Here is a 57,671-nt window from a genome sequence, read left to right on the forward strand (position 1 = left end):
AGTAACTCATCGAAAGGCTGGTCGGGTCCGACTTCAACACCTAACTTAAACTCAATTCCCATGTCAGTGAAAATTTCGCGACGTTGCTGCATGACCGACTTTTCCAGTTTGAACGAGGGAATGCCAAAGGTAAGCAATCCGCCGATTTCCGGGTGCTTATCGAACACCACAGCCTGCACACCATTACGAGCCAGCACATCGGCACAGGCAAGCCCGGCAGGTCCGGCGCCAACGATGGCAACTTTCTTACCGGTTGCCTGAACGGCACTCATGTCTGGTCGCCAGCCCATCTCAAAGGCTTTGTCATTGATGTATTTTTCGATCGCACCAATGGTCACTGCGCCAAAGTCGTCGTTCAGAGTGCAGGCGCCTTCGCAGAGGCGGTCCTGCGGACAAACCCGGCCACAGACCTCGGGCAGGCTGTTGGTTTGGTGGGACAACTCAGCGGCTTCGATAATGCGCCCTTCGGCCGCCAGTTCCAGCCATTGCGGAATATAATTATGCACCGGGCACTTCCACTCACAGTACGGGTTGCCACAGTCGATGCAGCGGTCTGCCTGGCCACTGACCTGGGACTGCTCCATTGGGTGCTGAATTTCAACAAACTCGATGCGGCGTTCGTCGATGGGCCGTTTCGGCGGATCGACACGGCGCACGTCAACAAACTGATATACGTTGCGGGTCATTGCTCGCTCTCCTTTACATCACTTGCACGCGCAGCTCTGCAGCAGACTGGGCGCGACGACCAATTAAGGTGGCGATATCACTCGCTTTAGGTTTGACCAGGGCAAAATGACCAACGTACTGATCAAAATTGGTCAGAATATCCAATGCCCGCTGACTGCCGGTGGCTTCATAGTGATCATGAATAAAACCACGCAAATGTTCTTGTAAAATGGGCTTGTCCACCGCCAGGGTTTCAACCAGTTCGGGATTAATACGCTGGTTAAAATCGTTGTCTTCATCGAGCACATAAGCCAGGCCACCAGTCATACCGGCACCGAAGTTAATGCCAGTGCGACCGAGTACGACGACCACGCCGCCAGTCATGTATTCACAGCCGTTGTCGCCAATGCCTTCGACTACAGCGACCGCACCGCCGTTGCGCACCGCAAAGCGCTCGCCGGCACAGCCTGCGGCATGCAAGCGGCCGCCAGTGGCTCCGTAAAGACAGGTGTTGCCCATGATAATGGCTTCGTGCGACTTATAGGCTACGCCTTTGGCCGGGCGTAAATGAATACGTCCGCCGGCCATGCCTTTGCCGACATAGTCATTGGCGTCACCGACTAGGTCGAGATGCAGACCGCCGGCGTTCCAGACCCCAAAACTTTGTCCGGCGGTGCCACGGAACTTCAGTCGCAGTGGCCGCGACGCCATGCCTTGGTTGCCATGCTGGCGGGCAATCAGACCAGACAGTGCCGCTCCCACGGAGCGGTCGTCGTTGCGGATTTCAAAGCTAAACTCACCGCCGTGTTTATGCTGTATGGTCTCCGCACAACGTTCCAGTAACGCCTGATTGAGGCGGGCCGGATCGTGCGGCGGATTATTCTCCTGACAGTGGTTCGGGTAGTCGTTGCTGACCGCCGCTGCGCCGAGAATAGCGTCCAGATTAAGGTGCTGTTGCCGCTCTGTGGTTAGGCGATCCACCGTGGTGAGTAAATCGGTACGGCCAATCAGATCAGTCAGACTGACCACTCCCAGTTGGCGTAAGTAGCCGCGCACTTCGTCGGCCAGCAGGTGAAAGTAGTTTTCGACTTTCTCTGGCAGGCCATGAAAGTGTTGCTGGCGCAGGGTTTGGTCCTGGGTAGCAACACCGGTGGCGCAGTTATTCAAATGGCATATACGTAAATACTTACAACCCAGCGCGACCATAGGAGCAGTACCAAAGCCAAAGCTTTCGGCGCCGAGAATCGCAGCTTTGATCACATCCAGGCCGGTCTTAAGGCCGCCGTCGACCTGTAAACGCACTTTGTGGCGCAGGTTGTTGACCGTTAATGCCTCATGTACTTCAGCCAGGCCGAGCTCCCATGGGCTACCGGCGTATTTAACCGAGGTCAGCGGGCTGGCGCCGGTGCCGCCATCGTAACCGGATACGGTAATCAGGTCAGCGTAGGCTTTAGCAACCCCGGTGGCGATGGTGCCGATGCCTGGTTCAGACACCAGTTTTACCGAAACCACTGCCTCTGGGTTTATTTGCTTAAGGTCAAAAATAAGCTGAGCGAGATCTTCAATCGAGTAAATATCGTGGTGCGGCGGCGGGCTGATTAAGGTCACACCCGGCACCGAATAGCGAAGTTTGGCAATTTCTGCGGTGACCTTTTCACCCGGCAGCTGGCCGCCTTCGCCGGGTTTAGCGCCCTGAGCAATTTTGATTTGCAGCACATCGGCGTTGACTAGATAGTGCGGCGTGACGCCAAAACGGCCCGAGGCGACTTGCTTAATACGGGAGTTACGTTCGTTGCCGAAACGACGCGGGTCTTCGCCACCTTCACCGGAGTTCGAGTGCCCACCTAAGCGGTTCATCGCAACGGCAAGGGCTTCGTGTGCTTCCGGGCTTAGTGCGCCAATTGACATGGCGGCGGTGTCGAAACGGCTGAACATAGCACTGGTGGGCTCAGGTTCAACTGCCTCAACGTCTGCCGGTGGGTTGAGCTGCCAAAGGTCGCGCAAGGTCGCAATCGGGCGTAAATTTACATGCTGGCAATAGGCTTTGTAGGCTTGCTCATCGCGAGTTTCCACCGCCTGCTGCAGGCTGGTGACTACATCCGGGTTGTAGGCGTGGTATTCACCGCCATGGACGTATTTAAGCAGGCCACCGTGGGGCACAGGCTTACGGGCTAACCAGGCTTCTTTATGCAAGCGCTGTAAGTCCTGTTCGAAATCAGTCCAGCCAGCGCCGGCCAGGCGTAGGGTACAGGTTGGAAAGCAGCGCTCATAAATAGCCCGCGACACGCCGACCACTTCAAACAGCCCCGCAGAACGATAACTGGAGACGGTCGAAATGCCCATCTTCGACATGATCTTGAGCAGGCCTTTGTTAATGCCCTGCCGGTAGTTAAGCACCGCCTCGCGCGGGGTCAGGTTGATTCGTTGCTGGGCTACCAGCTGTTCGACCGTTTCATAGGCCATGAAGGGGTAGATAGCGGTGGCGCCTAAGCCAATCAGCACCGCAAAATGATGCGGGTCACGGGCGGACGCCGTTTCGACCACGATGTTGGAGTCGCAGCGTAATTGGGCATGAACTAGCCGGGTTTGCACTGCGCCGACGGCCATGGGGGCCGGGATAGGTAGCTTGCCTTTCTCGATATGACGGTCGGAGAGAATGACAATCGCAATCTTATCGTCGCGCACTGCATTTTCTACGTCATTGGTCAGGCGCTCGACGGCTGTTTCCAGGCTCTCTTTTTCCGGCGCGTAATAAAGGCTGAAACTGCGCCACGGGTAGTGATCCTCATCGAAGTCTTTGAGCTGATCGAGGTCGGTGTACATCAGTACCGGCGAGTCAAATAGGACCCGGTCAGCGTAGCCAGAGGTTTCATTGAATAGGTTCTGTTCGCGGCCTATGCAGGTGGACAGCGACATCACATGGCGTTCGCGAATTGGGTCAATTGCCGGGTTGGTGACCTGGGCAAACTGCTGCCGAAAGTAATCGTAGAGCAGCCGCGGCTGCGACGACAGCACTGCGATCGGTGTGTCATCGCCCATCGAACCGGTGGCTTCCTGACCGTCTTTGGCCAGCACCTTGATAATTTGCTCGATTTCTTCGGTGCTGTAGAAAAACTGTTTGTGGTAAATCGCCATGCGGGTGTCGTCAAACAGGCGGTCACCAATTTCAGTTTCTTCATACTGCTCAAACGGCTTGAGGTAACGAATGTGTTTGCCCAGCCATTCTTTGTATGGGTGACGTGCCTTTAAGTCCTGGTCGATTTCATGGCTGCGCCATAGGGTGCCGTTGTAGGTATCGACGGCGAGCATCTGGCCTGGACCTAGGCGTCCTTTTTCCAGGACTTCGTCCGCCTCATAGTCCCAGGTACCTACTTCTGAGGCGACGGTGATGGTGCGGTCACGGGTAATAATAAAACGTGCCGGACGCAGGCCGTTGCGGTCAAGGCAGCAGGCGACATGGCGGCCATTGGTCATAACCACGCCGGCTGGACCGTCCCAGGGTTCCATGTGCATCGAGTTAAACTCGTAAAACGCACGCAACTCGGGGTCCATGGTTGGGTCGTTCTGCCAGGCAGGCGGGATCAGCAAACGCATGGCTCTGAATAAGTCCATGCCGCCGGCTAGTAGCATGTCGAGCATATTATCGAGGCTGGCAGAGTCACTGCCGCGGCTGCTGACAAAGGGCTGGGCGTCTTTTAAGTCCGGCAATAAAGGGGACTGTATTTTATAGCTTCGCGCCAGTGCCCATTGGCGATTGCCGGATATGGTGTTGATTTCGCCGTTGTGAGCAAGGAAACGGAAAGGCTGAGCTAGCGGCCAGCGCGGCATGGTATTGGTGGAAAAACGCTGGTGGAACACGCAGATAGAGGTCTGCAGACGAATATCAGCCAGATCCGGGTAAAAACCAGGCAGATCAGCTGGCATCATTAAGCCTTTATAGACGATCACCATGCAGGACAATGAAGCGATATAGAAATCGGGATGCTCTTGCAGACGCTTTTCAATGCGCCGTCGCGCCATATATAGGCGGCGTTCGAGGTCTTTTTTACGCCAACCGGGCTGCGCATTGACAAACACCTGCTCTAAATGAGGCATGCTCTGGCGTGCGGTGTCGCCGAGTACATCCGGATTAGTCGGGGTGTTACGCCAGCCGACCAGGCTGAGGGTTTCACGGCTCAGCTCTTCTTCAATGACTGCCTTTTCTGTGGCACGGGCTTTGCTATCAAGACTAAAAAATATTTGTCCGATGGCGTATTTTTTGCCTAAATTCCATTCGTTTTCGGCGGCCAGATCGCGGAAAAACGACTCCGGCAGCTGCATTTGAATACCGCAGCCGTCTCCGGTTTTGCCGTCTGCCCCGATGGCGCCACGGTGAGTCATTCTGTCGAGTGCGCCAATTGCACGACGCACCAGACGATGACTGGCCTCACCGTCAAGGTGGGCGATTAAGCCAAAACCACAATTGTCGCGCTCGTCATTGGCCCGACTGTCGGCTTGATACAACGTCATAACGTCCCCCTTAAACTTAACCTATTCAACATAAGCGCAGTTGTACAACTTGGCAATACAAGCATGACGCATAAGCGCTATTTGTTAAGATTATATTGAATTTATTGACATGGCTATGTCGGTGACTGGTCAGGGGTTGCTATAGTGATGGCTTACAATACCGCGCTGCGGTATCTTTTTGCGGATTACCAATGTGCCCGTTACTAAAGCACCCGTTACGAATGCATCCACGAATACCAAGAAGAGCGGTTCGAACAACATGACAAAAACTATTCATCAAATCGCCGGGCCAGTGGTGGCAGTAGTGGCTTTCTTGTCGGCTATGCTGGGTGGGATGCCGCAACCAGCAGCCTGGACCCTTGGGGTGACGGTATGGGTTGCCTGGTGGTGGATCAGTGAAGCCATTCCGATCCCGGCGACCTCGTTGTTGCCTTTTGTGCTGTTGCCGCTTGGCAACATCATGTCCTATCAGGACGCGACCTTGTCCTTGGGCAACCACGTTATTGTGCTCTTTATGGCGGCGTTTATGCTGGCCCGCGGCATCGAAGCGTCTGGGGTGCATGAACGTATTGCTCTGGGGCTGATTAGTCGGCTTGGGGGGCAGAACGCTAAGCTGATTGTGTTTTCGTTTATGGCGGCGGTGGCGTTTTTGTCGATGTGGATCTCCAATACGGCGTCAGTGCTGGCTTTGTTACCAGTGGCCGTTGCTATCGCCAGCGCTACCGACAACCACAGGTTTAAAATCGCGTTATTACTCGGCCTGGCCTACGCGGCCTCGCTGGGTGGTGTGGCGACGTTGATTGGTAGTCCGCCTAACCTGATCTTTGCCTCGGTTTATCAGACCTTTAATGGCGAGGAGTTTGGCTTTCTGCGCTGGATGTATTACGGGGTTCCGATTGTAATGATTGGCTTGCCGGTGATGGCGCTTTGGCTAACTCGTGGTCTGCATCTGGACCAACCCGTGCATTTGCGAGAGGTAGGTGAGTTTAGCGTACAGGAAAAACGGGCATTGGCCGTGTTTGGTACTGTGGTCGGTTTGTGGGTGTTTCGCTCAGAACCTTTTGGCGGCTGGATGAACTGGTTTAGCCTGCCTATGATGGGCGATGCAACAGTGGCGCTGGCTGGCGTAGTTGCGATGTTCCTGGTCTCCGACGGCAAAGGCGGACGTTTACTTACCTGGGAGCGCGCGGTCGATATTCCGTGGGGAATACTACTGTTATTTGCGGGCGGTATTTGTCTGGCGCAGGGCTTTATGCAAAGCGGGCTGAGTGAAACTATTGGTGGCGCGCTGGCAAACCTGACAGTGCTGCCGACCTTCTTGCTGGTGTTGCTGTTGACGCTCTCGGTGTCGTTTTTAACTGAAATTACCTCCAATACAGCGACGGCCACCTTGTTGATGCCGATCCTGGCATCCACTGCGATCGCCGCTAATCTTCCGCTGGAATTGCTGATGATCCCGGCAGTCGTTGCCTGCAGCTGCGCGTTCTGCCTGCCGGTTGCGACGCCACCTAACTCCATCGTTTTCTCATCTAACATGGTGAGCATCAAAGAAATGAGCCGCGAGGGCTTTTACCTCAACATCATTCTCGGCGTCATCACCAGCGCCGTGGTCTACGTCCTGGTGTAACCCCAACCATAGCTGCATCACCACCATTCAAGATTCAAGCGCGGGGCTTGAATCTTGAATTGGTCTTACCAATTGCCCGAATTCAACGATCAAGCCCCGCGCCTGAATGTTGAAAAGGGGTGGATTCAATGATCAAGCCCCGCGCTGGAATGTTGAAAGCAGGGTGAAGGTGATGAGGAGGAGAGCGGCGGCGAGGGCGATGTTGCGCTGGAGGGTGCGCTCGCTGAGCAGGCGGCTGAAGATATGGGTTGCGGCAAGCAGACTGAGTTTGCTGCCACCCAGGATGAGGTGCTGCCAACGCTGATGGAGCCAACTGGCGCTGTCACGAAGTGGCGGATAAAGGCGGGCGATTAGACGCAACATGCGTTGCAGTGGCCAGACAATATCACCTGCTGGGATGCTCAGCTGAATAAAACTCTGAGATTTATAAGCAACTCCGGCAATGAGGACAGCCAGACCGAGGGTCCAGGTCGCATCCCATAGTGCAGAGACACTAATCGGGGCCAGGAAGGGCAATTGCAACGGTAGCCACCAGATTAGCAGCAGACTTGATATGACCGATCCGACTACTGCCAGCGTCACGCTCGGCATGGCTTTGTCACTTGCCTTTTGCTGCCCAAGCAAATAGAGGAAGCGCAGCATGAGCAATGCCGTGGCGACCGCGGCCAGAGTCAGGGCAAATATCAGTTGATCCAGTTGCTGGTTGTAGAGGCTGTCTTTCATCAGATACTTGGCGGCAGCGCCTGATGTTAGCGGCGCTCCAGCCAGAGCAAGCGCGGGTAACAAGGCGCTCAGCAGCACTGTTAAGCGGCTCAACCCGGCGGGGTGTTGGGCCAGACCCACGGTCAGGAACAAGGCGCCTTTGGCCAGACCATGATGGACCATATAAGCGATAAGCGCACCAGTCAGCGCAGGGGACAGCTCTGGTCGTAATAGAGCAACCCCGACCAGGGTGGTCATAATCCCCATCTGACTGATACTGGAATAGGCCAGTACGGCTTTTGCCTGGGCTTGCAATGAGCCAACCACACCGGCAAGAAAGGCGGCGCCAAGACCTAGCGCAATAATCCACATAGCAAAGGTATCCAGGCGCATCAATTCGGCCGCGTCGCCGGTCAGCGGCAGCATTTGCATCCAGGCAAGTAAACCGGCTTTGATCATGGCGCCACTGAGTACCGCACTGGCTGGGGTAGGTGCTACCGGATGCGCCAGCGGTAACCACATATGCAGGCCAAGGACCCCGGCTTTGACCCCAAAACCAGCAAACAATAGCGTAGCGGCGACAAGGCCATAGCTTTCGGTCGCGATGGCAAGTGGTACGTAATGAAGCATAGGTTCAACCAGCCCCGGCAGCAGGGTCAGAAAACCAGCCAGGATCAGGACTTCACCTATCAGCGCCATGACTAAATACACCTTGCCAGCATGCAGCGCTTCACGGCTGGCATTGTGTACCACCAGACCATACCCGGCGAAGGTCATAAGGGCGAAGCCGGTGTAAAAGCTGGCGATGTCACGTGCCATAATAAGTGCCAGATTGCCGAGCATGGTCAGTAGCCAAAACAGCAGGAAGTGCCGTAACGCCGGGTCATCGCGCAGATAATCGCGGATAAACAAGCCGCCAAACAGCCATAAGATCGAGGTCATAGCGAGCAGCGGACGGGACAGACTATCCAGCTCCCAGACCACGCCAAACAGGATATAGGGCGCCTGCATGGTTAGATCCGGCGCGAAAAGCGCAATCAGCAGCGCGGGCAAAGGCGTCAGCAAGGCATACCAGGGCGCGACGCGAGGCGAGTTGCACAGAGCGACGGAGAAGAACGCAGCCAGTGGTACTAAGGTCGCTAAAATCAGTATCCAGCTCATGACAAATACTCCCGTACAGCAATCAGTTCAGCCCAACTCAGTGGGCTCCAGGCCGCAGCGGCAAAGACGCCGGCACCGAGACTAAAGGCGGCGGTAATAACCGTCGGTATCAGTAGCCAGGGATTGGTTTCGAAGCGGCCTGCTGGGATTTGTTCATCCGGCCATTCAGGGGCAGGGCGGGCAAACCAAAGTCGGTAGATAACTGGCAGAAAGTAAGCGGCATTGAGCAGCGAGCTGACTAACAGCACGCCCAGTACCCAGTGCAGTCCGGCTTCCATCGCGCCCCAGCCGAGGTACCATTTGGAAATGAAACCGGCTACCGGCGGTATCCCGATCATACCGAAAGCGCCAATGGTAAAGGCGGCAGAGGTCAGCGGCATGCGCTTACCCACTCCGTTGAGATCGCGAATTCTGGTAATACCCAGAGTTTCCGCAAAAATACCGGCACAGAAAAACAGGGTAACTTTCATAATGCCCTGATGGAGCAGATGCACCAGCCCGCCCATGGTGCCAATCGGACCAAACAGACTGAGCCCGAGAATAATATAGGAGACCTGGGACACGGTGGAAAAAGCCAGCCGCTTTTTGATGTCAGACTGACGCAGCGCCTGTATCGATCCCCAGATAATGGTGAACGACGCCACTGCAGCCAGCGGCACCAGCACCCCCAGTTGATAGGAAAACTCGACCCCGAACACATTGTAAATCACCCGCACGACGCCGAAAGCGCCGGCTTTCACCACGGCCACCGCATGCAGCAGCGCGCTCACCGGTGCTGGCGCGACCATGGCCGCAGGTAGCCAGCCATGCAGCGGCACAATGGCCGCTTTAACCCCGAGCCCGGCAATTAAGAGAATAAAGATGGCGGTTAACGCAGGGTAAAGATCGGGCGATACATCACGCAGTACCCCGGTTTCGATAAACTCAGTATGGCCAACCAGCGCATGCAGCGAGGCGATACCAACGAGCAGGGCGACACCGCCACCGATGGTGTAAAACAGGTAGGTGCGTCCAGCCCGGAGCGCCTCGGCCGTGCCCTTATGGACCACCAGCGGATAGGTCGACAGGGTGAGCATTTCGAAGAAAATCAAGAAGGTAAACAGATTGCCGGCCATGGAAACGCCCATGGTACTGGCCACACAGAGGCTAAAGAAACCAAAGAAACGACTGCGCTGAGGCGTCCCTTCGAGGTAACCCATGGCATAGATAGTGGTAAATAACCAGAGTAAGGATGACAGCCCGGCGAACAGCAAGGAGAGCGCGTCAGCACGTAACACAAAGTCAATGTCGCCAATCAGGGTAAAGCGGGTCTCAAAGGTTTGTTGGTTGGCCACCGCTATAATCATCCACCCGACCAGGGCGATTTTAACCAGCGCGGCAAGCAGGTTAAAACTGCCGCGCAGGGCATGACGTTCTTCCGGCAGGGTGAAAATGAACAGCGCCGCAACCAGCGACGTCGCCAGTACTAAGAGTGGTAACCAGAAGCTCATAACATCTCCTCTGGCAAGGTTAACAATTCAACCGGAATGGCAGCGCCGAAGCCGAGTGCAATCGCGATGGCGGCGAGTAGCAAAGCGCTCAGATCCAAAGCCGGGTGGGTGGGTCTGATCTGTGGGTCGGCATCTTTTTGAAATGACACACTGAAAACCCTGAATACATAACTCGCGGTAATCAGGCTGCCAGCCAGCAATACCGCGACCCAATGCCATTGCCCGCTTTGAATAGCGCTCTGCATCAGCAACCATTTGGCATTAAAACCGCCACTTGGCGGCAACCCCATTAAGCTGACGCTGGCGAGCCCGAAAGCGAACAATGCGAGCGGCATTTTGGCGGAAATTCCGGCCATGTCGACAACTCGTTTTTTTCCTACCGCTAGCACCAGCGTGCCCACGGCGAGAAACATCGCGGCTTTGGCAAAGCCGTGCGAGAGCAGATGCAGCATGGTGCCTTGCCAGGCGAGTATGGCGCTCTGCTGCGATTGTCCGATGGCAAGCGGAAAGAGCAGCATTAAATAGCCGAGCTGGGCGACGGTTGAGTAAGCGACCAACATTTTAATTTCACTTTGCCTGAATGCCTGCCAGCCACCCCAGATAATAGCCAGTGCGCCGAGGGCACCAAGCAACTGAGCAGCACTGACTGGCATCAGCGCATTGCCAGCATCCATCCAGATACGGGCAAGAATATAGAACGAGGACTTCACCACCAACGCAGACAAGATTGCACTGACTGGGGCTAACGCACCGCCATGGGCCGGAGGTAACCAGCTATGCAACGGGAACACCGCAGTTTTCATTAGCAGACCGAAGGTCATTAATGCCAGGGCGAGCTGAGTAATTAAATTGGCTTCAAGCAAACTGCTCAGCTGGCCCAGGTCGAGTGTGCCATAGGCGCCGTAGAGTAGGGCTACCCCGAGCAGATAGGCCAGCGAGCCCAGCAAGGCAGCGTATAAATAGCGTAACCCGGCAGCGAGGGCATGGCGCTCTCCGCTTAAGGTCACCATGCCGACGGCCGCCAGGGTGACCAGTTCAAGACCGACATATAAGTTGAACAGATCGCCGGCCAACCAGATGCCGTTCAAGGCAGCCAGTAAAAACCAGAACAGCGGCCAGAAATAGCGCCGCTCTTTTTCATAGGCCCTGAGGTAAAAAATTGCATAGAAAGCGCAAACCACCGCAATCAACGCGGTCATGGCGAGCAAGGTCACGGTCAGGCCGTCGGCTACCAGGGTAATGCCAAGCGGCGCAACCCAGTCTCCGATGGCATAACGGGAGGCACCATGTATTTGTACATCGTTCCAGAGCATGGCGGCAGTGCCCAGCTGTAACACAATACCTGCCAGCGCCAGTAAGCCAAGTGGCAACCGAGGCAGCAACAAGCTGAGCAAGGCCCAGGCGAGCGGGATAACCAGCAACAGCGGGATTAAATTCATTGCTGATCCTCATCCAGTTCGGTACGTCCACTAAGCTGATAGAAACGACGAAAAATAATCAAGGCCAGGGCGGTAGCGGCAACGGCGACGACGATGCCGGTTAGTACCAAAGCTTGCGGCACAGGATCGGTCTGGCGTTGATGTTGAGCCAGCCCAACCAAGATTAAAAATACCCCGGAGCCCATAATATTGAAGGCTAAAATACGGCGTAGCAAATGGGTGTGACGGATAAAGGTGAACAGCGCCATTGCGATGAGCACCGCACCGATGCAGGCGAACCAGAAATCAGTTGTCATGGGGCACCTCCTGACCTGGGCTTTGATTAAATAAGCTGAATAAAATCAGACCAATAGAGAATGTTAATACCGCCTCGATAAACAAAATAAATTGCCCGGCAAAGGCTTCCGGATAGGTTAAGAATGGACGGCCGCCGATCATGACACTGGTGGCTACCGCAAGGAAAACCAGGAAGCCGAGCGCCAAACCCAGACGCAGCAGTGATTCCGCATAACGCTCAATATGGAAGTCGGCCAGTTTCAGCAGCACCAGGCCTGCCGCAAGAATGGCGCCGCCCTGAAAGGCGCCACCAGGCATGTACGAACCGGCCCATAGTACATAGACAGCAATCAGCAGAATAACCGGCGCTAAGCGACTGGTGAATCCAGCCAGGACGGGGTCGCGGCTTGATTGTTCAGCGCTTGTCCGAGCGGTCGCTGCAAGTCCATCATTTAATGCCATGGCCACAACGGCGGCGACCAGGAGTACGGCGATTTCAAGCAGGGTGTCGTAGCTACGGAAGTTGAGCAATACAGCGGTAATTGGGTGCTCAACTCCGGATTCCGGCAGTGATTCAGCGACCAGTTCTGGCAATGAGATACTTGCTTCCGGGCGCGCGTTAAGGCTCAGGATTAATAGCAGAGCAAGTGCAATGCAACAGAGTAAAGGCAATAGCCAGTGGTTACGGGGGCTGTGCTCTTTATGCTGACGTAAGTGGCCAATCGCATCTAACAGCAATACACCGGTCAGGCCTGCGCCAATGGCCGCTTCGGCCAAGGCAAGATCAGGCGCTTCAAGCCGAACCCAGGTCAGTGCCAGTAACAGCCCGAAGGCAATAAACATAACCACGGAGCGGAACAGGTCGCGTGACCAGAATACGCCAGCGGCGCATGCCAGAAGTCCAAGGCCGAGCATACTATCGAAGGCAAATTGCATCAGTCCTGCTCCTCGCTTGCGGTTTCAGCGGCATGCGGCAGCGCATCCGGGGATTTTGCTTTGACGTAATGGGCAATCAGATAACTGGCGGTGGCGCTGGCTGCCAGCACTAATAACCAAATCAGGACTAGCTTGAGCGCTTGCGGCACGCTCTGGGTGCTTGGCAACAGTCCCAGCATGAGTAGCCCGAGGCCTAGATTGTCAGCCTTGGTGATGGCGTGAATACGGGTAAAGGTATCCGGAAAACGCAACAAACCTAAGGTACCGACAATAAAAAACAGGCAACCGGCACCCACCAACAGGTATTGCAGGTAAATCATTCAGGCTCCTCCGTTTCAGGGCGGGCGCGACGCACGAATGCAACCATGGCGACCACGGCGAGTAACGCCAGCACCAGGGCGACGTCGTTTAACGCCGGCGTCTGCATTGCCTGAGCCAGGACCAGTAAAATAGCGACGCCCGTGGTACCGAATAATTGTGCGGCGAGCATGCGGTCAGCCGGGTTTGGCCCGCGCCAGATACGGATCAGGCCCGCTAACAAGGTCACCAGCAATAGCGCGGCGACCGTCCACCAGAATGCAGTCATGACTGAGTCTCCTTGTTTCGCGACGTGGGCGGTACTGGTGTCGGAGGAAGCGAGAACAACCGCGCGATGCGGCGCTCGAGTTTGCGGCAGTCCATAGCGATATCGGCGTTGGTGTCGAGTACGTGCAAAATGACCTGATCGTGGTCAAAGTCAGTGCATAAAGTACCGGGGAACAAACCTACGATGGAGCCAAACAGGTAGCGTGCGGTGCCTGGCGGCAGTGACGTTCGATAATACAGGGTGCCAGGATTAATCGCAGGACGGATACGAAGCGTGCGCACTGCTACATCGACCCCCGCTTTGAGTGACTGGGCCAGAAAGAACAGTGCAAACAGCGGAACCTGTAACCAGTTGATTCGTTGGCTATCAGTGTGGTGCAAACGCGTGGCGACATAGCTGGCCAGCAATACGGCCGGGCCGCCAATCCACCAGGCCTGCGCTCCCTCGGTCAGGATCCACCACAAACTACTTGTTAAAAGCACCGATACGAAAAAATGCATAGCCGCCTTGATACTTAAATTTCAACCAGTTAGCTGCTAAGCGTAGCGTAATTTGAAGTAACGGTGAAATTCAGTTTGCGAAATGTGTTTGATAACGATTCGTATTTGTGCTTAAATTCAGCCATGTATGTATGTTTATGTAAAGCAGTCACCGACAAAGACATTCAGCGCGCCGTGCAAGCGGGGGCGAGCAGTATGCGTTGCCTGCGCCAGGAACATGGGGTTGCATCCCAGTGTGGCCGCTGTGCCGGGCATGCTAAAGAGGTCCTTGACGACGCACTGCAACAACAAGCACCAGTCACCGAGGCAACGGTAACGGTTGTCACAGGTACTGGCTCAGGCGTATGCTATCCTTAACAGAAAGTTGTTAAGGAGAGCGCTTGATGCAAAACGATCCCGAAATTCTCAGTGCGTTAAACCGCGTACTGACCCGCAAGTTAACCGCAATTAACCAGTATTTTCTGCATGCACGCATGTATAAAAACTGGGGTTTCTCTGAACTTAATTCCACCATTTATAAAGCCTCGATCGCTGAGATGAAGCATGCTGATGTGGTCATTGAGCGGATCCTCTTTCTGCAAGGGCTGCCCAACCTGCAAGAGCTGGGTAAACTTTATATTGGTGAAGAGCCTGCGGAAATGCTCAAGCTCGACTTAAAAGTGCAGACCGATGATTGCGCCTCGATACGCGAAGCGATGACTTTGTGTGAAGAGCACCGGGACTATGTTTCCCGTGATCAGCTTGGTGAAATCCTGGAACAACAGGAATCGCATCAGGACTGGCTAGAGACGCAGCAGGACTTGATTACGACGTTGGGCGTGGAAAAATATTTGCAGACCAAACTGTAAGTTTTGCGCAGTCTGGTTTTAGGAGGAAGTATGGCGAACACAATGAATGGCGCGATGAAGCAACCCGAGGAAGTGGTTAAATTACTGAATAGCTTACTGTCCTACGAGCTGACTTCAATCGATGAGTACACCGCCCATGCGGCAAAGTTTGATGACTGGGGCTTTAGTAAACTGCATGAGCGTATTGCGCATGAAGCCGACGATGAACGCAATCACGCAAAGATGCTGATGGACCGGATTATTTTTCTTGGTGGTACCCCTGACATGCGTACCCGGGTCGAGTACCCGGTCGGTGAAAGCGTACGCCAGATGCTCGAGGTTGGTCTTGAACTGGAACGTGATAACGCACGCACCTTGAAGAAGGTGATTGCTTTTTGTGAAGAAAATCAAGACTTTGTCACCCGGCGTATGCTGGTTGAAATTCTTGCTGATACTGAAGAAGATCATGCCTATTGGCTGCGCCAGCAGCTTGAGCTGATGGAGAAACTTGGCGAGCAGGTTTACCTGCAGGCGCAGCTATAGGTTTTCTGTTTGCTGGTGTGCCAGGTTCCTGATTCCAGGTCCTGGTTAAAGCAACTCGGTGTGCTCGGCGCGGGTTTTCTCGCACCAGACACCGGGTTGAACATAACCGATATGGGCCTCCTCCATCAGAAACATACACACCCGGGACTGCCCGATCCCACCTCCGACCGATGCCGGTAAATGCCCGTTTAATAATGCTTGATGCCAGGGTTGCTCCGCAGCCGCTTCGCGGCCAGCTAATGCGAGTTGCTTAATCAGGGCGGCGGCATCCACACGGATCCCCATGCTTGACAGTTCAATGGCGTCGTCAAGGACGTCACTCCAGACCAGAATGTCGCCGTTTAATCCTTGTTCGCCGTCTTCATCGAGCGTCGTCCAGTCGTCGTAGTCAGGGGCGCGGGCGTCGTGGCGCTGACCGTTACTTAGAGCGGCGCCAATCCCGCTGATAAAGACTGCTTTATGGCTCCGGGTAAACTCCCGTTCGCGTTCTTTGGGCGAAAGTTGAGGGTACTTCTGCAGCAAAGCTTCGGTGCTGATAAAGGTTAGTGACTCAGGCAATTGCAGCTGGCTTGGGTAGATAGTTTTAACCTGGCGGTGAGTTTTCAGCAGTGTCTGATAAACGGCACTGGCCGCTTGTTTCAATTGGGCACTGGTTCGTCGGCTGGGGCACAACGACTGCTCCCAATCCCATTGGTCGACATACACCGAATGCACCGCACTGAGCTGCTCTTCGTCAGGGCGCAGGGCTTTCATTTGGGTGACAATGCCTTCGCCTGGCTCAAAACCATAGCGAGCCAGCGTGTGGCGCTTCCATTTTGCTAAAGAATGAACCACTTCATAGCGGGTTTGCAGGCTACGCACATCAACGGCCACTGCCTTTTCGTGACCGGATAAGGTGTCCTGAATGCCGTCACGAGGATCCGTTAGCAGTGGTGCCTGAACTTCGGTCAGGTTGAGCTCGTCACACAAAAGCTCGGTAAAAAGCTGTTTGATATAGCGAATTTGTTGTTGGCGATGGAGGAATTTGCGTTTCATCTGGGTCGTCTCGCTGGTTGCTGGGTTTGAATGTTGTTCTGATTCAGCATTGTCTATGGCGAGGATTTATTCAATAGTGTTTAATTAAAGTTCGTTTTGGTTGTTTGTATTTGTTAATAAATGACGTTATTTGTGTTTTATATCTAATTTAACCCGTTTAATGGAGAGAGATTTTAAATGATCGACAATTTGGACCAGGCGATTTTGCGCACCTTGATGGGCAACGCGCGCATTTCCTACGCAGAAATTGCCAAAGAGAACCAGGTTAGCCCGGCGACGATTCACGTGCGGGTGGAGAAAATGCGTAATGCGGGGATTATTAAAGGCACCCGACTAAAAGTCGATGCGCGCAAACTGGGCTACGACGTAACCTGCTTTATTGGCATTATTCTTAAGCAGGCGGGCGACTATCCGAAAGCCCTGGCAAAGCTTGAGGCCTTGCCGGAAGTGACGGAAGCCTTCTATACCACCGGGCAGTACAGTATTTTTATTAAAGTCATGGTGAAGAGTATTGATGATCTGCAGCAACTGCTGATCGAACGTATTCAGCCGATTGACGAAATCCAGTCCACGGATACGCTGATATCGCTGCAGAATCCTATTGCTCGTGATATTGCGGTTTAAGGGGCAGGCTTTGAGGGCGGCGTCATTGCGTTGTCATCAGGAGGGGCTATAGTTCCTTTGTGATCAGATATACACATATGCGCATATATGTTTAAATGCATATGCGCATATCTATATATCCGTATACGAGGAACTCATTATGGACCCTGCAGCGACCCTTAAACTATTGGCTGATCCGACCCGGCTGGCGATTATGCTGCTGCTCGCGACAGAAAAAGAACTCTGCGTCTGTGAATTGGTCGCTGCACTGGACGAGTCTCAGCCCAAAATATCCCGCCACTTACGCCTGTTAAAAGACGCCCGATTGATCTGCGACAGACGCCAGGGTCAATGGATGTTCTACGCTTGGGCGCAGGAACTTCCGGATTGGGCAGCGCAATTGCTGGACAATCTACGTTTGCAGTATCAGCCACAAACCTGGCAACAAATGGCGCGGGTTGAACAGATGCCGTCACGCCCTGAGCGTTGTTGTTAATTATTGAATTAGGGAAGTTTGCTTAATGGGACTTTTTGAACGCTATTTGTCGCTATGGGTGGCACTGTGCATTGCAGCAGGCGTCGCCTTGGGGGTGGGTTTTCCTCAGGTGTTTGAGGCGTTGGCGCAGTTCGAATTCGCCAGTGTGAACCTGATTGTCGCGGTACTGGTGTGGGCGATGATATTCCCGATGATGACGGCGATTGACTTAAGTTCGCTGCGGGCGGCAACCAAACAACCGCGCGGGCTGGTGTTAACGCTGGTGGTCAACTGGCTGATTAAACCATTCACTATGTTTGCGCTCGGCTACCTGTTTTTCCGCGGCTTGTTCTCCAACTTAGTCAGCGCTGATGATGCCAGTCAATACATTGCGGGGATGATCCTGCTGGGTGTGGCACCCTGTACCGCCATGGTTTTTGTCTGGAGCCAGCTAACCCGCGGCGATGCGTCTTATACCTTGCTGCAGGTATCGGTCAATGACGTGATTCTGATTTTTGCCTTTGCACCCATTGCAGGCTTTCTACTCGGTATTACCGATCTGACGGTGCCGTGGAATACGCTGCTGCTGTCTGTGGTGTTGTATGTAGTGCTACCGCTGTTGGCTGGTGTGCTGGTACGCCGTTGGTTGCTTAAGCGTGGTGGTATGCAGGCGCTGGAAAAATTTCAGCATGGGGTCAAACCATTAGCTACCGGCGGCCTCTGTCTGACGGTACTGATGTTGTTTGCCTTTCAGGCGCAAAGCTTGATCAGCCAGCCGTTCGTTATTGTGTTAATTGCTATTCCACTGATTATACAAACCTATTTAATATTCGGCATCGGCTATGTGGGGTCCTATCTGCTGCGTTTACCGCATCGCGTGGCAGCACCCGCATGCTTGATTGGCACCTCTAACTTTTTCGAGCTGGCGGTTGCTGTGGCCATTTCTGTGTTTGGTCTTACCTCGGGGGCAGCGCTTGCCACTGTGGTGGGTGTCCTCGTAGAAGTGCCAGTAATGCTATCTTTGGTATATCTGATGAATAAATTAGCGCCGGCAACTGATCGCCGCGCCCACCAACAAGAAGGAAAGTGATATGAGCAAGAAAACTGTAAAAGTTGGCATCAATGGATTTGGACGCATCGGCCGCTTGGCGCTGCGGGCAGGGTTTGGTGCGGATAATATCGAGTTTGTGCAGATTAACGACCCTGGTGCGGACGCGGCGACCATGGCGCATTTACTCGAGTTTGACTCAGTCCATGGGCGCTGGGGACACGATGTGAAAGGAGCCGGTAGCACGCTTAAAATTAACGGCCGTGAAATACACTGCACGGCGGAAAAAGAAATTAAGAAGACCGACTGGTCCGGCTGTGATTTGGTAATTGAAGCCTCAGGCGCCAATAAAACGGCTGACGTGTTGCAGGCGTATCTGGATCAAGGCGTTGAGCATGTAGTGGTAACAGCGCCAGTGAAGTCGGATGGGGTGCCTAACATTGTGGTCGGCGTGAATGACGAGGACTTCGATCCAAAAGTGCATACCATTGTCACTGCAGCATCTTGCACTACTAACTGTCTGGCGCCTGTAGTGAAAGTGGTTAAAGACAACTGGGGCATTAAGCACGGCAGCATGACGACCATTCACGCGCTGACCAACACCCAGACTATACTCGATGCCCCCCACAAAGACTTACGCCGGGCACGCGCCTGCGGTATGTCGCTAATCCCGACCACCACTGGGTCTGCCAAGGCAATTACCGCTATTTTTCCGGAGCTTACTGGTAAAATTAATGGCCATGCGGTGCGTGTCCCACTGGAATGCCCATCGTTAACCGACATGGTGTTTGAGCTAGAAAAGCCAGCCACAGTCGACGAGGTCAATGCCGCGTTTGCCACAGCCGCCGCCGGTGAACTGGAGGGCATCCTCGGCTACGAAGAGCGGCCACTGGTCTCGATTGACTACAAAACCGACCCACGCTCGTCAATTGTTGATGCATTGTCGACCATGGTCATCAACGGCACCCAGCTAAAAGTCTACGCCTGGTACGACAACGAATGGGGTTACTCCATGCGCGTCGTCGACCTGGTCAAACGCATCGCACAAATTCAATGATCAAGCGCGGGGCTTGATCGTTGAATCTGCCTTTTACAATTCAATGTTCAAGCCCCGCGCTCGATCGTTGAAAGGTGGGGATGATGAGTTTTACGGACTGGGCAATGAGTTTGGGCGGGCTTGGGTTTTTGTTGCTGGGAATGGCAATGATGACCGAGGGTCTGAAAGCGGCTGCGGGGGATTCCCTGCGCAGTATTCTCGAGCGCTCGACCCAGACCCGGCCGCGTGCGTTGCTAACTGGTTTTACGCTGACCGCGGTGGTGCAATCCTCCAGCGCGGTGATTATGACCACGCTGGGCTTTACCAACGCTGGTATGTTGACCATGCGCAAAGCCGCCTGGGTGGTATTTGGTAGTAATGTCGGCACTACAGTCACCGCCTGGATCGTTGCCTTAATCGGACTTAAAGTGCGGGTTGATGCCGCGGCGCTGCCGATGATTGGCGTGGGCATGTTGCTCCACCTGTTTCTGCAACAGGGCAGACTGAAGCACCTTGGCTTCGCGCTGGCGGGCTTTGGTATTCTGTTTTTTGGTCTGGGTACTCTGCGCGACGCGTTTGATAACATTGCTGATGTGATCCCGGTCGAGCAGATTGCCGCTGCGGGCGGTTGGGGTATTGTACTCGGCGTTCTGGGTGGGGCGCTGTTGACGGTGTTGATGCAGTCGTCCTCCGCCTCCCTGGCGATTATTCTGACCGCGGCGGTGACCGGTGTGTTTACTCCCATGGTGGGGGCTTCACTGGTTATCGGGGCCAACCTCGGCACCACTGGCACCTCGCTGCTGGCATCAATTGGGGCGACTGCAAATGCCCGACGTCTGGCGATGGTTCATGTCAGTCAGAAGGCCTTTACCGGCCTTATTGCCTTGCTTCTGCTGTGGCCGATGTGGCTGTTAGTCGATTACATTGCTGATCACACTGGCGGTACTATCACCACCGCGCTGGCGCTTTTCCACACCCTCTTTAATGTCCTTGGCGTGCTCCTTATGTGGCTGTTTTCTGAGTATTTGTTTCGGCGCGTGGAACGCTGGATCAAACAGCCGGAACTGAGTTCAGACAAACCCAGGTATCTGGATAAAACGGTGCTGTCGTCGCCCGCAATGGGCGTAGCAGCGATGCACTCTGAGCTGAAGCGTGTATTTAAACAGTTGCTGCGGCGCGCTCGCAATATATTGCAGTTAAGCGAAGACGAGCGCGATGGTCACGATGAAGTGAATACGCTGGCGCTGCTTGAGCGAATCGAGGAGTTTGGTGAAGCATTGACCAGCCAGGCCAATCTGGCAGGAAGTGCCGAGACGTTTCTTAATTTAAGCTGGGCGCAGCAGGAATTGCGTGAACTCAGACTGAATTTAAACGAGCTGCGTAAACGTCCCTTTGAGCGTTTGCACAGTGCCATACCCTCTGAGTTACTGTTGCAGTTTTCAGATTTACTCGGCAGTGGCCAACTAAAGGCACTGAGCGGCGATCAACGAGAGCAAGCACTCGCCGACATTGCCAGTGTTCGTAAGCTGACCCGGCGTCAGTTATTGGCAGAGATCGAGAATGGCACTCAGAATGCAATCCGGGTAACCGAGTATCTGGCTATTATTGCGCTGTGCGAAGACAGCGCGAAACGGGTAATCCGGATTGCCAATATTCTTTATCCGGCGCCAACGGAACCGGCAGCAACTACCTAGCTGACCGCTCGCTCGGATGCGATGGCAATAAACCACAGGAAGTGGGTGCCGGTAACGACAAAAGTAATCGGACGGCGCATTTTCTGATACCAGTCCTGGGTTACCGCTTCGACATCATAGCGCAGCCAGAGGATGTAGAATAAACCCAATACAACCAAGGCAACTAGCGCCGGTGCAAAGGCGACGGCAAGCCAGCCGACCAGTGAAGGTAGCATGCAAATTAGTAAGCGGCCCTGAGGTTTTTCCATTTCGCCGGCCATGATCAGACCCCAATGGATGCCACCCAGAAATGACAGTATGACAGCGCTGTAGGCAAGAAACGCCTGCAACGCCAGCCCCTGATAAATGCCGACAACGCCCAGCGCAGCGAGCAAAATAAAAGGCGCTAAACCGGTCCAGGCAAGGCGAATCGCGGTTTGTTGAGTGACATCATTCATAGTGGGGTCCTGTATAATTCAGCGTGGTTAGCTACTGACCTGAGAGGTGAACAGCCAGACCATGTACGCAACATAAAGCAGTAGCAGCACGGCACCTTCAACGCGGTTGATGCGTCCTTTGCCACCGCGGCCTAAGCCGAAAATCAGCAGCAATGCAGTCAGTACCATCATGGTCGCCCAGTCGCGGGTAAACACATCGTAATCGAACTCTATCGGCGTGATAGCACCGGCGATACCGACCACCGCCAGAGTGTTAAAGACGTTTGAGCCGAGGATATTGCCCAGTGCCAGGTCATGTTCGTTTTTGCGTACGGCGGCAATGCAGGAAGCCAGCTCAGGCAGCGAGGTACCAACCGCCACTATAGTCAGACCGATAACCAGCTCACTGACGCCAAAGGCTTCAGCGATATCTATCGCACCCCAGACGAGGATGCGTGAGCTAAGTACCAGCAGTACCAGGCCGACTACAAGCCAGATAATTGATTTAGCCAATGGCATGGGGTGACTGTCGAGTTCAGCTTCGCTTTCGTTGCTCAGAATATCATCACCCTGTTTGCTCAAACGAATCGCCCAGATTAAAAATGCGGCAAACAAACCAAGTAGTATCCATGCTTCCCAGCGGGTGATGATGCCGCTTTGCAGCTGCCAGCCAGCGACCAGCATGACCACAAAAAGAAGTGGAATTTCGCGGCGAAGAACACCGGAAGTCACTGAAATCGGAAGAATAATTGCGGTTACGCCAAGTACCAATGCGATGTTTGCAATGTTTGAACCGTAGGCATTACCCAGGGCAAGGTTAGGCGCGTCGTCTATCGCTGCCATTGCCGAGACCACCATTTCCGGGGCCGAGGTGCCGAAACCAATAATCAGCATACCGATAAGTAATGGCGACATACCAAGGTGACGAGCCGTCGATGAGGCGCCGTCAACAAATCGATCGGCACTCCAGGCCAGTAATGCCAGACCGACGATAATTGCAGCGATTGGAATCCACATAATAATCCATTGGTTTACTAATATATGCCCTTAACTATACTGTAAAGCCTAAAACGAACCTATATAAAATCAACTGTTTGTTGAGTAAATCAACGATCGAGCGCGGGGCTTGATCATTGAATTGGTCGCACACATGGATAGCCAATTCAATATTCAAGCCCCGCGCTGGAATGTTGAAAGGGGGAAAAATGCAGCATGATCCGGAAAAGTCCCAAAAGGGGTTAATAATTAAACCGAACCTGGTGATGAATCCGCCAGTGTTTATTGGCTCGGGTTTGATTGCGGCGATTTTCGTTATCGTTGCGATGGTATGGTCGGATAAGTCCGAGGCCTGGTTTGAAATGATTCAGGATTGGGTGATAGAAAAAGCAGGCTGGTTTTACATCCTGTCAGTCGCCATTTTCCTTATCTTCGTGATTGTATTGGCGCTGTCCTCGTTCGGGCGGATCAAGCTCGGGCCGGACCATTCCGAGCCTGACTACAGTTACGGTTCCTGGTTTGCCATGCTGTTTTCTGCCGGTATGGGTATCGGCCTGATGTTCTTTGGTGTCGCTGAACCCGTCATGCACTATGTGGCACCACCGACTGGCGATGCTGAAACGGTGAACGCCGCGCGCGAAGCGATGAAGGTGACATTCTTCCACTGGGGCCTGCATGCCTGGTCGATCTATGCGGTGGTAGCCTTGTCATTGGCGTACTTCGCGTTTCGCCATGGCTTGCCGCTGACAATACGCTCGGCGCTGTACCCGTTAATCGGAGACCGTATTTACGGGCCGATTGGCCATGCAGTGGATATTTTTGCGGTGGTCGGTACCTTGTTCGGGGTGGCGACGTCACTTGGTCTGGGGGTAATGCAGGTCAATGCGGGGCTTAACTTCCTGTTTGAAGTGCCGGTTTCGCTTTGGGTGCAGGTGCTGCTTATTATCGGTATCACCATTATCGCAACCGGCTCGGTGGTAATGGGGCTGGATGGCGGTATCCGCCGTATTTCCGAGCTTAACCTGATTCTTGCGGTGGCATTGCTGGCCTTCGTCCTGATTGCCGGACCGACGGTGTATCTGCTGCAAACGCTGGTGCAGAACATCGGCGCCTACACCTCAGATATCGTCAATATGACTTTCAATCTGTATGCCTACGAGCAAAACGACTGGCTGGGTGGCTGGACGCTGTTCTACTGGGGCTGGTGGATTGCCTGGTCGCCGTTTGTCGGTATGTTTATCGCCCGGGTTTCACGCGGGCGCACCATTCGTGAGTTTGTAACGGGCGTGCTGCTGGTACCAATGGGCTTCACCTTTATGTGGATGACCTTTTTTGGTAACACAGGTATCAATATGATCCTTGAACAGGGCATTAGCGAGTTGGGTACCGCGGTCATGGCCGACGAATCCCGTGCGTTGTTCCAGTTCTTCGAGTATCTGCCGTTCTCCACCATTGCCTCGGTGGTTGCCACGATTCTGGTTATTACCTTCTTCGTGACCTCGTCGGATTCAGGTTCCCTGGTAGTGGATATGCTGACCTCCGGCGGTACCGATGACGACTCGCCAGTGTGGCAGCGCATTTTCTGGGCAGGCCTGGAAGGCTTACTGGCGATTGCCTTGCTGATAGCAGGGGGGCTGGATGCACTGCAGACCGCGACCATTGCCTCGGCGTTGCCGTTTACGGTGGTGATGCTGTTGATGTGTTGGGGGTTAATCCGCGCACTGCGCTTAGAAGTGGTGAAAAAAGTGTCACTGCGCCAGGCCACGCTAGCACCGGTTGCCGACACCGGACACTGGAAGGCACGTCTGAAGCAAATTGTTGATCATCCGCGGCAGGACAAAGTGATCAACTTTATTCAGGGCACGGTGCGGGAAGCCATGGAGTCTGTTGCCGCAGAGCTGAAAGCACAGGATATGCGTGTCCTGCTTGGCGATGATGAAGACGGACGCTACTGGATCCAGACTGAGCACGGCGACGAAATGGACTTTTTCTATTCGGTGCGGCCACGCGCCTATAGTCCGCCAAGCTTTGTGATGCGCGATATCCGTAAAAAACGCGATGCCGAGCTGAAATACTTCCGCGCCGAGGTTCATCTGCGCGAAGGCGGTCAGGACTATGACCTCTACGGCTGGAGTAAAGACCAGGTTATCGCCGATATTGTCGACCAATATGAGAAACATATGCACTTCTTGCACGTGGTGCGTTAAGGGTTGATTCTGCTTTTGGGCGGTGTATACTCGACCGGGTGAACGAGAACCATTATCATTTCGGTCGGTGTGGAGTTAGCATCGCTTCTCTTCTTTAGCTATGGCAGCGGCTGGCTCTCCCACGGAGCCAGCCGCTGCCTGGTAGGGTATAGCGCCTGATAATCATTGTGATTATCAACTCCATGTCTTAACATGAGCGGTAGAAAACCTAAGGATTTATGGAATGAAGAACGTACTCAAAGTGGTCATTGTGGCTGGCGTTTTGCTGGCAATTATTCTGGCCTTTAGCAGCCGCAATGGCGATGACAATGAAGTGACTGTGTATTCAGCTCGAATTGAGAGCCTGGTCAAGCCATTGTTGGATCAGTTTGAAGATGAAACCGGGATCAAGGTCAACCTGTTAACGGGTTCTGGTGATGCACTGCTTAGCCGTTTGCAGCAAGAAGGTGAAAACAGCCCGGGCGACGTGTTTATTACCGTGGATGCGGGACGTCTGCAACGCGCTAAAGATGCGGAATTATTTAAGGCCATTGAATCCCCTGAGTTGGCAGCCGCTATCCCGGCTCACCTGCGTGATGTGGATAATCAGTGGTTTGGCCTGAGCCTGCGCGCTCGTCCAATTTTCTATGCCCATGACCGGGTTGATCCAAGCGAGCTGAGTGACTACCTGAGCCTGGCCGATGAAAAGTGGCGTGGTCGTATTTGTGTTCGTTCATCGGACAATGTTTACAACCAGTCGCTGGTAGCAGGCATGATTGCGCACCATGGCGAGGAAGTGACCGAAGAGTGGGCACGTGGTCTGGTAGCTAATTTCGCGCGCAGCCCGGTTGGCGGCGACCGTGACCAGTTACATGCCGTGGCCAATGGTCAGTGTGATATTGCGATTGCTAATACCTATTACTTCGGCGGCCTGACGGCGAGTGACGATGGCAATGATCAGGCGACTGTTGAAGCCTTGTCAATTCACTGGCCAGCTCAAGGTGCCGGTGAACAGGGCGTGCACGTGAATGTCAGCGGTATTGGTGTACTACGCCACACGAAAAACGAAGAAAACGCAATTCGTCTGATTGAGTTTTTGGCTGGTCCGGAAGCGCAGGGTTCGTATGCACAGCGTAACCAGGAATATCCGGTACGCGATGACGCGCCACGCAGTGAAATTACCCAAGCCTGGGGTGAGTTCAAAGCGGACGAATTACCGGTCAGCGAACTGGGTGAAAACAATGCAGCCGCGGTACGCTTAATGAACCGTGCTGGCTGGCGTTAATGAATAGCCGCTGCTGACAAGTGCGGCAGCGGCAAAGTGCTAAGGATTGACTATTTAAGGTGAACACTGAAGCTAAGCTGTCTCAGTCAAGCACACAAGCCGTGAACCCGACGTTGTCGGGCTCACGGCTTTCGCGTTTTAGCCTGCCACTGGTGGCGATGATCATCTGCCTGCCGCTGTTAGTCGTGGTGGCGGCATTCTTTCTTGGTATTTTCTCTGTAGAACAACGCGCCAACCTGGCTCATTTATGGGACACGGTGATTGGCGAGTACGTTCGTCATTCGGGTATTTTGCTGGTTGGCGTTGGCTTCATGGTGGTGGTAATCGGCGTGTCTACGGCCTGGCTGACGACGGCGTGTCGGTTCCCGGGCGTGCGCTGGTTACGCTGGGCATTATTGTTGCCCCTGGCAATGCCTGCTTACATAACCGCATATACGTATACGGGTATATTAGCCTTCGAAGGGCCAGTACAAACCGCATTGCGCAGTGCATTCGGCTGGGGCTTTGGCGACTATTGGTTCCCGGAAATACGCTCCATTGGGGGGGCTGTGCTGATGTTGGGCCTGGTCTTCTTCCCCTACGTTTACCTGATTACCCGGGCGGCTTTTATCGAGCAGTCCAGTGCTGCGATAGAAGCGGGGCGAACGCTGGGGTTAGGGCCCTGGGCGAGCTTCTGGCGCATCGCGTTACCGATGGCGCGGCCGGCGATTGCCACCGGGGTCACTCTGGCGCTTATGGAAACCCTGGCTGACTACGGCACCGTGCACTATTTTGGGGTTACTACCTTTACCACAGGTATTTTCCGCACCTGGTATGGCATGGGCGATCAGATCGGCGCCCTGCAACTGGCATCGATGTTGCTGACATTCGTGGTGGTGCTGATGGTGGTTGAACGCATTTCGCGGGCGCGTTCTCGCTACCATGGTGCTGGGCGCTCTTCGGTTCGGGCCCGACCTCATGTACTTACCGGCTGGAAAGCTGCAGGTGCCTTCTTAGCCTGCTTTTTACCGGTTTTATTTGGCTTCCTGTTCCCCGCGATTCAGCTCGGTTGGTGGTCACTGGAACGGGCCGAAATATGGCTGCAACCGACATTCTGGAGCCTGGTAGGGAATACCGTGCTACTGGCTACTATCGCCGCGTTTGTTACTGTCTTGCTGGCGCTGTGGCTGTGTTATGGCAAACGTCGGTCGCCAACGCGGATGGTTCGCGGAAGTGTTGGAATGGCGACGCTTGGGTATGCTATTCCCGGGGTGGTGATTGCAGTTGGGGTTATGGTTCCGCTGGCATGGCTGGATAACAGGTTCATTGATATCACTGAATTTTTATTTGGCTGGAACCCCGGGCTGATTTTGTCGGGTACTATTGTGGCGTTGATTTTTGCCTATGCGGTGCGCTTCCTCTCGATCTCGATTCAAACTGTGGATAGCGGGCTAAGCCAAATTCGCCACAGCATGGATGAAAGTGCTCGGGTGCTGGGGCTGTCCCCGCGGGAAGTACTAAAACGGATCCATTTTCCGCTGTTGCGGACCAGTATTTTAACCGCGTCCATTCTGGTCTTCGTCGATGTGTTGAAGGAACTGCCCGCTACAATTGTGTTGCGGCCGTTTAATTTCAATACGCTTGCGGTCAGAGCCTACGAAATGGCGGGCGATGAGCGCCTCGCGGATGCCGGGCCTCCGGCCCTGATGATTGTGTTGGCCGGGTTGATTCCGGTCATTTTACTGAGTCGCGCTATGGGTCGTCGTAACGAAGCAGAGCAAGCGGCGAACGCTGCTGAACCTAAGCCTGAGGATATTTATGAGCCTGTTAAAGCTTGATTCAATCGAAGTTGAGTTGGGTGGCCATACCATTGTTGACCATGTCAGTTTAACCCTTGAGCGTGGCGAAATTGGTTGTTTGCTGGGGCCATCCGGCTGCGGCAAAACCACCTTGTTGCGTGCGATAGCAGGCTTTGAACGAGTTGCCGGTGGTGCTGTTTACCTTGCGGATCAGCGGGTGTCTGGTGAAGAGGTGCATCTTGAGCCGGAACACCGGGAGGTCGGTATGGTCTTTCAGGACGTGGCCTTGTTCCCACACTTGACCGTGGCCGATAACATCAGTTTCGGACTGCGTGGCGCCTCAACGGTTGAAAAACGGAGCCGGGTGGCAGAGTTGCTTGAGCACATTGGTCTTGAGGGATACGGGCCGCGTTACCCGCATCAGTTGTCCGGTGGTCAGCAGCAACGTGTGGCGCTGGCTCGGGCTTTGGCACCGCGGCCGCGACTCCTGCTGTTGGACGAACCCTTTTCATCGCTTGATGCTGAGCTGCGTGAATCCTTGGCCACGGAAGTTCGGGCGGTGCTTAAAAAAGAAAATATTACTGCATTGCTGGTCACTCATGATCAGCAGGAAGCCTTTGCGATGGCTGACAAAGCGGGCATGATGTACCGTGGTCGGCTGCTGCAATGGGACACACCATACGGGCTTTACCACCAACCGTCACACCACCTGGTGGCCAATTTTATTGGTCATGGTGTGTTGCTGCGCGGCCACATTAATCAAAATGGATGCGTTGAAACGCCGCTCGGATGCTTGCATGGCGAGCATTTTGGCAGTGCCGGTGTTGGTGAAGTGGTTGATGTGCTTATCCGCCCGGATGACATTGTGATTGACAGTGCTGGTGAGCAGGAAGCCTCTATCGTCTCGCGCGGTTTCCGAGGCTCGCACTTCCTTTATACAGCCGAGCTGGCGGACGGCGCACAGGTGCTGTGCATGGCCCCGTCGCATTATCAGTATGACGTTGGCAGCCAGATCCGGCTGAAAATGAACCTCGATCACCTGGTGCTGTTTCACGCCGGCTACTGCGACACCTGATTCAACATTCGGGCGCGGGGCTTGATCATTGAATTTGGCGTTGCTGTTTCCGCCAATTCAACGTTCAAGCCCCGCGCTCGATCATTGAATGCTGTGATAGAGTAGCTATATCTGACCCCAACAACAGTGTGGATATCATCATGAAAACAATAAAAACGACGCTGCTGGTAAGCGCGCCAATGTGGTTGCTTGCGTGTTCTCCTGCGCCTGAACCGGTTACTGACTTTTCCCCTTCAGAGCATTACCGGGTGCAAACGCCGACGGATGACTTGCATAGCTATGCGAATACCAACGACGTGCGCGCGCCGCACCTGCATTTAGAACTTGATGTGAACTTTGAAGAGAAGACCTTATCGGGGTTCGCCGAATATCAGCTGGAGTATATCAATAGCGAGGCGGCTGAATTTGTCCTTGATACGGATGACCTTGATATTCATCGGGTTGAGTTAAGCGATGGCGAAGGCTGGCAGGACGGTAGCTTTCGCCTTGGCGAGGACGACCCCGTGTTGGGAGCTGCACTTCGAATTGAATTGACTGATCAGCCGACGAAAGTGCGTGTTCACTACACCTCGTCACCAACGGCGACAGGTCTTGACTGGGTTGAACCCGCGGGTACTGCCGGTGGCGAGCACCCCTACTTATATAGCCAGTCGCAACCACATTATGCGCGTACCTGGGTGCCAATACAGGATACCGCGTCATCGCGGCTGACCTTTAGTGCGCGTCTGACGACACCACCGCAACTGATTGGTCTGATGGGGGCAAATAACCCACCGAACCCGGAGCGGACCGGTGTTTATGAAATGGCCAGCGAACAGGCTATCCCGCCGTATCTGATGGCGATTGCGGTGGGTGACCTTGAGTTTCACGCGCTGAACGAGCGGATGGCCATTTACGCAGAACCTTCGGTGCTCGAAGCTGCGGTCAATGAGTTTTCCTATACCACTGATATGATGGAAGTGACTGAGTCGATGTTTGGTCCTTACGCCTGGGACCGTTACGACCAGCTGATTTTACCACCGAGCTTCCCATTCGGTGGAATGGAAAACCCGCAACTGGCGTACATTACGCCGACGGTGATTGCAGGCGATCAAAGTCTGGTGAGCCTGATTGCGCATGAGTTAGCGCATTCCTGGTCAGGAAATTTAGTGACCAATGCCACCTGGCGTGACCTGTGGCTAAACGAGGGCTTTACCTCGTACGTGCAGAATCGGATCATGGAAGCGGTGTATGGTGAAGAGCGGGCTCTGATGGAGCGTATGCTTGCAGATCAAAGTCTTAAGCGCTCAATTGAGTCGTTGACCGAACGTCAGCAAGTGCTGCATCTGGAGCTTGAGCAGCGCGACCCGGAAACTATTTTCACTTCAGTGCCCTACGACAAAGCAGCGTCGTTTCTTTTCTTCCTCGAGTCACGGGTTGGACGCGATGTGTTCGACAGTTTTGTTCGCCAGTACTTCGCCGATTATTCGTTTAAGAGTTTGAATACTAAAGAGTTTGAACAGTATTTATATGACAACCTGGTGGATTCAAACGACAACGTGAGCCGTGAGGATGTGCAGCAATGGCTGTATCAGCCGGGCTTGCCGGAAAGCATGGTGACGGTTGAAGTTGATGCTTTCTCCGAGGTTGATGACGCACGCCAGGCCTGGCTTGAAGGAGCGGCGGTTGATATGTCGCAGTGGAGTATTCACGAACGCTTGTACTTTTTACGTCATTTGCCGAATGGGATGTCGGATGACGAGTTAGCGCGCCTTGACCGTGAGCTTGGGCTGACATCCACTCAGAATAACGCGGTATTAACGAACTGGCTTGAGATTGCGATTCGCCATGATTACGAACCCGCCTTGCATCGGGTAGAGGAAATGGCGTTAGGGATGGGGCGACTGGCCTATTTAATACCTGTCTACAGCGCGTTGCTGGAAGCCGATCCGACGCGAGCTTTTGAGCTGTATGAACAAGCCAAACCAGACTACCACCAGCTGACACGCGACTCCATCGAAGCGCTATTGGCTGACGCGCGCTGATTCAACGATCGAGCGCGGGGCTTGATCATTGAATTTGGCGTTGCTGCTTCTGCCAATTCAACGTTCAAGCCCCGCGCTTGAATCTTGAAAGTTAGAATGTGAAACCTAGTTGGGCGCCGGCGCCAAGGTTTCGGTCGTCGGCGTACATGGCTGACAGGTTGATGTGCATGCGACCAAACGGCGAGAAACCAAGGCCTGCGGTGATTGCGCTTTCATAGCTGTCTTGCATATCGTGGCGATAGCCTACACGCACCTGAATCCAGCGTGCGATATCGTACTCATAGCCAGCCCGCACAAATTGGGTTTCCCGGCTTTCACCGAACACTTGCAGCTGACTTTCCGGGCTTAAGCCAAGGTAGTTTTGCTTGGTTAGATCCAGATCCAGGCTCAACGACATGCGACGAGTGTTGTAACCCAGACCGGCTACTGCGTGTGGCTTTATCTCGTAATCCAGTGATACCAAATCATTTAGCTGGCGAGAGTAGATGGGCTGCCCGTCTACTTCCTGGCTTATCAGGTTTTGCATTGAAACACCGAAGCTCATACGTTCACTGAGATCCATGGTCATGCCCAGATCGACGTTGACGGCTGATGAAGAAGAGCGGTACTCGTCTGCGTCGAAGTCATCGGTGTCGATGTCGCTGAGTGCTGAAAAGTAGGTAAAGCTCTCTATTTGCTGCATTTTCGGTGCAACACCGAACGTCAGATTACGGCCAAAAAGATTAAAATCGCGCGCCAACGCGACGCCGACATCGGTAATCAAGCGACCAACCACGTAGCCTTCAGAGGTTAATTCGTTCAGCTCATTGTCGCTCTGAGCATTCAGAATACGCTCTATATCATTCTCGTCAGGCTTGGCTGAGGTGAATGCACTTAAATCACTATTTATAAAGAATGAAGCGGCGGCGAAACGGTTAGGAATAGATGCCGATGCGTGAACACCCACATCAGCGATAACGGTGCCCCGTATATTAGTGAAGTCGTCGGCGAGTTGTCCCCGGGCTTGCTCCAGTTGTTGTTCATTCACTGGAACACCCATATCCACTTGCTCCAGCAGCCATTCCAACTGGTCGAAGCTATCCTGAAAATCATCGATTCGGTCTGTCAGTTGGTCCTGATCGGCTGCTTCAAAGTAAACAGCGGGCAGGATAAGGCCGAAATGGTCGCGCTCTTCAAAATTGGCGGCCAGCGCCGGGTTTAATGACCCTGACTGGAAGTACTTACCGTTGGCTACGCCGGAACCGCCCATGGCGTGAGAACGGTTGTCGTTAGCTAGCGCAGGCGAGGCAATAAGCGCAAGGCCAATCAGCGATGCGAGAGTCGATCGAGTAAATAGCATAGAATTAGTCCGTTTTATTTATATGGTTGCGCGCCTAGTTTATGTATTTACGGTCGGTTACACAATCAAATTCAACGTTCAAGCCCCGCGCTTGAATCTTGAATTCAACGTTCGGGCGCGGGGCTTGAACGTTGAATCAGGCTGCCTGAAAACCACACATATTGATTAATAATTATCTGATTTAAGTAAAGAAACATTAAATCAGGAGGGGGTATCCTTGAATAAAGGAGTCGATGCCTATAATTAAGTGTCTAAGCCAATTGGTTCTACAACTGTAGATAAGGAAGTAACTCGATGAAAAAGTCTATGATTGCACTTGCAACAGCAGGTTTAATGGCAAGCGCGGTAAGCTCAGCACAGGCTGACGACTTCACCTATGTGAGTGGTGGTATTTATGATTTTGGCGATAGCGATATCTACCTTGAAGGTTCAATGCGCCTTAATCCTAACCTGGTATTAAGTGCTCAGTACACTAATGCCGCAGAATTCTCTCTTTACGCTGGCGGTAAGTACTTCGTTGATTTTGGTCAAAGCCAGGATGTAGAAACCTTTATTCAGGCGGGTGTTAGTCACTACGACTTCTCCGATGGTCCTGGCTTCTCAGGAGGCGACGACACAGGCGTGTACGCCGGTGCGGGTTTCACTACTAAATTTGACCAGTATTCACGCTTTATCGTGGATGCGCGTTACGACACAGTGCTGGATGGCTTCTTTTCAGTAGGTGCTCGTTTCCGTTACGAATTCCTCGACCGTTTGTCAGGTGACGTAGGTTACCGAGTAAACACTAGCGGCATTGACAACGAAGTACGCGTAGGTTTGACCTACAGCTTCTAATTGTCTGAACGTATAAGAAACCCGGCCTTGCGCCGGGTTTTTTGTTTCAACAATGGCTGGCGCGGGGCTTGATCATTGAATTCGGTACTTGCTAATGACGCAAATTCAATGATCAAGCCCCGCGCTCGAATGTTGAATTAAGCTATGGCGCACAGAGCTGGCAGAGCGAACAGATGCATGGAGGCTAAGGTTAGATAACTTACCAACGGTTATCGGGTTCAGGCCTATGAGTCGAAAGTATCGCGCGCCCCGGAAGGGCGGTTTTTACCATGTGACCAATCGTGGCAACAATAAGGAAGTGCTTTATAGAAGTCGGGGGGACATGCAGTTCTTCCTCAAGTATCTGGCTCGCGCCTGCGTTCGCAGCAATGTAAAAGTCCATGCATACTGCCTGATGTCTAACCATTACCATCTGCTGCTAGAAACCCCTGAAGCTAACTTATCCTATGCGGTGATGCAATTTGAGTCCGCTTTTGCCTGCTTTATAAATAAGAAGTATGAACGGGTCGGGCATGTCTTTCAGGGGCGGTTCGACTCCCAACTAATTGAAGAACAAATATATTATCTGACAGTCGTTCGCTACATTATGCAGAACCCAGTGCGCGCGATGATGATTGGGCATCCCCGGTGGTACGAGTTCTGCAGCTATCGTATGACAATGGGGTTTGAACCAGTAGCTGAATGGTTCGCAAGGGATTATTTGCTAAACGCCTTTGAAAAACAGGGATCTATAAACGGGCTGGATGGTAAACAGGAGTTCGTGCGCTTTATTAATGAACGAGATTATGAAAATCTTTGGCATCGAATAAAGCATGGGGTTTTTCTTGGGAGCGATGAGTTTGTGCGTACTCATCTACCTAAAAAAATTCCAAAAAGTTTGCCCAAAGCGTTAGCGCGGGCACCTCAAATTACATTGAGGGATCTCAAAAAGTCCTACCCTGATAGAAACCAATTCATCGCAGCAGCTCACATTGAGGCGGGGCATAGTCAGGCCTCTATTGCGAGGTACCTGGGTGTGCATCCATCGACCGTCTGCGTCGTGCTACGTAAATTCAACATTCAAGCCCCGCGCTTGAATGTTGAATATGGCGGCGGCAGGTAGAGTTTTGCTATGATGCCCGGATGCTGAAAAAAACAGAGCCAGTAGGCCACATCCACGACATCATCCGCGACAAGGCAGGCCCCAACCACCGGGTTTTGTGTGTCACGACGTCCATATCCGAGATTAAAACGCTCGACGAACTACTTGGCTGCAAAGTCACTCATTCGCCTTTAATGCTCAACAATGCATGTGCGGTCATTATTCACGGCGGAGGGAAGGCTGCCCGCAAGGCTCAGTCGGCAAGTACTGCGCTTGAGTTGCCGTTGCTATATACCGATTTCGGAGCATTAAAAAGCTTCCGCCATAAAGCCCATGAGTCGTTATCGATGGGCTTCGATCACCTAGGCTTTGCCCACGACTCAAGTCGTGAAACCCACCTTGAAGGGCTGATTAAAACCCCATTGGATGCGGCACAGTTAGAACGCACGGAGCAGATAATTCGCCAATGGAAAAGCACCCGTGCCTCGCGTTGCAATCATACGACTGGACCTCATTTACCCGGCCAGAAATTTGTCGCGGTACTCGCTGAACCCGTCAACAAAGGCGCTGATTTCCGCGCCAGTGCACAAGCAACCGTGGGCCTGTGTGAGCAAGCGAGACAAGCCTATCCCGGACATGAAATCGTTATTGTGCAGGCTGAGGATTACGCTGCGGATGCGATTTCAGAAGCCGCCGCAGTTTTTGCTCATAGCTCGCCGGTTGGTTTTGAGGCCCTGCTGTGGGGGAAACGGGTCCATGTGAGTGGTATGCCGTTTTACGCAGGTTGGGGGCTGACTGATGACCGATTACCGGCGCCAGCCCGGCGGAGTGCACTGGAAGCGGGAGTTGCTCAGTTGACATATGCGTACCTGGTGGAATATTCAAGATACGTGAGCCCCTATGATCATAAACGTCTGACCGTCGAAGAGGCGCTAACTCTATTGGAGAAAACGCGTCCGGACGCATTAGCCGAGGCTCAACAAAAGGCAAAACAACGTGCAGCTGCACCACGCTGGTTACGTTGGCTGATGCGCTAAGCGCAGATTCAATGTTCAAGCGCGGGGCTTGAACATTGAATTCAGGTATTGCAAACAGGTCAATTCAACATTCAAGCCCCGCGCCGGAACGTTGAATTGGTATCTGGTATTCATCAGATGTAGAATGATTCTCATACACGATTAGTGCGGGTATGTCGGTTTCAAAGGGAGTTATATGACGGACTGGTATCTTTTGCATTGTAAGGCGCGGCAGGAAGCGCGAGCGAAAATGCACATAGAAAATCAAGGCTATACCACGTGCCTTCCTACCATTCGTTTGCAGAAAACCTTACGCGGAAAGCGTCAGGTGGTTGAAGAAGCACTGTTTCCAAGTTACCTGTTTATTCAAATAGATATGGAAAATGCCAATTTCAATTCCATCCGCAGTACCCGCGGGGTCAACGGCTTTGTTCGGTTTGGCGGTATACCAAGTAAAATTCCGCAGTCGGTAATTGAGCAATTTCAGGCATTGGAGGGTCAACAGACAGATCCTCAGGCGCAGTTTGAAGCAGGTGCCGAAGTTGAAATTGCGGAGGGTCCGTTTGCCGGGTTGCCAGCGGTTTATAAAATAAGTAAGGGCGATGATCGTTGCCTGGTTCTATTGGAAATGATGGGTAAACAGCAGCAACTAGAACTAAAAGAAGCTGCACTTAAAAAGCGCTAACACAGTAAGCGGGACGCTTAGATGACAATCGAAAAGACACTACTATTGGGTGCGTCAGGCCAATTGGGACATGCATTGCTGCGTGAACTTGAGCCTGTTCGGGAAGTATTGTCACCGAACCGCCACGAACTCGATCTAACTGATCTTGAAAGTGTAGAAACCTACCTGGAACAGCGGCAACCCGACTTGATACTGAATGCTGCGGGCCTCACCGGGACGAAGAAAAATGAAGAAAAGCCGCAACTTGCAATGCGCTTGAATAGTGAACTTCCACGTGTGCTTGCCCGATATGTGCGCGGTCGCCCTAATGCAAGCCTGGTCCATTTCTCTTGTGTGGATGTATACGGTAAGCCGAATCAGCGCGAGCGTTATTGCCATGAGGATGATCAGGCAAATCCGTTAGGTATTTATGCCCAAACGAAGTTGCAAGGCGAACAGTCGATTGTAAGTAACTGTTCTAACTATCTGATTTTCAGGCTTTGTTCGTTGTATAGCGACGCTACAAAGCACGCCCAGACAAAACCCGACCCTATAGTGGTCGGCGCTCCGACTTCGGTCCGCTACGTGGCGAGTACCGTGGTACGTACGTTGAACCGGATTGACCGCCGCGTGCTTAAAGTTGTGCCCGGCGTGTATAACCTCTGTAGTAAAGGCAGTGCTGACTGGCAGCGTTTTTTCCGCGAAGTCAGCATGCAATACAATAATCCGCAATTATTGCAGCAAGAGCCGAGCTCAAAAGTTGTCAGCCTTGGCACCTCCGTTAGTGTACAAAAAGCTGAAGATAACTTTTGTCTGTTTGTCCCATCGTGGCAGGCACAGCTTAAATCCTCCTTAAGTAAATAAAACAATTCAACGTTCAAGCCCCGCGCTCGAATGTTGAATGGGCTGACAAATTCAATGATCAAGCCCCGCGCTTGAATGTTGAATTCGTTGTCTTTTGGTGGGAGTTGCTTAGAATAGCGGTAATATAAGAATAAACACACATATCAGGATGTTGCGCGCGGTATCAGGTCGTGGCGCTGGGGTAGAATAATTATGAGCAAGCTGTTGTCACGCTTTGCTCGGGTTGCGCTGTTTGCGTGTCTGAGTGGTTCCTCTTTGTCTGTTGTTGCAGCGCCGGTCGCTGAAAACAATGCAACACCAATGTCCAATAACATGGCCAAAGTGGCCGGTGGTCAGCATTATACGTTGGTGGTGCGTGATGACGGCAGCCTCTGGTCGATTGGCCGGCGTATCCGACACGGGCAGGGCTCCGAGAATATCACCGAACTCAAACCTATTATTGGGCCATCAGGCGCCACCTATGTCAGTGCGGGCAGCGAACACAGCTATGCGCTGCTTAACGATGGGAGCGTACTAGGATGGGGCAACAACTACTACGGCCAGCTTGGCGACGGCACCCTTTCGACCCGTAACTATCCTGTTGAAGCCATTCTTCCCGATAGCGAAAAGGTCGTCGCAATCGCAGCGGGGCACCATTTTGGCTTATTACTGACTGACACAGGCACGGTCAGAGCAACCGGTTACAATGCGACGAACCAGCGTGCAAACGCCGCAGACGCCTGGGGCGAGATTCAGTTTCCGCCTGAAGCCGCCAGCATTACCTATATTGCCGCCGGCTACCGCCACGGTTTGGCACTGGATGAAAATGGCGTTGCCTGGGCTTGGGGTAGTAATAGCCATGGCGAACTTGGCAACGTCGCGGCTACCAATCCACAAGCTGATCCGGTCCAGGTAGAACTTCCGACCGACCGACGTTTTGTGCAGGTGGCTGCGGCCTACAGCACCAGTTACGCACTGGATGAAAATGGCAATGTATGGTCGTGGGGCAATGATATCAGTGCGCTGGGGAGAACGGGCAGTGGCGCACCCGCGATGCTGACGGATCCGGAATTAAATAACATTACATCAATCCATGCCCGCGGAACCGTTAACGTTGAGTATGGCGTTTTGTTTATGGCCCGGGCCGACGACACCTTTTGGGCGCTTGGTCACAATAGCAACGGTCAACTGGCAAACGGCACTACCATCAGCAGCCGCGATGCTGTGCAAATGCGTTTTGAAAACATCACCCCCATTGAGTTGCAGCTGGGTTATCGCAGTGCTTATGCAGTTGTGGATGACCAGCGGGTTTTTGGCTGGGGGCAGAACGATCTGAACTACAACATGCTGGCGCAATCAGATCGATCTATGCATACGTTGCCGGTTGTGTTGCGCAGCGAAGACATATTTTCTGATGGTTTTTCGCGAACCGCGCTGGCTGACAGAGATCTGCCGTACTACGTGCATTTGCATCGGTTGCAGAGTGGAGAGGACTCCGGATCATCCACGCCGAAATGGCGACAGCGCAAGGGTTATCTGGCGGTGCCAGCTCTGGAAGCTGGCGGGCAAGCCAGCTTTAGTGTGAGCGGAACCTTCAACGCCGGTGGCATACTTGCGTTTACCGTAGCAGAAGATGAGGTGGCGGGAACCCTTACCCTGTATGACAACGACGAAATGTTATGGGACTCGCAACAGCTGAGCAGCCCAACGCAACGAGTTGAGATAGAACTAACAGAAACGGCTCGGCGTGAGTTGCGCTGGCACTGGCAAGCGAGCAGCGCGCATGAGGCAGCAGTGGTTCAGGTGTCTGAATTATCATTGCCGGCCGGAGAGTTGTCGTTAACAAGCAGACCGGTAGTGGCCCCAGCCTTTTTCAATGGATTGAACCTGGAATCACTCATTTATCGTATCGACAGCTCGTCAGATGCCTGGCTGGAAACGCGGCGGGCCGGTGCTGATGGCGGTGACACCAACTGGATTCAGGCTGCAGGACGGGTGGATTGGGTGACTGACGCGCCGTATGAATTCAGCCACACTCTGGCGGATTTAAGTTGCGGCGCCAGCTACCAAGCCCGGATAGCTGTGCGCAACCGCACTGGCGGCGACGTTGACTATTCCGGGGTGAGCGAGGTGGCGACGCTTAGCTGTGATAGCGCCTGGTTAAGCGAGCCTGAAGTAGGCGGCAGCCAGGTGGCGGCTTATGTCGACATCGAAAAGTTTCTTGATGTGACCCCGGATTTCAGTGCCGAAGTTTACTATCAGGGCAGTAGCCAAGGGCAACCGGTTGAGGTCAGTTACGATCAAAGCAACCAGGCGCTACTGATCAGTCAGTTGGAGTGCGAAAGCAGTTTCGACCTCAGCGTGACAGCGCAATTAGAAGGCTTTTCACTAACCACAGATTTCAGTGACTTAACCACAACAGGCTGCAATGCAGGCTACGACATTCGTGGTGGTGACAGGTTTGACGAGGGTGAAGTGGATGCATGCTTTATTGCCACCGCCGCCTTTGGCTCTCTACTGGACCCGAAAGTCAGCGTGCTACGCGAGTTTCGCGACCATGTTTTGCGTGGCAACCGCGTGGGCGATGCCTTTATTGCCAGCTACTACAAACTCTCGCCGCCGGTTGCTGATCAGGTGCGTGAGCACGGCTGGCTGGCCGCGCTCATCCGGCTGTTACTACTGCCGCTGATTGGGTTTGCCTGGCTGGCGCTGCATATGCCCTGGTTGTTAGCGGTTGCGCTAATAGCCAGCGTCGCGGTCGCGGTACCTAAACTGCGCCGGGCTCTGCTAGCGGCGGCCGCGGTGGTCACCCTCAGTGCCTGCGCATCCGGGCCCAGCGAGACCTTTGAAGCCGAGCAATATATGCGTACGCAAATGGAACGATTCGCTGAGGAGCAGGGCTTTAACTATGGCCATGGCGTCGGCATGGATCAGGAAGAAGCCATTCAAAATGCGCGTTACCGCTTGGCTGAACAGGTTCTGGTGAGCGTGCGCAGTGAATCCGAGCAGCGTGTTCGCGAGGGTGATGAAGGTTTAAGCGCGTCGTTCACCCGTGCGGTGTTCTCGTGGAGCAATGTGCAGTTAGAAAACGTGCGCATCGATACTGCCGAGCAACATGGCGATGGCTGGTATGCGCGGATGAGTATGACCGACCGCGATCTGCGTCGCTCTATAGAGCGGGCGCACCGCATTGCGCCGGCGCTGGACAAGGTTTTGCAGTTAGAACGCACGGCCGCGGATGAGCCGTTGCGGCGTCTGCGCCGGGCGCTTGAAGGTCTGGCTGTGGTAGCGCGCGATAGCGTGGGGGCGGAAACATTCACCACCGCCGACGGGCAGTCCGCAATCTTTAGCAACTATTTCCAGGCGCAGGTTGAGACTAGTGTGCGGGCGATGCGCGTTCTTCCTTTACTGCAGGCGAGCGGCAATGGCTACCGCTTTGTGGTGATTGACGATGCCAGTCATCGTCCTCAGCCGGGCGCAGCAATGCTGATCAACGGTGAGGAAGTGATCACCGATGCCTCGGGGATCACAGAGACTATCAGCAGTGATGACCTGGGCGAGGCGTTTGACGTCCATATCCTCGGCTATGGTCGCGACGAAGATACGGTGCTGTGGATGCATCCACAGCTTGAGTTAATGCACAATGCGCGGTTTGCCCGAGGTGCGCTGGAACGCAGCTCGCGCGCCACTTTGTACGTTTATAAAAATCCGGATGACGCCAACATTATCCTTGATGGCAGATCCCAGGCTGCGCCACGGGTGCTAGAAGTGGAGAGTGGGCGCACGTATAAAGTTTCTGCCGAACTGAATACCCACCGTAGCCAGCAGCAATTATTGGAAGTGCCTAAGGGCGCGGCTTTCGTGTTTCTTGATTTCCGCTTGCAGGAGCGTGAGTACGGCGCGATGAGTCTGAGTACCGAAGGGCGCGACGGACGGTTTAAAATTTATCGCAATGGTCAACTTGAGCTCACCACCGAAAGCAATGCGGTGAACCAGGATTTTGAAGTGGGTGAGTACCTGGTGCGGATCGGGCATTTACAGCGCGACGAAACGTTTGATCCGGATTACCAGTTGATTGAAGACAGATTTCATGTGACCCAGGATGGGTTGGTCGAGCATCAGTATGTGGCGCCGGCTTATCGCAGTCCGTTTCACGAGGGATGGCGTTTTAATCTATTGTCAACGCGTAGCGGCGGCCAGCCTGAAGACGGTTTCAAGATCCCATGGGTGCAGGGGCGCGACATTGGTTACGGCGATTTGCGAGCTATTGATAGCGTGCGGGCTGTTGATTACGTGAGTCCGCACGGAGATTTCGAGCTGCAGATTCAGCGATACTTTAACCGACTTAATTTCAGTACCCAGTTTAGCGCGGGGACGCGCAGTCACCGCATGCGCATCGATCGGGATGGCATCGGCCCACCGGTGGAACTGGAACTGGACGCGCTGGTGGCAACCGCGGGTGCGGGCTTCTGGTACAGCGCCTGGAACGATTCAATAGTGTCATCGGTGACGGTTAACTACGCCGCGGAAGTAAATTCCTGGGACGATGCAAGCCGGGCTGAAATTCAGATGGAGCCGGGTGGCCCCTGGGAGCGCCTGCCAGGTGACAGCACCTTTAATAGTTACGCGTTTTTGGAACTGAATTCTCACTTCAGTTTTGGCGGTGGCTTCGGCTTGACCTTTGCCTTTCAGACACCACTGGAAGGTGTTGAGCCGATGTTCCGCTTCGGTATCGGCTACACCGGAATGAAGAAAGGCTACCGCATCCCAGCGAGCGTCGAAGCCCAGCGCGGACGCCACCGCCGCTAATTCAACGATCGAGCGCGGGGCTTGAATGTTGAAAAGGGTGGATTCAACGATCAAGCCCCGCGCTTGAATGTTGAAAAGGGTGGATTCAATGATCAAGCCCCGCGCTTGAATGTTGAATTGGGCTACACTGAGGGGGTCTGTCAGGGAGAGATTGCATGCTCAGTAGCCGGCTTAAACATCATGGTGCTTTTAATGGCGTGACGGGATCCTGTCACGAGTTTAAGGTTAACGACAGCTGCAGTCTGCTGGTGGATTGTGGCCTGTTTCAGGGCGCTGATACTCCTGGCGCCATCCCCGATGACAAGACTCGCACCGCTCCCACCAATACAGAACGCTCGAACGGCATTGCCGATGACCAGAGCATTCAGTTTCCGATTGCCCACATAAAGGCTTTGCTGCTGACCCATTGCCATATTGATCATGTGGGCAGGTTGCCATGGCTGCTGATTGCGGGCTACCGGGGGCCTATTTACTGCACCGAGGCTACCGCCCATTTGTTGCCGCTAGTCATTGAAGACGCGCTAAAGGTAGGTATGACGCGCAATGGTCAGTTAATTGGCGCGGTGAAAAACCGCATTGCCAGCCAGCTGCGGCCGGTGGCCTACGACCGCTGGGAAAGTATTGAATTTGAGCAGGACAAGGTGCAGCTGCGCTTTCGTCAAGCGGGACATATTCTAGGCTCGAGTTATATTGAAATAGAGCTGAGCGATGGCCAGCGAGTGGTGTTTTCCGGCGACTTAGGGTGCAAAAACACGCCTTTGTTGCCTGACCCGACGCCACTGGAGCGAGCGGATCTGCTGGTCCTGGAAAGCACCTATGGCAATCGCAATCATGAGGCGCGCGCCGAGCGCCAACAGCGATTGCAAGCGGTGATCGAGCATTGTGTTGAGGACCGTGGCGCGGTGTTGATTCCGGCGTTTAGCATTGGTCGCACGCAGGAGCTGCTTTACGAACTGGAAGACATTATCCATCGCCAGGGCGACAGTCATCCCGCATGGCAAGAGATCCAGGTCATTCTCGACTCGCCCATGGCAGCTAAATTCACCTCGCAATACCAGAGAATGCGCAAACTGTGGGACAACGAAGCTAAGCAGCGTCTGGCCAGCGACCGTCACCCACTGGATTTCGAACGGCTGCACACCATCGACAGCCACGACCAGCATGCCAATCTGGTCGGCTACCTGCGCTCAAGCGCAGCACCTTGCATTGTGATTGCTGCCAGCGGCATGTGCGCAGGCGGGCGAATTGTTAATTACCTCAAAGCGTTGCTGTCCGACCCGCGCACCGATGTGCTGTTTGTCGGCTATCAGGCGCGAGGCACACCCGGTGCTGATATTCAAAAATACGGCCCGCGCGGCGGCTACGTCATGCTGGAAGGCGAACGAATCGATATTAACGCTGAAATTCACACCCTGGGCGGTTATTCAGCACATACCGACCAAAATGAATTGCTCGAATTTGTTGGCTCCGCAGCTGAGCAGGGTAGGGTTGGGGAGGTGCGGCTGGTACATGGCGAGGAGGATGCCAAACAAGCGTTGGCCGCGGCACTACGGGAAAAATTTAATATCGAGGTCAGCTAAACGGCCTATTTATCGTCGCCGTCGCCCCAGCTTTGCAGGCGCTTTTTCAGCAGACAGAATCCTGCCTTCAACAAATCCTCTCTTCAACAAGAATATCGACCAGATATTCTCTGCTCAGCATCACCAATGCACAACTATTCAACGATCAAGCGCGGGGCTTGAATGTTGAATCTAGGTGTTGATAATGAGAATGATTATCGATAAGATCCGTGGCCTGTTCATATTGGGTTTAAAACGCGGATGGATCGATAATGAAAATGATAAGAATGGTATGGGTAACGGCAGCGGCGTTGCTGGTGCTAGCTGGTTGTAACTCTGACGATTCGGGGTTACGTGAAGAGGCTATCAGTGCCGAGCTGAACCAGGGCGGGCAGTGGCAGCAAAGTCTGGCGCTGGGGCAATTTGCCAGTGTCATAGAAAGCCCGCAACATGGTCAGTTGCAGGTAGCCAGCGACAGCCTGACCTATACGCCGGAGCCTTCGTTCCGTGGCACCGACAGTGCGCGGGTGGAAGGCAGCAACGCAATCTACTCGCTGACGTTTAGCGTTTTGGCGGTTAATCAGCCGCCGCAACTACTCAACGCGCAAATCGAAGTCGTCGCCCATCGTGAGATCCGCGGTCAGCTCGAGGTTTACGACCAGGATGACGACCCGATTCAGTTTGAAGTTATCGAAGCACCAGAGCAGGGGAATTTCAGCCTCAACAACAGCGGTGGTTTCGACTACCAGCTTGGCGAACTGGCGCTACCCAATGCCTCCTTCACTGTGTCTATTTCAGACAACGTGAATGACCCGGTTATTGAAACCGTCACCTTACTGCCGGCATATAGCAGCAATGAGGAAAAGGCGGCGTATTACTATCACTCGCGTCACTCCCATCTGGTCCAGGCGGAGCAACGTCTGCAGCAAATCAATTCAGACCGGGATACGGTCGGCGGCTACCAGCGGCTGGCCGAGGGCTATCTGTATGCGAGCATGGATGGTGAAATGCAGCGCCTGCTCGACGCACGGATTACAGGCCAGGAGGATAGGGCCTATACGCTGGCTGATCTGGCTACCATTTACAACAGACGCAACGAGCCGGAACACGCCGCTGAGTTCAGACGCGAGGCCTTAACGACTCACGCTCAAATGGTGCTCGACAACGGCATCGAAAACATGACCAACAGCAACGGCAGCTTTTACTGGACTTTACGCATCCGAGCGCTCGAAGCTGGTGATGACGAACTTGCTGAGCGGATTGACAGACAAACCCGGTCATATGTCGACGCTCTCGGCGGTGGTGAATACATGAAGGCGAGTGGCTATATTATTCAGGGCCTGCGCGCAGCGGCACAAAGTAGTACTGAAGACGCCCTGACGAGTGGACGGTCAAGTGATTACGAGAGCGCATTAGCGGCTATTGACCAAATCTCGTATACGGTGACCCAGACGGGTTACCAAACCACCCGGGACGACGAACGCCTGTTCAAAATCGCACCGCTTTATAGCGGCTGGGCGACAGAGCTGTACTATTTTATCGGCGACCGTGAATCGGCTAAGCGGCAGCTCGCTTATACCATCTCGTTTTATCAGGCCACCGATTACGACCCGGATTATCAGTTCGACGCACTCCCCTATGCTGATATTACTCTGCGCGATTATGCCATTCCGTTGAAAGACGCGGCGGGTGTTTTCGCTTTGCTGTATCCGGATGCCGATAATAATGTCCCGCTCGATATACTCGAAGCAGTGGACTCAAATCAATATGACAGGGCGCTGGCCGTGATCGAGGATATGCAGTTCCTCAGGCGAACCATGGAAGGCGAGCCGGTAGCGACTGTTATCAACGACTTACTGGCTTACTACGACGGCAGCACCCGCAACCAGATAGCAATGCTGACTGAGTCCGGTTCGAGCAACCCTAACTTCGGCAGCCTGCTGCGCCGGTTCGGTTACAGCGTGCAGGCGGACGCGGCGGTAGATGCTGCCTTTGATATTGTTAACTCAAACCTGTTTGCTACAGAGCAAGGGCATTCGGCGCAGTATTTAACCGGCTCCAGCGGCTGCTTCAAAGTGATTAATATTATCCATCGTGATGTAAGCGCGGAGCTGGCGCGTGAGCGCGCTGCAGCCTGTGAAAACCTGCTTGGCAGAGCTTCAGCGCAACGTGTGGCGAATATCCACAACGTGATCAGCACCTACCTGCTGGTCGACCGGGTAGAAGATGCGATTAGTCTGTATCCTCAGGCCATCTACCAGCTAGATATCAGTGAAGAAAGCGCACTGAGTAAAGCTGGTGACTGGTTTTATCTGGCGAAATTGATGGCGCGGGCACGAAGCTACGAGCATGCGATGGAAGCTGCTGAAAAGGGCTTCGCCCAGCTTAGCCTGGCACCCACAACGACCCCGAGTGAGATCAAGGCGGTGCTGACGGAGCTGGAGAATGTATCGGGCCTGTCCAAGAAGACCAGTATTTACAATATCACTAACTCACTAATGGTGGAGCTGCGCTCCCACGCCTATACCCAGCCTGAGTACCAAAGCTGGATGCAACAGCTGAACCAGCTTAGCGGGAATCTGCTGGATACGCTGACTGCTGAGGTGATGGCACAACCAGACCCGGAACATGAAGGACTCAGCGAGGAGCTGGTGGAGGCACTCAGTGCAGCCCGTCTGTATAGCAAAGCCGAGCAGGTCGCGGCGTCGCTGGCAGTGGGTGATGCAGAACGCCTGCAGCTAAATGCGCTGATATCGGAAATTCAGGCAGTGCAGGATGATTTCCCGGCTAGCGTAATCGCAACGGTGGATACGGATGTGGATGGCCGCGCCAACTTCTTCGCGGTGTCGGCTACCACTGAGCAACTGGCAGAGACCGATATCGAACTGGATGACGACGCAGACGGCGATGGGGTGAGGGATGAAAATGATCCGCAACCATTGGGTTAGAGCCTCGCTGCTGGCGCTGACATGGATGTTTTGCGGTACGCTGCTGGCGCAGTCAGAGCAAGAGTCTGAGGTAGAGGCATTGCAAACCAGTGACAGTGCGACGGAAGCGGACACTGAGGCAGACCCACGTATCGAACGGATTGAAATACGCGGCAGACGCTGGTTGCCGGAGACCACCACAGCTGAGGGCAGCTTTACCCTCAGCCGTGAGTTTCTCGACAACGCCCTGAAAGGCAACGGCAATGTCACTGATATGCTGTTATTTTTACCGGGCGTGCAGGGTGCTGAAGGGGCGTTAAGTGCAGATCGGCAAGGCGAAATCAAAAGCCAGCTGATTTCAGTGTCCGGGGCACAACCCTGGCAGACCTCGTTTGTGCTTGACGGGCTGGACAACAACTCGTACCTCGACCCTGGTAGTTCCGGGCGCTCCGTGACGGCGATTAACGATGTTCAGGGGCATCCAGAAGCGTCCTTTGTGAACCATGAGCTGATTGGCAGCGTCACCCTGTATGACAGCAACGTGCCTGCGCGATTCGGTGCTTTTAACGGCGGCGTTGTTGATATGGAGTTGCGCTATGCGCAGTCGGCACCGACGTTTACCCTTGATTACCGGCGTTCGAACAGCGGGTGGGGCAGCTATCACTACATTGACGACCGTCGCTACAACGAAGACGCTGAAGCAGCTGCGCAACAGATAGACTGGCCGCGTGAACCCGAATTCGATAAGGAAAGCCTGACCTTCAGCCTGAGCCACCAGCTCAGCGACCGGCAGTCATTAATGCTGTCGGTGGCCCGCACCACTTCAACCATTACCGACATCAGTTTAAATGAAGCGGTGCAAACCGAGCGCGAGTCAGTCAGTACATCGCTTAGCTATCAATTGGACGACCTGCTATTTGACCGCTTGCGCTTCAATCTGGGCTATTCACCCTATAGCGGCCGTCATTTGATCAAAGACGTCCTGGACTCAGAATTCGATCTCGACGGCGGCGGCATGCGGGCAAGTGTGGGCGCATGGAACTCGTTGTGGGGTGGGCAGTGGCAGGCGAAACTGGCCTGGAGCCAGAGCGAAAATAGCCGTCAGGCGCCGAATGTATTTTTACCCTGGTATCGGGCAGCGGGAAAAGACTGGGGCATCGATCAGGGGTCGCCGCCATTTAGCATGCAAGGCGGTTACGGCGATTTGGATAAAACCCAGACCAGTTGGTCGGCGACAACGGACTTTAGTCGCGAGCTGGATGCTCAGTGGCTAGGGGCGCGGCACAGCTTTGAACTAGGGCTCGGTGTTGAGCGTATGCTACTGCGTCGCCAGCGGCCACAGACATCGGCGGTTTATTCTGCTCCGTTTCGCGACGCCAGTGTGCAGTGTGGCGGGCAGACCCTGGACTGTATCGAGCAAAGTTACCGTATGTCACTGGACGAACTGGCGGCAGAACTGGGCGGGCAAATTGATTTTAGCAACCCTGACCATATTCAGGCGTATCAAGATAACTTACTGACACGTGGTCAGTTCATGCGCTACCGGCGGCTGTACCTCAGCGAAGACATCGAAGTGATACTGAATCAAGCGAACGCCTATGCAGAGTACCATTTTGACTGGCCGCGCCTGCAACTGACGCTTGGTGGTCGTAGTGACTATGACGATTTTCTTGAGAACCTTAACCTGGCGTATCGAACCCGTGCCTCCTGGGATCTGTTTGGCAACGACATGACGCGGCTGAATGCCGGCTTCAATCGTTACTATGCGGCCAATTTAGTGACTTATCAGTTACGTGAGGCGCAACGGCCTTACCTGACCCAGTATCGTCCTATTAGCAACGGTGAGGTAGCGGGCTGGATTACCTCGTCGTCGGCGGCCCGCTATCGCTATCGGTTCGATGATGTGCGCACTCCCTACAGTGACGAGGTGAGTGTTGGCATTAACCAGCGGCTTTGGCACAACGCTATGCTGACGCTGCGCTACGTGCAGCGACGGGGTTATGACCAGATCACCCGAGGCCCGCAGGAGTATATTGATGGTTACACCTATCTGTACCAGACCAATGAAGGCTCGAACCGGCATGACCGGGTGTCACTGTCGCTTAACCAGGCGTGGCAGAACCATTCGCTGACGTTCAACATTAATTACACCGACAATGAAAGCAGTGCAGAGTCGTATGACGACACGGTGCTGGGCGTACCCGAAGACGAGTTGGTGGTGTTGCGGCGGCAAATTGAAGTGGGTGATGAAGCGGGGACGATGTACCAGTTGATGAGCTACGACGACCTGACCCGGCGGCAGATGGACTTTAGCCGTCCGTTAACCGCAAACCTGGTGTGGAACGCGAGCTGGCTGGAGGCATTCAGCTCAACACTGAGCCTGGCCTATGTCGGCGAGTTTGAATCGGTCATTGATACCGGCATTTTGTACGAGATGTCGCGCGGCGACGTCGTGTGTGACGACTGTGATTTGCAGAATTTGACCTACCCGTTGTTCGACGAGTACGAAAGGCCTGCCCGGGTGAGCACCAATGCGCGGCTGGAGTATCGCTTAGGCCTGAGTAAGGACTGGAGCGCGGCGCTGAACCTGGAAATCAATAACCTGTTTAACCAGCGTACTCACCTGGTGTCACCGGGGTCCGCCGGAATCGAAGTGGGCCGGGAGTTCTGGCTGGGAGTGAATGTACGGTGGTAAGGCGGTTTGTTTGTGGTGTTGCGTTGCTTGGGGTGTTGGCGGGGGCGGTTGCCGCTGAAGCTGACATTGGTGCTAATGGTGCTGATGTACGGCAGTTTGCAGATGGCTTTAGCAGCGCAGACTACCTGCAGGCTCAGGATGCGTGGCCGCCTTTGCATCCGCAGGCTTTAGATGATGTGCAGGCAGTGCCCGATTCATCGGGGGTTGATGCGTTGTTAGCGGAACTTGGCGAGCAGCTGTTCTTTGACCCGGGGCTATCAGGCGATGGCAGCGTCCGCTGCGGTAGTTGCCACCGGCCTGAGCAGCACTTTGCCGATAGCGACAAGCTGTCGCCCGGTGTCGAAGGACGATTAGGCAAGCGCACCACGCCGATGCTGCGTTTAATTGAACACTGGGACGTGCTGTTCTGGGACGCTCGGGTGGATAGCCTGGAAGCGTTGGTGGAGCAGCCACTGACCGCGGCGCATGAAATGAACAATAGTACAGAGGCGGCGGTGGAGTATGTGCGTGGTCAACCTCGTTATGTTGAGCAGTTTGCGGCAGTGGCCTTCGGCGATGTTGGTTCAGGTCATGTTGCTGAAGCAAATAATGCCGACAGCGAAGACGTCAGCTGGTGGCATATTGCGCGTGCGATAGCGGAGTTTATGCGCAGTATTGAAGCGCCCGAGCGACCGTTCGACCATTTTATGCGTGCTGTGGATGCCTCGGACTACGCGGCGGCTACTGAGGTATTCACCGCTGAGGAGATAGAAGGCTTGCACCTGTTTCGTGGTAAAGCCGGCTGCGTGCAATGCCATAGCGGGGTTTTGCTATCAGATCAGCGACTGCACAATATCGGCCTGACTTACTATGGCCGACGGCACGAAGATCTGGGCCATTACCTGATAAGCGGCGAAGCCAGCGACGTCGGCAAATTCCGTACCCCGTCCTTACGCTACCTGGGTGAACGCAATCATTTTATGCACAACGGCCTGTTTAACGATCTGCTTGGCATTATCCGCATGTACAGCCACGGTGGAGCAAGACCGCGCCCACGAGGTGAGCAGGTGGACGACCCACTGTTCCCCGTCACCTCCGAACTATTGCAACCATTCCCTTTAACCCCCGACGAAGAGCAGGCACTGCTAGCCTTCCTGCAAACGTTGTGATTCAACATTCAAGCGCGGGGCTTGAATGTTGAATCCAGGCGGCAGATTCAATGATCAAGCCCCGCGCTCGATCGTTGAATTCGGTCTATTATCATTAGTAGGTGATGATATTAGGGGAAGACTATGAAGCGATTAGCTTGGGTGGTTGGAACGATGCTGGCGAGTGGTGTTGCGGTAGTGGCATTGGCGGAGCAGATGGATGCGCAGCAGTCGGACCCACAAGAGCTTGGTTGGATGCAGGGGTTCCCGCCGCCGGTGGATAAACGCATTATGCAGCCGGAATCTGACTTTTTTAGTTTTCCTAAATTGCGCTGGACGGTGTGCCACATTCGTGAACTGATGCCGACCACACAAGTGTCACGCGGATTAGCGGCGCCCTCTTCTTTGGACTACGCAATGCCAGACGCTGCTGAAGAGCGGACCGGATCCGACGTGGGGGCCGTGGTTAACTCCATGTTGCGCGATGAAATCAATAACCTGACCTTTACCCCACTCAACAGCGAAACTGAAATGAGCTGGCGCGAGTCGCTGGATGCGAATTACACCGATGGCCTCCTGGTCATGCATAAGGGGCAGGTGGTGTATGAGTACTATTCAGGGTGCCTGGATGAAAGCCGACAGCACGCAGCGATGTCGATGACGAAATCGCTAACCGGGCTACTGGCGGAGATTCTGGTCGCCGAGGGTACGTTGGATGATACTGCTCGGGTCGACACATTCGTACCGGAACTTGCGGACAGTGCGTTTGGTGACGCCACAGTGCGGCAAGTAATGGATATGACAACGGCGCTGCAGTTTAGCGAAAACTACGCCGACCCTAATGCCGATATCTGGCAGTATTCGCGAGCAGCAAGTCCACTGCCGAAGCCTGCTGACTACACTGGGCCGAATGGCTATTTTGAGTATCTGCAAACGGTAGAAAAAGACGGCGAACACGGCGAGGCGTTCGGTTACAGGACCGTAAACTCAGACGCGTTGGGCTGGATTATCTCCCGTACGAGTGGCGACGCTGTCAGCACCCTATTATCAGAACGGATATGGCAGCATATCGACGCAGAACAAGACGCCTACATGACAGTGGATGCGCTAGGCACCCCGTTTGCTGGCGGTGGTTTAAGTGCAGGACTACGCGACCTGGCTAGAATCGGTCAGTTGATGCTGAATCAAGGCCAAGCAGGCGATCGCCAGGTGTTCCCGGCTGATGTGGTAGCGTCAATTGAGGGCGGCGGTAACCAGGAAGCCTTTGCCAAAGCTGAATACAGTACCTTGCCTGGCGCCAGTTACCGCAGCATGTGGTGGGTGTTGCACAATGAAAACGGAGCCTATGCCGCACGTGGCGTACACGGGCAAACTATCTACGTAGACCCCACCGCTGAAATGGTGATCGTGCGTTTCGCTTCCTTCCCCCAGGCTAGCAACAGCCTGATAGACCCCACGTCCTTACCTGCATATGCCGCATTGGCAGATTGGTTGCTTCAACGGTAATTCAATGATCAAGCGCGGGGCTTGAATGAATAAGCAGAGCAGTCGCGGAATCATCAGACGCTGTTGGAGAAAGAGATCGAGCGAGTGGTCGGCAGCTCTTTACTGGGGCGGGCCGGTCCTTAGAAAACGTCGGATCGCTGGCGAGTTTTTGCGGCAAGCAGGGCAGGGCAACTGAAATTATTTATAGGGCTATAAGCGACATTTGTGTATTGAAGGTTTACTGACTGTTAAGTTACACTTAGTCGCTGGTTTAGGGCCGTTTTCCGATACATGCCTTCTTTTTCGCTCTAAACCACTGATAAGGATGTTGTTGCCGTATGTCAGCGCGCGAAGTAACCAATAACTAACAAGACATAAAGGCCTCGGCGTATTGGTGCGCGGAGGCTTTTTACGTTACACGAGTGGAGATATATTTCCTCTGAAAGATTACGCAAAACCTTGATGGCTAATTGGGAGCCGTAACCTAAGGGCGGTAGCGTATCTATCGCTTAAGAAATATGCCGCAGTATAGTAATATTGATCGATAGTTTAGAATCACTAAATCAGCAGAAATGTTTAATTTGCCAACTCAGCATATATGTAGTCAAGTGAGTGCAAATAGTAAAATTATTAATGGAAAGAAATACGATGACTGAGCAGCAAACGATAAACCGTCAAGTCGCTGACAATGAAATTGACTTACGCGAATTATTTATGATTCTTTGGAAAGGCAAATGGATAATTGTATCCATTACTTTTCTTTTTGCAGTTGGCTCAGTGATCTATGCCCTTAGTTTACCGGATATCTATGCTGCAGAAGCCAAACTAGCGCCTACAGAAGAAGCGCAAGGACGAGGTAGCATGGGTGATATGGGGGGGCAACTAGGCGGATTGGCTAATTTAGCGGGTCTAAATATGGGGGCTAATCAGATAACCCCCGCGATGCTAGCAATGGAAATTTTACGTTCACGCAAATTTATTGCTGGATTTGTTGAACGTCATGATATTGCTCCAGAGTTATTGGCCGTCGAGAAGTGGGATAAGAGTTCAGGTGAACTATTATTTAATCGTGAGATCTATAATCCAGATAGCAAAAAGTGGTTGAGGGAGGTTAGCTCCCCAAGACAACAGGAACCAACTGCTTGGGAGTTGGTTGGTGCTTTTAGATCTCATCTAAGTGTAGAATCGGGAGAAGGATCTCCACTTACTGTGATTCGAATTGAGCATCGGTCGCCAATAGTGGCCAAGAGATGGCTGGATTTACTAATAGAAGACATAAATGATGAAATGCGAGAGCGCGATATTGAAGAAGCTCAGAGAAGTATTGAGTATATCGAGAAAGAAATGGTGAATGCTACGCTACGGAGCACTCAACAAATTTTTTCAGGGCTGATGGAAAAGCAAACTCAAACTATTATGCTGGCAAATGTTAGACCTGAGTACATCTATCGCGTTGTCGACCCTGCCGTGGTACCAGAGCAGCGCGCAAAGCCCTCTCGTGCGCTAATAGCTATGGTTGGCACATTCTTAGGCGGGTTATTATCATTATTCGTAGTTTTACTACTTCACGTGGTCAAAAAACAGCGATAAGAGGTCGAGATGCAGAAAATCGCAGTAGCAGGAACTGGGTATGTCGGACTATCAAATGCGGTACTGTTAGCGCAATACAATCAAGTTATAGCGGTCGATATTTTAGAAGATAAAATCAACCTACTAAATAATAAAAAGTCTCCAATTTCAGACAATGAAATAGAGTTATTTTTAAGCGAGAAAAAACTGAACCTAAGGGCGACTACAGACGGAAAAGAAGCCTATAAAAATGCTGATCTGGTAGTAATTGCAACCCCTACAGACTACGATGCAAAAACTAATTACTTTAATACAAAATCAGTAGAAGACGTTATATCGTTGGTAATGGAAGTAAACCCGGACGCGCTTATGGTTATTAAATCAACAATACCTGTTGGCTTTACTCAAGCGTTAAAAAAAAAGTTTGGTACCGAGAATATAATTTTTTCACCGGAATTCTTACGTGAAGGGAAAGCTCTTTACGATAATTTACATCCTTCTAGAATTATCGTTGGAGAGCAAAGTTCTAGAGCTAGAGTCTTTGCGAAGTTACTCCAGCAGGGAGCTGAGAAAAGCGATATTCCGGTATTGTTTACTAATAGTACGGAAGCAGAGGCCATAAAGCTTTTTGCTAATACTTATCTTGCTATGAGAGTAGCGTATTTCAACGAGCTTGATACCTATGCTGAAGTACATGGGTTAAGCACCCGGGAAATTATTCAAGGCGTATGTTTAGATCCACGAATAGGTAACCACTATAATAATCCTAGTTTTGGATATGGCGGATACTGTTTACCTAAAGATACGAAACAACTATTAGCAAATTATCAAGACGTACCGCAGAACATTATGCGCGCGATTGTCGACGCTAATTATACTCGTAAAGACTTTATAGCGGACGCGATTATAGCCAAGAATCCAGAGGTGGTTGGGATATATCGGTTAGTGATGAAATCTGGGTCTGATAACTTTAGAGCCTCTGCTATCCAAGGAATCATGAAGCGAATCAAAGCTAAAGGTATTAAAGTTATTGTTTATGAACCAGAATTAGATGAAGACTCTTTCTATAATTCAGAGGTGTTTAAAAATTTAGATTTGTTTAAAGTGAAAAGCCAAATTATAGTATCCAATCGAATGTCTTCGGAGTTAGTCGATGTAGCCGATAAAGTGTATACTCGGGACTTGTTTAATAGTGATTGATGAATGCTTATTATACTTACTGTCTAGACCAAAAAGTCCAATGACTTTGAATTAAGAGTTTATACTTCAAGTGATACCCAAAAAAATTAAAAAATACATTGCGAATACTTCATGGTTGTTAAGTGAAAAAGGCATCACGGTTATTGTTGGTTTTCTTGTTTCAATTGTCGTTGCACGCTTTTTAGGACCAGAAAATTACGGAGTTCTCGGGTATGTAATCTCATTGACCACACTTTTTTCGGTGGCCGGTCACATGGGGTTGAGTGGTCTTGTAATTCGAGAAATCGTGAGAGACCCCAACGGGCGTGGTGAAGTTCTCGGTACCACATATTTAATTAAGCTAGCCGGGATGGCGATAGGGGTTATTTTAATTCTCCTCTATGCATCTATAATAGAAACGCCTGGGACGCAAGTATTCTATATGCTTTTAATAGCCGCATCGGCTATGTTAATCCAGCCAGTAAATGTTATTGACTTTTGGTTTCAGTCTCAGGTTCAAGCAAAATACTCTGCTATTGCTCGAACAGTAGGCTTACTAGTTTCATCTTTTTATAAACTTCTGCTAGTTTTTTCTGGTTTAGGGCTCGTTTATTTTGCTCTATCTGGGGTGGTCCAAGCAGTAGTGAGTGCGATGGTATTGCTGATCTTGTATCGGCATAAAGCCACAGTCACTGTCTCACAGTGGCGTTTCAATTTTGCCCGAGCTATAACACTTCTAAAACAAAGCTGGATGGTTTTTGCTGGTGCAATTTTTGCTGTTATCTATATGAAAATAGATATGGTAATGCTCAAACTTATAGCTGGTGCTGAAAGTGCGGGGGTATACTCTGTTGCAGCGCAACTATCTGAGGCATGGTATTTTGTACCCACGGCTATAGTGGCATCACTCTTCCCGAAACTAATTAAGTTAAGGGAGCAGGATGAAGGGATTTTCTACAAAAGACTTCAACAACTATTTGATTTACTTTTTATGATGGCGGTAGCCGTCGCTGTTGTTGTCACTTTGTTAGCACCTTTTGTTGTAGATACTTTGTATGGTCAGGCCTATAGTGAAAGTTCGAATGTTCTCGCAATTCATATTTGGGCCGGAGTTTTTATCTTTATGCGTGCCGCGTTCTCAAAGTGGATCTTAATTGAAAACGCGTTAGTATTTTCGCTCATAACCCAAGGTTGTGGTGCATTAATGAATGTTTTTCTCAATTATTTACTTATTCCCTATTACGGTGCAACTGGAGCTGCCATTGCAACCTTAGTGTCGTACGGAGCCGCGTCTTATTTTGCATTATTGTTTAACAAAAGAACTCGTCCAATCTTTTGGATGATGACAAAATCTTTTTTGTTTCCCGCTAGATATATATATTCTCTACGAACTTAGCGAATGATTGCTTTATGCGTTTAATTAGGATTAGAAGGTATGGAGGTTTATAGTTGAAACAACTTTTAAGAAAGCTAGTGCCGAGCATTTTAGTCGTCGCATTATTAAGATTTAAAGCAACTCTCGGCTATCTTTTGCTTAAAGCATGTTCTAAAAGTGCCTTCCTTACTTCTTTTCATTATGCTTTTTTTAATAGACGATTTTATCGGGAGCATCAAAGTGTTCTTCTAGGTCGATTGGCTTATGGAGATTCGTTGAAGGGAGATGTTAGAACAAGTTATTTGCTTCGTCGAAATATTCATAGACTTGAAAAAGGCCTTATTATGAAGCCTCGTAGACCGATATTTGCGCTTAATTATATTGAAGAGACTATCGATTGTTACGAGACAGCTGCATCTAATGAAAATGTATGCTTAGATGAATTGAAATGGGCGACTGATGTTCTTGTTTCGTATTTTGAGGTTATAGAGTCGACTTCTATAACCGCTCCCCTTCGCTTTCGTTTTAACAAGGCGAGAAAGTATGAAAAGCCTAAAGAAGATATTTTAGATAACGCGAGCGACACTGAGAATTTTATTCCTTATCCGTCAAAAGATCTTCCAGATTTAGAAGTTACGACCGAAGAGCTGAGTAAACTCTATATGCGCAGACGTTCTACTCGTTGGTTTGAGTCTAGGCCGGTACCAAGTGACTCGCTTCTGCGCGCTATTGAAATGGCGTCTACGGCACCGTCAGCTTGTAATAGGCAGCCGTACTCCTTTAAAATTTGTACCCATCCGGAGACGGCTCAGAAAATATCTAAACTGGCAATGGGGACTTCAGGATTCTCCGATAATATTCAGTCGCTTATTGTGGTTGTGGGTGATTTAAGTGCATATCCATTGGAACGAGATCGTCATTGTATCTATATAGATTCGTCTTTGGCTAGTATGCAGCTTATGTTAGCTTTAGAAACCATGGGTTTAGCAACATGTCCAATTAACTGGCCGGACATCGAGGAAAGGGAGCAAGCAATGCAAGATACATTGAATCTACCTAAATATCTCAGACCTGTAATGTTAATCGCTGTGGGTTATCCTGATTTAGAGGGAGGAATCCCGTACTCTCAGAAAAAACCGAAAGAAATACTGGCTGAATTTTTAAATTAGCCAATTTATTACATAAACATTATTATTGAGAATAGCTAAACTCATGAGCATCTTTATAGAAGTAAAAGGAATAGGGATCCCTAATAAAGGGGCGGAGTTAATGCTGGTAGCATTGATGGAGCATTTCGCCCAAAAGGGAACCGACGTAAAGTTTGTGAGCGAACCTTATACTGATTATTTCAATCGCGCACGCTACGGTTTATATCAAAGAGCGTCATTTGCAGTCAAGGGGATACGTTTGGATTGGATCTGGAGTTTGGTCCCTGCTCGTCTACGCAAACAATATGGAATTGTACTTGATAGAGAAATAAACGTAATTCTGGATGCTTCGGGCTTTGCTTATGGAGACCAGTGGGGAGTTGACAAACTGGTTAGTCGGCTTTCCAAGCGTTTAAAAAAATACAAGCTGAATGGCACTAAAGTCATTTTGATGCCCCAGGCGTTCGGTCCATTCAAGAATGCAGGTTTTGAGTCTGCACTTAAAGACTTGGCAGAACATGCTGATCTTATTTGTGTAAGAGACCGGGAATCTTATCAGCATTTGACCTCTATAGTGGGTAAAAGTGAGAATATTGAGCAGTTCCCAGATTTTACCGGGCTTGTTCTTCCTTCAGAGCATTCAGTTCATAATGATATGAATTACGGCATTTGTTTTATTCCAAACGCTAAAATGATTGAAATGCGTGACGATGGCGAACGCTATAAAGCAGAAATGACTAAAGCAGCACGTTGGGCTTATCAGAATGGATACAAAGTAACATTACTTGTACACGAAGGAATAAAAGACATGAACTTAGCTAAGGAAATCAAAGCTAAGGTTGATGATAAAATTTTAATACTGGGTGCTTCTGACCCTAAAGAAATAAAACAAATAATTAGCCGGTCTTGTATTGTGGTGAGTTCTCGGTTTCATGGTCTAGTAAGCGCGTTAAGTCAAGGAGTTCCGGCAGTAGCTACCGGGTGGTCGCATAAATATATGGAACTTATGCACGATTATAACGTTGAAGAGATGATGGTAGAAGACCTTCAAGATATAAGTAAAAAGCTACAATGGGTTTGTATAGAAGAGAACGCGGAATCTATAAAA

General features: G+C 52.4%; 44 protein-coding genes (2 of these 44 cut by a window edge). 30 read left to right on the forward strand and 14 right to left on the reverse strand.

From position 1 onward, the window contains the following. Both CWE14_RS13015 and gltB read right to left on the reverse strand, forming a co-directional pair. Positions 1-686: the start of an FAD-dependent oxidoreductase gene (locus CWE14_RS13015; protein ID WP_126799777.1), read on the reverse strand. The gene continues 730 nt to the left of window position 1, outside the view; only the first 686 of its 1,416 coding nucleotides appear in the window; it begins with the start codon at positions 684-686; its stop codon lies off the left edge, out of view. A 13-nt stretch (positions 687-699) separates the two neighbouring features. Further along, entirely contained in the window at positions 700-5,175 is a 4,476-nt protein-coding gene (gene gltB, locus CWE14_RS13020; protein ID WP_126799778.1) for a glutamate synthase large subunit, read from the reverse strand. A 259-nt stretch (positions 5,176-5,434) separates the two neighbouring features. Between gltB and CWE14_RS13025 the strand changes: the two genes are divergently transcribed. Continuing rightward, positions 5,435-6,802, forward strand: a complete 1,368-nt coding sequence (locus CWE14_RS13025) for an SLC13 family permease (protein WP_126799779.1) — start codon at positions 5,435-5,437, stop codon at positions 6,800-6,802. Between the two features lie 132 nt (positions 6,803-6,934). On the opposite strand, the gene CWE14_RS13030 is transcribed toward CWE14_RS13025, so the two are convergent. Genes CWE14_RS13030 through CWE14_RS13065 form a run of 8 tightly spaced genes read right to left on the reverse strand, consistent with a single transcriptional unit; the run spans position 6,935 to position 13,892 of the window. Next, positions 6,935-8,665: a complex I subunit 5 family protein gene (locus CWE14_RS13030; RefSeq protein ID WP_126799780.1), complete on the reverse strand. Its 1,731-nt coding sequence runs from the start codon at positions 8,663-8,665 to the stop codon at positions 6,935-6,937. Further along, positions 8,662-10,155 carry a proton-conducting transporter transmembrane domain-containing protein gene (locus CWE14_RS13035; RefSeq protein ID WP_126799781.1) on the reverse strand — a complete coding sequence of 498 codons (1,494 nt, stop codon included), beginning with the start codon at positions 10,153-10,155 and terminating at the stop codon, positions 8,662-8,664. Before CWE14_RS13035 ends, CWE14_RS13030 begins: the two co-directional genes overlap by 4 nt. After that, positions 10,152-11,594, reverse strand: a complete 1,443-nt coding sequence (locus CWE14_RS13040; RefSeq protein ID WP_126799782.1) for a complex I subunit 5 family protein — start codon at positions 11,592-11,594, stop codon at positions 10,152-10,154. Before CWE14_RS13040 ends, CWE14_RS13035 begins: the two co-directional genes overlap by 4 nt. Further along, the gene (locus CWE14_RS13045) at positions 11,591-11,890 is read right to left on the reverse strand and encodes an NADH-quinone oxidoreductase subunit K (protein WP_126789235.1); all 300 of its coding nucleotides are present in this window, start codon (positions 11,888-11,890) and stop codon (positions 11,591-11,593) included. The genes CWE14_RS13040 and CWE14_RS13045 overlap by 4 nt, the downstream gene beginning before the upstream one ends. Next, on the reverse strand, positions 11,880-12,806 hold the full coding sequence (locus CWE14_RS13050; RefSeq protein ID WP_126799783.1) for a hydrogenase subunit MbhD domain-containing protein: 927 nt from the start codon (positions 12,804-12,806) through the stop codon (positions 11,880-11,882). The genes CWE14_RS13045 and CWE14_RS13050 overlap by 11 nt, the downstream gene beginning before the upstream one ends. Beyond that, the gene (locus CWE14_RS13055; protein ID WP_126799785.1) at positions 12,806-13,126 is read right to left on the reverse strand and encodes a cation:proton antiporter; all 321 of its coding nucleotides are present in this window, start codon (positions 13,124-13,126) and stop codon (positions 12,806-12,808) included. Before CWE14_RS13055 ends, CWE14_RS13050 begins: the two co-directional genes overlap by 1 nt. Further along, positions 13,123-13,392: an MrpF/PhaF family protein gene (locus tag CWE14_RS13060; protein ID WP_126799787.1), complete on the reverse strand. Its 270-nt coding sequence runs from the start codon at positions 13,390-13,392 to the stop codon at positions 13,123-13,125. The genes CWE14_RS13055 and CWE14_RS13060 overlap by 4 nt, the downstream gene beginning before the upstream one ends. After that, positions 13,389-13,892, reverse strand: coding sequence for a Na+/H+ antiporter subunit E (locus CWE14_RS13065; RefSeq protein ID WP_126799788.1), 504 nt, complete (start codon positions 13,890-13,892; stop codon positions 13,389-13,391). The genes CWE14_RS13060 and CWE14_RS13065 overlap by 4 nt, the downstream gene beginning before the upstream one ends. 105 nt (positions 13,893-13,997) lie before the next feature. Here CWE14_RS13065 and CWE14_RS13070 point away from each other — a divergent pair, with 105 nt between their 5' ends. Genes CWE14_RS13070 through bfr (CWE14_RS13080) form a run of 3 tightly spaced genes read left to right on the forward strand, consistent with a single transcriptional unit; the run spans position 13,998 to position 15,262 of the window. Continuing rightward, on the forward strand, positions 13,998-14,249 hold the full coding sequence (locus CWE14_RS13070) for a bacterioferritin-associated ferredoxin (protein WP_241972412.1): 252 nt from the start codon (positions 13,998-14,000) through the stop codon (positions 14,247-14,249). Between the two features lie 26 nt (positions 14,250-14,275). Beyond that, positions 14,276-14,740, forward strand: a complete 465-nt coding sequence (bfr, locus tag CWE14_RS13075) for a bacterioferritin (RefSeq protein WP_126799789.1) — start codon at positions 14,276-14,278, stop codon at positions 14,738-14,740. Between the two features lie 30 nt (positions 14,741-14,770). Continuing rightward, positions 14,771-15,262, forward strand: a complete 492-nt coding sequence (gene bfr, locus CWE14_RS13080) for a bacterioferritin (RefSeq protein WP_420837104.1) — start codon at positions 14,771-14,773, stop codon at positions 15,260-15,262. A gap of 45 nt (positions 15,263-15,307) precedes the next feature. Here the strand turns inward: bfr (CWE14_RS13080) and asnA are convergent, their stop codons facing one another. Then, on the reverse strand, positions 15,308-16,297 hold the full coding sequence (gene asnA / locus CWE14_RS13085; RefSeq protein WP_126799790.1) for an aspartate--ammonia ligase: 990 nt from the start codon (positions 16,295-16,297) through the stop codon (positions 15,308-15,310). Positions 16,298-16,474: 177 nt separating this feature from the next. On the opposite strand from asnA, the gene asnC reads away from it, so the two are divergent. From asnC to CWE14_RS13110, 5 genes are all read left to right on the forward strand, one after another. Then, positions 16,475-16,921, forward strand: coding sequence for a transcriptional regulator AsnC (gene asnC / locus CWE14_RS13090; RefSeq protein WP_126799791.1), 447 nt, complete (start codon positions 16,475-16,477; stop codon positions 16,919-16,921). 139 nt (positions 16,922-17,060) lie between these two features. Then, positions 17,061-17,396, forward strand: a complete 336-nt coding sequence (locus CWE14_RS13095) for an ArsR/SmtB family transcription factor (RefSeq protein ID WP_126799792.1) — start codon at positions 17,061-17,063, stop codon at positions 17,394-17,396. Positions 17,397-17,421: 25 nt separating this feature from the next. Continuing rightward, positions 17,422-18,465 carry an ACR3 family arsenite efflux transporter gene (arsB, locus tag CWE14_RS13100; RefSeq protein WP_126799793.1) on the forward strand — a complete coding sequence of 348 codons (1,044 nt, stop codon included), beginning with the start codon at positions 17,422-17,424 and terminating at the stop codon, positions 18,463-18,465. Between the two features lies 1 nt (position 18,466). Beyond that, positions 18,467-19,480 carry an ArsJ-associated glyceraldehyde-3-phosphate dehydrogenase gene (locus tag CWE14_RS13105; RefSeq protein WP_126799794.1) on the forward strand — a complete coding sequence of 338 codons (1,014 nt, stop codon included), beginning with the start codon at positions 18,467-18,469 and terminating at the stop codon, positions 19,478-19,480. 80 nt (positions 19,481-19,560) lie between these two features. Continuing rightward, positions 19,561-21,153 carry a Na/Pi cotransporter family protein gene (locus CWE14_RS13110; protein ID WP_126799795.1) on the forward strand — a complete coding sequence of 531 codons (1,593 nt, stop codon included), beginning with the start codon at positions 19,561-19,563 and terminating at the stop codon, positions 21,151-21,153. Here CWE14_RS13110 and CWE14_RS13115 read toward each other — a convergent pair. Then, positions 21,150-21,590: a DUF3429 domain-containing protein gene (locus CWE14_RS13115; RefSeq protein ID WP_126799796.1), complete on the reverse strand. Its 441-nt coding sequence runs from the start codon at positions 21,588-21,590 to the stop codon at positions 21,150-21,152. The two genes, CWE14_RS13110 and CWE14_RS13115, sit on opposite strands and share 4 nt — an antisense overlap. Positions 21,591-21,617: 27 nt before the next feature. Next, the gene (locus CWE14_RS13120; RefSeq protein WP_126799797.1) at positions 21,618-22,586 is read right to left on the reverse strand and encodes a calcium/sodium antiporter; all 969 of its coding nucleotides are present in this window, start codon (positions 22,584-22,586) and stop codon (positions 21,618-21,620) included. Between the two features lie 188 nt (positions 22,587-22,774). On the opposite strand from CWE14_RS13120, the gene CWE14_RS13125 reads away from it, so the two are divergent. From CWE14_RS13125 to CWE14_RS13145, 5 genes are all read left to right on the forward strand, one after another. Continuing rightward, entirely contained in the window at positions 22,775-24,772 is a 1,998-nt protein-coding gene (locus CWE14_RS13125; RefSeq protein WP_126799798.1) for a BCCT family transporter, read from the forward strand. 223 nt (positions 24,773-24,995) lie between these two features. After that, positions 24,996-26,036, forward strand: a complete 1,041-nt coding sequence (locus tag CWE14_RS13130) for a Fe(3+) ABC transporter substrate-binding protein (RefSeq protein WP_126799799.1) — start codon at positions 24,996-24,998, stop codon at positions 26,034-26,036. A gap of 59 nt (positions 26,037-26,095) precedes the next feature. Next, entirely contained in the window at positions 26,096-27,853 is a 1,758-nt protein-coding gene (locus CWE14_RS13135; protein ID WP_241972413.1) for an ABC transporter permease, read from the forward strand. Beyond that, the gene (locus CWE14_RS13140; protein ID WP_420837106.1) at positions 27,840-28,889 is read left to right on the forward strand and encodes an ABC transporter ATP-binding protein; all 1,050 of its coding nucleotides are present in this window, start codon (positions 27,840-27,842) and stop codon (positions 28,887-28,889) included. Before CWE14_RS13135 ends, CWE14_RS13140 begins: the two co-directional genes overlap by 14 nt. Positions 28,890-29,029: 140 nt before the next feature. Then, positions 29,030-30,913, forward strand: coding sequence for a M1 family metallopeptidase (locus CWE14_RS13145; protein WP_126799801.1), 1,884 nt, complete (start codon positions 29,030-29,032; stop codon positions 30,911-30,913). A gap of 91 nt (positions 30,914-31,004) precedes the next feature. On the opposite strand, the gene traF is transcribed toward CWE14_RS13145, so the two are convergent. Then, complete coding sequence (gene traF / locus CWE14_RS13150; protein ID WP_126799802.1) at positions 31,005-32,252, reverse strand: conjugal transfer protein TraF; 1,248 nt, start codon at positions 32,250-32,252, stop codon at positions 31,005-31,007. A gap of 294 nt (positions 32,253-32,546) precedes the next feature. Here traF and CWE14_RS13155 point away from each other — a divergent pair, with 294 nt between their 5' ends. From CWE14_RS13155 to CWE14_RS13230, 16 genes are all read left to right on the forward strand, one after another. After that, positions 32,547-33,086 carry a hypothetical protein gene (locus CWE14_RS13155; protein ID WP_126799803.1) on the forward strand — a complete coding sequence of 180 codons (540 nt, stop codon included), beginning with the start codon at positions 32,547-32,549 and terminating at the stop codon, positions 33,084-33,086. A 226-nt stretch (positions 33,087-33,312) separates the two neighbouring features. Further along, complete coding sequence (locus CWE14_RS13160; protein ID WP_126799804.1) at positions 33,313-34,188, forward strand: transposase; 876 nt, start codon at positions 33,313-33,315, stop codon at positions 34,186-34,188. Positions 34,189-34,208: 20 nt separating this feature from the next. Further along, the gene (locus CWE14_RS13165) at positions 34,209-35,204 is read left to right on the forward strand and encodes a capsular polysaccharide export protein, LipB/KpsS family (RefSeq protein WP_126799805.1); all 996 of its coding nucleotides are present in this window, start codon (positions 34,209-34,211) and stop codon (positions 35,202-35,204) included. 175 nt (positions 35,205-35,379) lie between these two features. Then, positions 35,380-35,868: a transcription/translation regulatory transformer protein RfaH gene (rfaH, locus tag CWE14_RS13170; RefSeq protein WP_126799806.1), complete on the forward strand. Its 489-nt coding sequence runs from the start codon at positions 35,380-35,382 to the stop codon at positions 35,866-35,868. A gap of 21 nt (positions 35,869-35,889) precedes the next feature. After that, positions 35,890-36,711 (forward strand): SDR family oxidoreductase, encoded by an 822-nt coding sequence (locus CWE14_RS13175; protein WP_126799807.1) that lies wholly within the window; start codon positions 35,890-35,892, stop codon positions 36,709-36,711. A 192-nt stretch (positions 36,712-36,903) separates the two neighbouring features. Continuing rightward, positions 36,904-41,499, forward strand: coding sequence for an RCC1 domain-containing protein (locus CWE14_RS13180; RefSeq protein ID WP_126799808.1), 4,596 nt, complete (start codon positions 36,904-36,906; stop codon positions 41,497-41,499). A gap of 155 nt (positions 41,500-41,654) precedes the next feature. Further along, positions 41,655-43,079: an MBL fold metallo-hydrolase RNA specificity domain-containing protein gene (locus tag CWE14_RS13185; protein ID WP_126799809.1), complete on the forward strand. Its 1,425-nt coding sequence runs from the start codon at positions 41,655-41,657 to the stop codon at positions 43,077-43,079. A gap of 251 nt (positions 43,080-43,330) precedes the next feature. Continuing rightward, positions 43,331-46,006: an Ig-like domain-containing protein gene (locus CWE14_RS13190; RefSeq protein ID WP_126799810.1), complete on the forward strand. Its 2,676-nt coding sequence runs from the start codon at positions 43,331-43,333 to the stop codon at positions 46,004-46,006. After that, complete coding sequence (locus tag CWE14_RS13195; protein WP_126799811.1) at positions 45,978-48,680, forward strand: TonB-dependent receptor; 2,703 nt, start codon at positions 45,978-45,980, stop codon at positions 48,678-48,680. The genes CWE14_RS13190 and CWE14_RS13195 overlap by 29 nt, the downstream gene beginning before the upstream one ends. Further along, entirely contained in the window at positions 48,674-49,828 is a 1,155-nt protein-coding gene (locus CWE14_RS13200) for a cytochrome-c peroxidase (RefSeq protein ID WP_157981828.1), read from the forward strand. The genes CWE14_RS13195 and CWE14_RS13200 overlap by 7 nt, the downstream gene beginning before the upstream one ends. A gap of 123 nt (positions 49,829-49,951) precedes the next feature. Then, positions 49,952-51,313 carry a serine hydrolase domain-containing protein gene (locus CWE14_RS13205; RefSeq protein ID WP_241972414.1) on the forward strand — a complete coding sequence of 454 codons (1,362 nt, stop codon included), beginning with the start codon at positions 49,952-49,954 and terminating at the stop codon, positions 51,311-51,313. 627 nt (positions 51,314-51,940) lie between these two features. Beyond that, positions 51,941-52,882, forward strand: a complete 942-nt coding sequence (locus tag CWE14_RS13210; RefSeq protein ID WP_198676597.1) for a Wzz/FepE/Etk N-terminal domain-containing protein — start codon at positions 51,941-51,943, stop codon at positions 52,880-52,882. A gap of 9 nt (positions 52,883-52,891) precedes the next feature. Beyond that, on the forward strand, positions 52,892-54,061 hold the full coding sequence (locus CWE14_RS13215; protein WP_126799813.1) for a nucleotide sugar dehydrogenase: 1,170 nt from the start codon (positions 52,892-52,894) through the stop codon (positions 54,059-54,061). A 70-nt stretch (positions 54,062-54,131) separates the two neighbouring features. Then, the gene (locus CWE14_RS13220) at positions 54,132-55,436 is read left to right on the forward strand and encodes a flippase (protein WP_198676598.1); all 1,305 of its coding nucleotides are present in this window, start codon (positions 54,132-54,134) and stop codon (positions 55,434-55,436) included. Positions 55,437-55,489: 53 nt separating this feature from the next. Next, positions 55,490-56,584 carry a nitroreductase family protein gene (locus CWE14_RS13225; protein WP_126799815.1) on the forward strand — a complete coding sequence of 365 codons (1,095 nt, stop codon included), beginning with the start codon at positions 55,490-55,492 and terminating at the stop codon, positions 56,582-56,584. A gap of 43 nt (positions 56,585-56,627) precedes the next feature. Next, positions 56,628-57,671, forward strand: the 5' portion of a protein-coding gene (locus CWE14_RS13230) for a polysaccharide pyruvyl transferase family protein (protein WP_126799816.1). 87 nt of this gene lie beyond the right edge of the window; the window shows 1,044 of its 1,131 coding nt (coding positions 1-1,044); the start codon lies at positions 56,628-56,630; the stop codon falls past the right edge of the window.

This window comes from Aliidiomarina soli (genome assembly GCF_003986975.1).
GTDB lineage: Bacteria > Pseudomonadota > Gammaproteobacteria > Enterobacterales > Alteromonadaceae > Aliidiomarina > Aliidiomarina soli.

Bases quoted from the DNA above. Each gene is read 5' to 3' on its own strand.
- gltB (WP_126799778.1), bottom strand. From the start codon at position 5,175: ATGACGTTGTATCAAGCCGACAGTCGGGCCAATGACGAGCGCGACAAT.
- CWE14_RS13025 (WP_126799779.1), top strand. From the start codon at position 5,435: ATGACAAAAACTATTCATCAAATCGCCGGGCCAGTGGTGGCAGTAGTG.
- CWE14_RS13030 (WP_126799780.1), bottom strand. From the start codon at position 8,665: ATGAGCTGGATACTGATTTTAGCGACCTTAGTACCACTGGCTGCGTTC.
- CWE14_RS13035 (WP_126799781.1), bottom strand. From the start codon at position 10,155: ATGAGCTTCTGGTTACCACTCTTAGTACTGGCGACGTCGCTGGTTGCG.
- CWE14_RS13040 (WP_126799782.1), bottom strand. From the start codon at position 11,594: ATGAATTTAATCCCGCTGTTGCTGGTTATCCCGCTCGCCTGGGCCTTG.
- CWE14_RS13045 (WP_126789235.1), bottom strand. From the start codon at position 11,890: ATGACAACTGATTTCTGGTTCGCCTGCATCGGTGCGGTGCTCATCGCA.
- CWE14_RS13050 (WP_126799783.1), bottom strand. From the start codon at position 12,806: ATGCAATTTGCCTTCGATAGTATGCTCGGCCTTGGACTTCTGGCATGC.
- CWE14_RS13055 (WP_126799785.1), bottom strand. From the start codon at position 13,126: ATGATTTACCTGCAATACCTGTTGGTGGGTGCCGGTTGCCTGTTTTTT.
- CWE14_RS13060 (WP_126799787.1), bottom strand. From the start codon at position 13,392: ATGACTGCATTCTGGTGGACGGTCGCCGCGCTATTGCTGGTGACCTTG.
- CWE14_RS13065 (WP_126799788.1), bottom strand. From the start codon at position 13,892: ATGCATTTTTTCGTATCGGTGCTTTTAACAAGTAGTTTGTGGTGGATC.
- bfr (WP_126799789.1), top strand. From the start codon at position 14,276: ATGCAAAACGATCCCGAAATTCTCAGTGCGTTAAACCGCGTACTGACC.
- bfr (WP_420837104.1), top strand. From the start codon at position 14,771: ATGGCGAACACAATGAATGGCGCGATGAAGCAACCCGAGGAAGTGGTT.
- asnA (WP_126799790.1), bottom strand. From the start codon at position 16,297: ATGAAACGCAAATTCCTCCATCGCCAACAACAAATTCGCTATATCAAA.
- asnC (WP_126799791.1), top strand. From the start codon at position 16,475: ATGATCGACAATTTGGACCAGGCGATTTTGCGCACCTTGATGGGCAAC.
- CWE14_RS13095 (WP_126799792.1), top strand. From the start codon at position 17,061: ATGGACCCTGCAGCGACCCTTAAACTATTGGCTGATCCGACCCGGCTG.
- arsB (WP_126799793.1), top strand. From the start codon at position 17,422: ATGGGACTTTTTGAACGCTATTTGTCGCTATGGGTGGCACTGTGCATT.
- CWE14_RS13105 (WP_126799794.1), top strand. From the start codon at position 18,467: ATGAGCAAGAAAACTGTAAAAGTTGGCATCAATGGATTTGGACGCATC.
- CWE14_RS13110 (WP_126799795.1), top strand. From the start codon at position 19,561: ATGATGAGTTTTACGGACTGGGCAATGAGTTTGGGCGGGCTTGGGTTT.
- CWE14_RS13115 (WP_126799796.1), bottom strand. From the start codon at position 21,590: ATGAATGATGTCACTCAACAAACCGCGATTCGCCTTGCCTGGACCGGT.
- CWE14_RS13120 (WP_126799797.1), bottom strand. From the start codon at position 22,586: ATGTGGATTCCAATCGCTGCAATTATCGTCGGTCTGGCATTACTGGCC.
- CWE14_RS13125 (WP_126799798.1), top strand. From the start codon at position 22,775: ATGCAGCATGATCCGGAAAAGTCCCAAAAGGGGTTAATAATTAAACCG.
- CWE14_RS13130 (WP_126799799.1), top strand. From the start codon at position 24,996: ATGAAGAACGTACTCAAAGTGGTCATTGTGGCTGGCGTTTTGCTGGCA.
- CWE14_RS13145 (WP_126799801.1), top strand. From the start codon at position 29,030: ATGAAAACAATAAAAACGACGCTGCTGGTAAGCGCGCCAATGTGGTTG.
- traF (WP_126799802.1), bottom strand. From the start codon at position 32,252: ATGCTATTTACTCGATCGACTCTCGCATCGCTGATTGGCCTTGCGCTT.
- CWE14_RS13155 (WP_126799803.1), top strand. From the start codon at position 32,547: ATGAAAAAGTCTATGATTGCACTTGCAACAGCAGGTTTAATGGCAAGC.
- CWE14_RS13160 (WP_126799804.1), top strand. From the start codon at position 33,313: ATGAGTCGAAAGTATCGCGCGCCCCGGAAGGGCGGTTTTTACCATGTG.
- CWE14_RS13165 (WP_126799805.1), top strand. From the start codon at position 34,209: ATGCTGAAAAAAACAGAGCCAGTAGGCCACATCCACGACATCATCCGC.
- rfaH (WP_126799806.1), top strand. From the start codon at position 35,380: ATGACGGACTGGTATCTTTTGCATTGTAAGGCGCGGCAGGAAGCGCGA.
- CWE14_RS13175 (WP_126799807.1), top strand. From the start codon at position 35,890: ATGACAATCGAAAAGACACTACTATTGGGTGCGTCAGGCCAATTGGGA.
- CWE14_RS13180 (WP_126799808.1), top strand. From the start codon at position 36,904: ATGAGCAAGCTGTTGTCACGCTTTGCTCGGGTTGCGCTGTTTGCGTGT.
- CWE14_RS13185 (WP_126799809.1), top strand. From the start codon at position 41,655: ATGCTCAGTAGCCGGCTTAAACATCATGGTGCTTTTAATGGCGTGACG.
- CWE14_RS13190 (WP_126799810.1), top strand. From the start codon at position 43,331: ATGAAAATGATAAGAATGGTATGGGTAACGGCAGCGGCGTTGCTGGTG.
- CWE14_RS13195 (WP_126799811.1), top strand. From the start codon at position 45,978: ATGAAAATGATCCGCAACCATTGGGTTAGAGCCTCGCTGCTGGCGCTG.
- CWE14_RS13205 (WP_241972414.1), top strand. From the start codon at position 49,952: ATGAAGCGATTAGCTTGGGTGGTTGGAACGATGCTGGCGAGTGGTGTT.
- CWE14_RS13210 (WP_198676597.1), top strand. From the start codon at position 51,941: ATGACTGAGCAGCAAACGATAAACCGTCAAGTCGCTGACAATGAAATT.
- CWE14_RS13215 (WP_126799813.1), top strand. From the start codon at position 52,892: ATGCAGAAAATCGCAGTAGCAGGAACTGGGTATGTCGGACTATCAAAT.